The following is a 55,055-nucleotide window of genomic DNA, read 5'->3' as shown; positions in this document are numbered from 1 at the left end:
CAGCTAAACCACAACCTCCTGATTAAATAGGAAAAAGAAAATGCACGTGCAAGAACCACAACTTAATGCCGCTTATTACGAACTCTAAACAGAAACGTAATCTGATAGCACTTCAACGAGGAAAAACAACTACCTGAACTGCCCTACCCACACTCCAACGAAGGCGCCTGCTGTGGTAGGCGTAGCGAGGAGACAAAGACAGGCGCACTATCCTGTCTTTGGCTCCTCGCGAAAGCCATCCACCAGCGCCGAAGTGGGGACAATGAGTTCTCCACTTACATAGGCAGCTAAACCACAACCTCCTGATTAAATAGGAAAAGAAAACGCACGTGCTAGAACCACAATCCAACACTGCTTATTACGCACAATTAACAGAAACGTAATCCAACAGCACTTTCACGATTAAAAATACCTACCCGAACTGCCGTACACCCAATCCAACGAAGGCGCCTGCTGTGGTAGGCGTAGTGAGGAGACAAAGACAGGCGCACTATCCTGTCTATGGCTCCTCGCGAAAGCCATCCACCAGCGCCGAAGTGAGGGCAATGGACTCGCCACTTACATAGAAAGCTAAACCACAAACTACTGATTAAACAGGAAGAGAATAAGCACGTGCAAGAACCACAACTCAGTGCCGCTTATTACGTACTTTAAACAGAAACGTAATCCGACAGCACTTCAACGTGTAAAAATACCTACCCGAACTGCCCTACCCACACTCCAACGAAGGCGCCTGCTGTGGTAGGCATAGCGAGGAGACAAAGACAGGCGAACTTCCTGTCTATGGCTCCTCGCGAAAGCCATCCACCAGCACCGAAGTGGCGACAATGAACTTGCCACTTACATTGCCAGCTAAACCATGAACTCCCCCGCTTACTCACGAAGACAAAATAATAAAACAAACAAAAATCCGTTACAAGAAGTAAACTCCTCATAACGGATCCACACACTATACAGTCAGCTGATTAACCTCTTTCGCAAAAATATTTTGCGCCTTAGAAATATCTACCTCATGACCCATTTCATTCAACGTTTCACCAATCTGCATAACCGCCTTCTCCAACATATCGGCTGTTGTATTCCCCATATGCCCGATACGGAACGCCTTTCCCGCTAAATGAGCGAGCGAGCCGGATAGAACAGTCCCCTTGTCCGCCATAGCCGCACGGAACTTCCCGTCATCAATCCCTTCAGGATACAAAATGCAGCTCAACGTCGGTGCCGCCACTTCTTCTGAAGCAATTGCCTTCATACCATAGACTGCTAAACTCTGACGGACAGCGCGACCGAATGCTTGATGGCGTCGAATACGTGCGTCTAATCCTTCTTCCAATACGATACGTAGCCCTTCTTCTAGCGCATACACTAAGTTTACTGCCGGCGTTGCGAAGTATTTTGAAGGATCATGCATGACCGGAATCCAATTATAAATATCACAATAGTAAGCTTGCACACGTTCCATAGCGGCACGTGCATCCAAAGCTTTCTGATTGAACGCTACAAGCGCAATACCTGGTGGAACACCAATCGCTTTTTGTGAGCCAGTCAAGACGATGTCGACTGTGTTGCCTGCTCCGCCGTATTCTTTACTCATATCCTCATCCATTGCAGTTGTTGCACAAACACCGTCAACGATGACAAGAGCACCGTGCTTCTTAATTACGGGCACAACTGCTTCCAAATCAATTCGTACACCTGTTGAAGTATCTGCATGTGTCACAGTAACTGCTTTATAATTACCTTCAGACAATTTCTCATCAATTTCTTCAGGCGACACTTGCTGCCCCCATTCGGATTGCAATACATCTACTTGAATACCGAATGCTTGTCCTAATTTAATAAAGCGGTCTCCAAAGTAGCCTTGGCTGACGACGAGAAGTTTTTCTCCTTCTGCAATCGTATTGACAATTGCCATTTCCATTCCGATCGTTCCTGAACCAGCAACCACAAATACCTCACCGTCTGTATTAAAGATCTCTCTTGTCTGATCAATAGTATGTTTATAGATTTTCACAAAACGTGGATCCGTATGTGACCATGTCTCACTCGCCATTGCATCATAGATAGAATCCACTACTGGCGTGGGTCCAGGGATTAACAACATTTCTTTATTTCTCATCATTTAAATCCTCCTCATAATGAAGTACATATCTCATATACTATACAAACTATCTAACTATTTCAAATAAAAGAAAAGGAGAGAATTGGATGTATTTATCCAATTCTCTCCATAATTCACTTCATCTAGTTAAAGATGTTGTGACTTCGTTATCATATGAATACCCCTTTTGTTGAAGCGAACGAGACTTTCTCCCAAAAGTCACACTCGGTAATGCAGTGTTGCTATTAGAACTGTGCTGTTTCAGTTGAACCAGACATAGCAGTTGTTGAAGATTGTCCTTCAGAGATAACTTGTGTAACTTCGTCAAAGTAACCTGTTCCAACTTCACGTTGGTGACGAGTAGCAGTATATCCTTTTGATTCATTTTCAAACTCAGCTTGCTGAAGCTCTGAGTAAGCAGCCATTCCGCGAGTTTTGTAACCGTGTGCCAATTCGAACATGCTGTGGTTTAATGAGTGGAAACCAGCAAGTGTTACGAACTGGAACTTGTAGCCCATCTTACCAAGTTCAACCTGGTACTTCGCGATTGTTTCTTGATCAAGATTCGCTTTCCAGTTGAATGATGGTGAACAGTTATATGCAAGCATTTTTTCAGGGAATTTCGCGTGAATTGCATCAGCGAATTCTTGCGCTTCTTCAAGTGATGGGTGAGAAGTTTCACACCATACTAGGTCAGCGTATTCAGCATAAGCAAGTCCGCGTGCGATTGCTTGCTTGATACCTGGAGTAGTTTTGAAGAATCCTTCATTCGTGCGCTCTCCAGTGATGAATGGAGCGTCGATTGGATCGATGTCGCTAGTTACCATGTCAGCAGCGTCAGCGTCCGTACGAGCGATGATTACTGTATCAACACCTAGTACGTCAGCAGCTAGACGTGCAGCTGTCAGGTTACGAACTGCGTTTTGAGTTGGAAGAAGTACTTTACCACCCAAGTGTCCACATTTCTTTTCTGATGCTAATTGGTCTTCCAAGTGAACACCAGCAGCTCCAGCTTCGATCATGCCCTTCATTAGTTCGAACACGTTCAATGGACCACCGAAACCAGCTTCCATGTCAGCAACGATTGGAGCGAACCAGTTAAATCCGTCTTCGCGGCCTTCTGCATGGTCGATCTGGTCAGCACGTTGAAGTGCTTGGTTGATGCGCTTAACAACTGCAGGTACAGAGTTTGCTGGATATAAACTTTGGTCAGGATACATTTGTCCTGCAAGGTTTGCATCAGCAGCAACTTGCCATCCGCTTAGATAGATAGCTTGTAGACCAGCTTTAACTTGTTGAACTGCTTGGTTACCCGTTAGTGCACCTAGTGCATTAATGAAATCTTCTTCATGAAGAGATTCCCAAAGGCGAGCAGCCCCCTTTTCAGCTAGTGTATTTTGAATTAGAAGTGAACCTCTTAGTTTAACTACATCCTCAGCAGAGTAGTTACGTTTGATTCCTTTCCAACGGCTATCCTCGGCCCAGCTTTTCTCTAATTGTGCAATTTGTTCTTGTCTAGTTGACATTATAACTTCACACCTTCCAGGTTTTTCGACTGGTAACTGTTACAGTCTGTTTCATAACAGCTTCCTTCGTTAGTTATTACTATATAACAGTCAATCAGAATTGTCAGTCCATTTCGACAAAAAGGCTTTTTTAGCGGATGAAAGAATGGTAGAATGGATGAAAGGGCATACATTGGAATATAACTATATAAAAAGGGGATTTTATGAAGATTATGGAAAATATCGATATCCCGAAGAAAATTCTGAATCAATACGCTTCTGTATTGGAAGACTGGGTTCCAAAAGACGCTTCTATAGCTATTGCCGTTTCTGATCACTATATTTATTACGTTCCAGGCATGCATGATATTCATTTGCGGGAAGGTCAGCATATCCAGACGGGCAGTATTGCTGAAGTTACGATCAAAGATCAGCGGAAAGTGGAAGTCGTCATGGATAATTCTCTTTATGGTACATCGTACTTCGGTATTGGCTATCCTATTGATGTACAAGGTGAAAATGGTGCGTTAATCATTATCCTTCCCCCTAACTTCCACGTACTCAAGAAAGATCAGTTACAATTTCTAACAGGGAAGAAAGAGGACGAGTGGTTCCCTATTCCATTGGATCAGGTTAGTTATGTAGAAAGTTTACATAAGAAGACGTGGTTTTACACAGCGGGCGATAATTATAATATTAGTTTCACGCTGAAAGATTTACACCTTCGTTTGCCGAGGAATTTCTTACGAATTCATCGTTCGTATATTATTAATATGAATTGTATTGAAAAGATTTCGCGGGATTTCTCTTCGAATCTTGTGATTAAACTGATTGACGGTACGGAGCTACCAGTAAGTCAGACATATTTAAATGAAGTGCGAGCGCTTTTAGGATTTTAATATAAAAAAGACTGAAGACCATTCCTATTTATTTAGGATGGACCTTCAGCCGGGGCATATGATTCATTTCATATGCTTTTTTATTTGTTCTTTTTAATTGCGTCCGTAAATTGTTTTGTCCCTTTCATTGCTTCTTCATATAATGAAGCGGAAAGTTTTTCAGTTTTAGCACACGTCTCTTTCCAATCTACCGCCAGTGAATCAAAGGCTTTAGAGAAGTGGTCGTCTGCTTTATGCATTTCACCGATTGGAATCGCCACTTCTGATAGGTCAGCAAGTTTCATGAAGTCTGTCACTTTGTGATGGTAACAAACAGCTATGACAGGTGTTGCCGTACATGTAGCTAAGATTAACGAGTGTAGTCTTGTGCCGATTACGATATCTTGTTCAGCGGAAATTTGCAGTAAGTCAACGGGTAATAGATTACGATCGATAACCGTAGTCTTTTCCGCTTCCTTCATTAAGGATTGAATATCTTTCGTAACATCGGCGTCTTGAGGGAACTTGGTCGCGAAGAATGTGATTTCAACAGGCTGTTTAGCGGCCAGTTCATCTAAATTTCTCGCCATTCCTTCTATATACTGTTGATAGATATCTTCCTTACTCTCCGGCCAGTACCCCGCATGATAATAAGGTACAGCTGTAATACCGATTTTCAGTGGACGATCAGCTGTCGCTTTGCGCTCACGTTTTAATGAAAACGCTGGATCCCCTATCACTTCTACAGGTTTTTGTACGCCTACTGCCTTCAATAAATCAGCTGATTCAGGATCTCTCACTGAAATACTCTCAGCATGTTTGCCCATGTAACGGATGAACCATTTACCTAGCTCGCTATTAAGAGGACCTGCTCCACAGCCGTAAATGACATACGGAACGCCAGAATTCTTAGCCATCATAGCGTACGATCCATATAATGGTGCTTCGCGTTTATAAAGATCCATTAAAATTCCGCCACCGCCTATAATGAGCAAGTCGAATGTTTTAACGATCTTTTTGTTTTGAAGATACGTGGCACCGAACGTTTTCACCGCGTTACCCTTTTTATAATATAAAGGTGCACTCATCACTTGATAGCGTTTCGCAGTTTGCTTCGGGTTATTGCTGAATACCGTAATGACGTCGCTTGGGACATTGAAGGTCGATGTAACTTGTGAAATGAGACTCAATAAAATGGCTTCATCGCCGTTATTGTCATTTCCATAGTTCCCTACTATTCCTATTTTCAATTTATACCATCCTCTACAGTTCATTTGATATAAGTATAGCAGAGTGACCTTTTATAGTGTATTCAAAAGACAGAGAAGCCTTCCAAACCAAGGACATGCCAAGGAATGGAAGGCTTCTATAATTACTTCGCTATACTTCTATATAGGAATGCACTGAATTGGGCACGATTGACCGGTTTACCTGGCATGAATTCGCCTTTTTCATTCCCAGTAGTAATTCCGTGGTTCGCCAAAATATGAATCTGCTTGTACGCGCCATGTTGCGGTGAGACGTCTATGAATTTCTTCGTAGACTCTCCTTCTAAACTATAGGCTTTGACTAAAATCATCGCCATCTGCGAACGAGTCAATTGTCCTGTTGGATCAAATGTCCCGTCAGAATGGCCGCCGACGATATTAGCATTGGCGATGGCACTGATTTCATTGTAATAGCGATGTGTCTTTGGAACATCACTAAACTCTCTTCTCGCTTCCTCTGCTAGTGGTAAATTGAACGCTCGACTTAAAATTAATGCCGCGTGCTCTCTTGATAACGTATTACCAGGATTGAATGTTCCGTCCGTGTCTCCATTGATGATACCGCGATCCCGTAGGAAATAGATTTCTGTCGCGTAAGCATAAGACATCGGTACATCTTTAAATAATTCATTACTTGGATTATCTATAATAGGTGGCACAGGCTCCACTGGTTTAGGCGGAGCTTCAGTGGACTTCACTTCAACTGGTACAGAGATCACTTTCTTACCTAGAGTCGCCTGCACTTGGCCTTTTCCTGCTTTCGTTGCCGTAAATGTTCCAGAAGAAGTGATGGAACCCAGATCATTGGTAACGCTCCATACTAATTGGTGCGGTTGATAGATGATCGGTTTTCCAGAAGCATCTGCCGGTGTCGCAGTAAATGTGATTTTCTCCCCTGGCTTGACGCTAGTTGCAGTAGATTTCACATCAAGTCTCGCAGGCTGGTCAATGACCGTGACGGGGAAAGATTGTTCAGCCAATCCATAGTTGACGCTGATACGATCTTCTCCTGCCTGAACTGCTTTATATGTCAGACCTGTTCCTTCAACCGTTCCTTTTGCAGATGTCGTCTTCACTTGGGATGCGTTCGGCACAATGGGATTATAATGCGCATCCAATACATGATTGATTTTCAAGTCAGCAGTTGCACCGACTAACATCTCCCCCATTTGTGACCGGGAAGCACTTACGTATGCTGGTTGTCCTGTTGGTGCAGTACTTACTGCTTCAAGAATAGCTGAGATGTTACGTTGTGTAGAATTGGATGTACGATTAGCCAACACGACTTGGTTACTACCGTAGTTACGAATTCCCATCGTAGTGGAACCGCCACCGTCAAAGTTCAACGCGCGGTCATATCCTTGAGATACAAGGTAATCTGCAAATTGAGTCAATGTCATGCCGTTACTATATCCAGCTCTTGAATCAACCGTCACCATCTGCACTTGTTTTTTATCTTTACTAATCGCAATAGCCGTTCTTGCCGTCTTGGCTGTCGCACGCCAGTTATTCGTATCCATAGTGATATGACGTTGTCCGTCTTTAACAAGCATCGGACCACTCGCCATCATGAATTCAGAGTCTTTCCATTTATCATCAATCGATAGATTCAATGCTAGCGGATCTCCAACAGCAACGGACTTAAAGCGATCCAATCCTTTTTTCCCATGAATGGATACGACAAAACCATTTTTCGGTATAGTTACTGCTTTTTTATCTCCATAACCACGTATGTTAACCACTTTACCTTGAAGTTGCTGTCCGTAATGTGTTGATGTGATCGGCGCACTCGTTTCAACAACTAATTCAATACCGTATTCATTGGAACCGGTCGTGTTTTTCACATGTTGCGGGGTAAAGACGATCGTTTCATCTGCCTGACGCTCACGGTTCAGACCCGTCATTTGAAAGGTGTTGCCATTGACTCCAACTTCAATTCCTAGATTAAAATAATCAATTTCTGAAAGACCGTTACTCGTTACACCAAACGCAATCGGATGGCTGACATAATATGAGCTTGCACTCGAGATGACGCCGCCATTCACGATTTCATTGCCTTCGGATAACAGATACATCGGCATACCTGTCTTCATATCGAAGAACGAAGTGTTTACTGCACCTACAACGCGATGGCCTTCTTTAGAATCTCGGTTTGCCAAAGTCAATGTAGGCGCCGTTTTTGATATAGGTGCGGGAAGACCCATTTTCAGTTTCGTGAACGGGTCACTCAGATCAACGCCTATGTGATTGATGTGACTACTTGCTGAATATGTATAGTGAGAATAGGTAACACCTGAAGACACGGGGTAACTAGAAACAACTTTCGTGCTTGCTGCCGCTGAAAATGGCAATGAAATTAGCATAGCTGCTGACATAGCGGTAACGACTACTTTCCGCTTCGTGCGAGACAGCAAAGTATTTTGTACGATAACACAACTCCACCTTTCCTACTCTTATCAATCTATAGTCTATCAAATTAGGCCTATGTTTTCATGTACCGTTTGAACGAAATAAGTAGAAAAAAGAGGGTTTATGGAATTTAAGAGTGATATTGGGTTTTCGTTGAGGTGGCGGATTGGAGTTTTGATGTTTTGGGGTGGGCGGTTGATGGATATGAGCGGGTAGCAAGTGATATTGGGCGGATGGCGGTGGACATTGAGCAAATTCCGAGTAACGTTGAGCGGATAGCAGCCGACATTGAGCGAATCCCATACAGCATAGAGCGGTCCCACAAGAACAATGAGCGAAAAAGCCGTTACTATGATCACCTACATAAAAACGAACAAACCAAATAAAAAAACCTACGAATGGATTAACCATTCGTAGGTTTCGATGTGTCTCGCTGCTTGCTAAACGCAACAAATGCGCCAAGCAAGATAAAGTAGAACAAAGTATACATCTTTAGTTCCCAAATATTATAGTACATTCCGGAAACGCCTGTTGAAAACCATAGCGCAATCATAAACACACCGAAATTCGTGTGTCGTGATTTCCAGAAGTACCACAGCATACTAAGCAAGAAGAGCGCAAAAATCAATACACCGATTACACCGGTTTCTGCAATGACTTGAATATATTGATTATCTGAATAAAAATACTTCCCGCCATAGATATCCGAACTGATGCCATAGTGATCATAAATCGGTGAACCGTACGACAAAGTAGCCGAACCACCGAATGAACCGAATCCGGTACCCGTTATAGGATGATCGCTGAAGATCTCAAACCCTTTACTTATATAGAAGAATCGTCCGCTTTCAGTCATGAGCGCTAAGTTTTTCTCATCAAATGTTTCGCCGAAGCGGCCACCGATACTTCCAGCTCCGTCAGGCTTCTCTTCTATTTCTACACCCAACGTTTGTATATATTGTACAGCTAGGTTAACTGGATAATATATCAGGATAATTGATGCAACACCTGCAATCACCAATCGCTTCAAGAGATACCATTTTCTTGTCATGAGAATGAAGACTATACCGAACACTACTGCGGAAATCCAAGTTCCTCTTGAATAGGTAAGAACTAGAATACCGAAGAACAATACGAGCAAAACACGGAATGTCCATTTGTATTTATTTTGCTGGTAGACATGTTGCAAATAAACGATCCCGATAATCCCGAAAAACAGAGATAATGCCAAAGAGTTAGGATTACCGGTAAGTCCGTAAATACGCACAGCATTTGTTGCAGATAAAACTTTATACTTCCATTCTTCAGGTAGCAGTAACTGTCGCAATGACAGTTTTTCTACTAAGCCATGAAGCGACATCACAATGTTCAACCAAACCGTCGTCCAGGCAAGTTGTTGCAACCATTTGTTCGTCAACGTCATTCTTGAAATGATGTAGTATAGCAAATACATAATCAAAAATGTTCGAACTTGGAAAATGATAGATGTAGGGGTGACGTCGTTTAGGAATCCTACGATTGAGCCAAATAAAATAAAGGCGAAGTAGGACCACTCAAACCATTTGAATGTAAATAAAGAACGGAGATTATGCCGGTAATGGAACAAAGTCCACGCAAATACGACAAATATTATTAAGTCTCCTATCAATTTCAGTCCACTATTCACTTCCAGCAAAAATGGTCGTATGTTGACGTAGATGACCAGAAATAGAATACTTTGCTGTGGTTTAATAATAGAAAATAAGACAAAAAATAAGGCCGTTCCCAGCAATGCTATTTTTGACGGTAACAATAATGCAATGAGCATCACAGCTACTGCAATCAGTATTGTACTTGTGGAGTATTTATCTACTCGCTGTTTCCATATATTCATTAGTCTATAAAACCCTTTCTACGCTTGCTAGTTCCTTGTTGCATTATATCACTATCTAGGACGGAATAGTGAAAGCATTCGTTGCATCTTTTCGAATAATTGTAGATTGTCGTTTATTGCTATATTTGGTATTTCAACGTGAATGAGTAATTTACATAATTAGTATGCACTTTCACCCTATCGATCTATATACACCCCCTACCATATAGGAGTTTATTATAATAATAGTCTATTAATATACCAAAAGGTGCTTACCAATACTAGCCCTTTCTGCTACAATAGTAGGAGATTTATATAGGAGGTTTTGATTTGAAACGTTTGATTACATTACTGACACTTTTACTTTTAGTCGCTTCTCCTATCTTCACACCGGTGGCGAGTGCAAATGATTTCACTGGTCACCAAATGCAGCAAGAGCTGACATTTTGGGTAGATAAAGGAGTAATTCAAAAGGACGCCAAAGGGAATGTCTATCCGAATCGTGCGGTGACACGAGGAGAATTTGCTTCGTATTTGGCACGTTCACTCGAATTACCTGCTTCGACAAGATATACCTTTAAAGATTTAACAGCAAACCATTCCCGCACAATTGAAATTCAAAACGCTGCAGGCGCTGGAATTTTAGCTGGATATCCCGATGGTACATTTAAAGCGAGTCAGCAGATTACCCGACAGCAAATGGCAGGCATGATATTTAAAGCATTCCGCTTCCTCAATATCCCTGTCAATTCAACTACCGTTCAATTTAAAGATAGCAAGAAAATCTCGTCGAATTTCATACCGGCTGTTTCTGCGGCTTCTTCATTGAATATCATACGAGGCGATCAAGGGTATTTCAAACCTACAAGTAACGCAACGATTGCTCATGCTTCTGCATTTTTATTCCGTATGTTCGCAGTAGCTGATGGAAAAGGTAGTACCCGTCCTCCGACGAATGTTGGCGGCACGGAAAATCCTAAAGTGCATAAAGTTAGCTCGATTTCCAACAGTCAGCTGAATGTAACAGATGAATCATACATCACGTTTGAAGACGCATTGGCTGCATATAATGCATCTTCTATCGTTCAGACCATTTCCGTTAATAATAAAATTATCAAAATGAAGTCAGGTCAGGCGTTTGCTTCAGAAAACCCTAAGCAATATACGTCATTATATAGTGATCCTGCATTAAAAAACGAAGTGACATATGTGCAAAAAGGGTATGAACTAGACTATATAGGCAGTAGCCCTGAACGCATTGTCGTAGACGTAGGCGGCTATACCTATTATGCGAAACACGCAGAAATTGATCTAATCCCTTCACTGTTATCAAAAGGTGCAAGCCAATATAAAGTAACAAGTGATGGCTTACTACTTCACCAACCCTATTATCGTACATACGATGCAAAAACGAAACAATATAAAGGTAGTTACGCAGAGTATACAGTAGGCCCTGCTTCTCCTGCAATGAAAAAAGGACAGACCTATACGAGTAACGATGGAGTTCATTTTAAAGAATTAAACGGCGCAGCAACGATTACCTATTATCCGTACTTCCAATTCCAATCGGTGCGCCAGCCTTCCACTTACACAGGACAGGAACTGGATCGTTTTATTTCTAACGCATTACAAGCAAGACAGAAGACAGGTATTGCACGCTATAAAAATGCTACATCCAAGTCGAAATTAATTGGACTGGGTACGTATGTGAAACAAATGGAGAAACAGCATAATGTGAATGCGATGTTCATCTTAGCAACCGCTATACATGAGAGTGATTACGGAATGAGCGGCAATGCTCAGCAGAAAAACAATATTTTCGGCATCCGCGTATTCGACTCTTCTCCGGATAAAGGTGAAGTCTACGGAAACCCTACGAGAAGTGTCGATGCATTCATCACTCGCTACATCAACTTAAACTATGCGAATCCACTTGGCGCTTATGCCAATGGTGCAGCTCCCGGTAATAAAGCAGTTGGTTTCAATATGAAGTATGCATCCGATCCTTTCTGGGGAAGCAAGATTGCCGGCCATATGTGGCGGATCGATCAGTTCCTCGGGAATAAAGATGCAAACCAAGCGCAATTAGCTGTGATTTCATACACCGGCAATACTGCGGTCAATATCCGGACAAGCCCTGAAGCGGTGAATAGAAATAATATTCTATTCTCATACAAGCCTAAGCATCCAGGCAATCTAGCCGCATTCGGTTATCCGTTGATTGTTACAGATCGCACGACAGGCGCGGATGGCTTCGTTTGGTACAAGGTGCGAATGGATAGTAATCCAGGTACGCAACAAATCAACGAACCATACGGCTGGATCCGTTCCGATCTAGTGACGCTCGTTAATTAAATACACACTAGAAACCACCATCTCCGGAAGCTTTGGAGTTGGTGGTTTTTAGTGTGAAGAGTAATCCATGTTGATTGATCCGCAGTCGCTTACTGTCATTTCATTAAGAGGAAACGCTCATAGTTCCACGATATCCGCTCATAAAACTTTCAGAGGTGCTCTATGATCCCTCGAAAGCGCTCTATCTAATTAATACATCGCTCTATGAATATGGGCAAGCGCTCTATGCCTGTTAGTAACCGCTCTATTACTCTTCAGAAGGTTAACCCGAAACGTCAATCAACATTGCCATCCCCCTTAATTCTTCCCCAAAATAACAAAAACACCATCTCCTATTCGAACGGAGATGGTGTCTTCATTATTATAACGCGTCTGTATACTCTTTACCTGCAGGCAATAAGTTAGACATGTTAATACGTTTCAGACCTTCTTTGATCTTGGTCGTATACCCTTTTTTCGTACTGTTTAAATAACCAGCTTTCGACTTAATCATCCGCTCAAATACTTTGGCTTTCGATTGATCGATTTGTGACCATTTCTCATAAGAGTGAATTAAGTCTTCCAATGTCAAATGAACATAGTCTGTTCCTGAAAACTGACCATTTGGAGCACGTTTGTACCAAATGTCCCCATTAGAACGGGTCCAGTTCTTTTCTTCGAAGCGAATCGCTTTTTCGATGGCACTGGCATTTTCCAAATAGACGGGATCATTGAACTCCTGGAACGCAAGCAAGAGAATATTCATGCCACCAAGTAAATGGTTCATTGACGTATGGGTCTTCACCTGTGATTTTGCTGGGAAGTAATCCGGGATATAATAGGCAGTTGGAGACAAGAAATTTACATTCCCTTTCCTATGCTGCTGTACAAGTAGGTTCGCATAGTTTCGCAAACCTTCATTATAATCTGTATGATTGAATGCTTTTCCTCCATTATAAAGGAATAAGGCAATCTGTTCATTGAAGCGCGTATCGACGAAAGGTGCTGTGAAGTTATATAAATTCGTCAAATACGTACTCGTCACTTCAGTTTCCCAATATGGCTTACTTCCTCTGAAGACAGCTAAGTTCGTAAAGGAGTTATGCAAAATATCTTCATAATAGCGTTCTTTCGTTTGATTGTATAACAACATGACACGATCTTCTTTTACTAGAAGTAAATTTCGACCATATCCTCGCCCTGAAGCAGGCATTGGTTCGATAGTTGTTGCCATTTTATTGTATGGACCTTCAGCTGTATACCATTTGTTACGCTTTTTATAGTTGGTAATAGATTCACGAAGCCATGAATCCAATCTTTCCTTCGACGAGAACAACTTTTTATTGGATGAAAGATACCATTGATCCACCACATCGTATCCTCTAGAATTCAATTCATACACTGACACACGATTATTGCCCATTAAAATATTGCTGTAAGATTCTTTCTCGTCCTGAAGTTCACGCGTCCGGCTGACTGCACCATTACGATACTTTAACTCCAGTTCACGTGAACGATATGTTTTGGAAATCATTTGCTGTCCAGTACCTTGTTGTGAAATCGTTTCGAGAACACCAACTGGCGAAGTAGCTATATCGAATCCGAATGTATCATCGACATCTTTTTTCATTGGAAATTTATCAAATCGTTCGATTGTATTCGTTTGTATATCTCCATCGATACGTACCAAATCGACACGGATCGGCAGACGGTCCGGGTTTCTTAACTCAACGAATGTAAAGTAATCACCGTTTGGCAATTCTCGTTTCGTTACAGTGACTCTCGTGCTTTTTCTTTCACTGACACCATAGACATAAATATGATCCGTTGCATGTCCATGTGCTTTTACCCGTTTAGCTGATAAAGACATGTAATGGTTTGAACGCAAGTACGTCTGTCCTTCTTGTGTCAAGGGCACTTCCGTAAGATATTGATTAAAACGAATGGGTTCAAATTTCCCCATAGTTTGTGTTTTATTGAAAACAATCGGTTGCTTTTTTTCGAGCAGTCCTGCTTGAATCATTGCTCTATGTAGGAATACAGCGAATGAACCACGGTTTACGGAAAGTTTCGGCGCAAAAGATCCATCCTCTTTACCTGTTGTAATACCGTGCTGCATCAGTACTTTTACGCCATATCTGTGAGATTCACTAATACTTTTCTCATCCGTAAAGTATACTTTTTCACCTGTGTCTTTTAATTTAAATGCATTAACTAACACACTTGCCATTTGTTCACGTGTTAATTCATCACTAACACCGAAGTTTCCATCGGGCTTCCCTCTAAATATGCCTTCTTGATAAGTAGACATGGCACCGCGTAAGTGGGAGGATTTCGCGCTGACATCCTTGAATATCGGCTGATAGGGAGCTTCAGGCAGTTTCAATGCAGCAGTCAGCAAGTTTGCAGCTTGCCCACGTTTGATGCTAATTCCCGGACGGTATTGTAAATCTTGATACCCGTTAATGATTCCTTCTTCCACGAGTTGTGTTACTTCATCCTTTGCCCAATATTCATTGCTGACATCGGAGAAACGCTGGTTTACCGTTTCTGCTTGCGCATTAATTGGGAGTGCAATGAAGCATACTAACGTCGCGATTAGAAATGAATTTAAAATTGCGAATGTACTTTTCTTTGATGCGCTGGACATCTTTAAAATCAACCCCACTCTCTGATTGTCTTAGTTTTAGTATGTAGTTTCCTTCGACAATTATAGCATATCAAACATTTCATTTGGACTTTCATCGTAAAGGAGGAATATTCCATACCATTTTGCGGTGCTACTTACTAAGGCCTCTTTTCTATTCTGCGCAACCGTACCGTACAGACGCGAAAAGACAGAATTAGTTTCAAAGTTTCACACTTTATTTTTACTTTTCCTCAAGGTACCCGAATACGTAAAAAAACAGTTCACGCTAAGTAAGCGATGAACTGTTTTGAATCATGCATGCTTCTGTTCGTATTCTGTAATCTTGTCTTCATATTGGAATGTTAGCGAAATCTCATCCCAACCATTTAATAACATTTTTTTAGAATATGGATCGATATTGAAGCTATACACCGACCCATCTTCGCCCGCTACAGTCTGGTCTTCAAGACTAACTGTTAATGTATACGGGGCTTCTTTCCCTTTGTGTAAAAATTCATCAATTTCTGCAACAGATAACGTAATCGGTAATATTCCGTTTTTGAAGCAGTTACTGTAGAAGATATCTGCAAAGCTTGGAGCAATGACTACACGGAAGCCGTAATCTAAAATTGCCCAAGGTGCGTGTTCACGGGATGATCCACAGCCGAAGTTCTCATGTGCAACGAGGATAGTTGAACCATCGTATCGAGGATCATTCAACACGAACTCTTCATTTTTTGTGCCATCTGCATGAAAACGCCAGTGATAGAATAAATATTGCCCGAAGCCAGTACGCTCAATACGTTTTAAGAATTCCTTGGAAATGATCTGATCTGTATCAACGTTATTTTTATCTAACGGAGTGAGTACACTCTCTATTTTATTAATTGGTTCCATCTGAATACCCTCCTCAAATTTGCACAGCTGCATCAATTTTACGAACATCTACGAAATGTCCGTGTAGAGCAGCCGCTGCAGCCATGGATGGGCTGACTAGATGTGTGCGTGAGCCTGCACCTTGGCGTCCTTCAAAGTTGCGGTTGGATGTAGAAGCACAGCGCTCGCCGGCTGGTACTACATCATCATTCATAGCTAAACACATACTACATCCTGACTCTCTCCACTCAAAACCTGCATCGGTGAAGATTTTATCGAGACCGATATCTTCCGCCTGCTTTTTCACAGTGCGTGAACCTGGTACGACAATTGCAGTTACAGTCGGATGAACGTGTTTACCTTTTACCACATTCGCCGCTGCTTCTAAATCGCTAAGACGCGCATTTGTACATGAACCAATAAATGCGTGTTGTATTTCAATATCGGTTAACGCCATTCCTTCTTCAAGTCCCATATATTCCATCGCGGAACGAAGTGCGGATTTGTCTGTTTCAGATACATAGTCTGCAGTTGTAGGAATGTTAGCTGAAATTCCAGATCCCATAGATGGGTTCGTTCCCCACGTTACAAATGGCTCGATTTCGTCTGCATGAATTTCAAGAACTTGATCATATACTGCACCTTCGTCCGTATTCAATGCGAGCCAACGCTCTGCTGCCGCTTCAAATTCTTCGCCTTGTGGTGCATACCGGCGACCACGTAGATAATTGATTGTTGTTTCGTCTGGGCCAATTAAACCTGCTTTTGCTCCCGCTTCAATGGACATATTACATATTGTCATACGCTCTTCCATTGTAAGTCCACGAATTGCTTCCCCTGTGTACTCGACGATATGACCAGTACCCACACCAATTCCAAACTTCGAAATAATTGCCAGTATAATATCTTTAGCTGTTACGCCAAAGCCGATTTTACCTGTCACGCGGATCTCCATCGTTTTCGGTTTACCTTGCCATAGTGTTTGTGTAGATAATACATGCTCTACTTCACTTGTCCCGATTCCGAATGCAATCGCTCCGAATGCACCGTGTGTTGAGGTATGGCTGTCACCACAAACAATGGTCTTTCCTGGCTGTGTCAATCCAAGCTCTGGACCAATAATATGTACAATTCCTTGGTCAGGATGTTCCATATCAGCCAATTGAACGCCAAACTCTTCACAGTTTTTTGCAAGTGTTGTAATTTGTTTTTTTGCAATTGGGTCATTGATTACCGGTAAGTTTTTAGTCGGAACGTTGTGATCCATAGTAGCAAAACAAAGATCCGGTCGACGCACTTTGCGGTTTGCTAGACGCAACCCTTCAAATGCCTGTGGTGATGTCACTTCATGAATTAAATGAAGATCAATATATAGTAGATCGGGCTTTCCCTCTTCTTCGTACACAATATGCTCATCCCATATTTTCTCAATAATTGTTTTAGCCATAATTGTTTCCCCTTCCAAGCCATTACCATATGAATGTGTGGCATCAGATTCAACTCGTCAGTCATTTCTCTAGCTACACACAAAGGGCGCACCAGTTTCGGTATGCCCTCATGTGCATGTCGAGACTAAGACAGCGGTATTTTATTAAATATACGAGAACATGATACTATTGGAAACGAACTGAAGATCCAATTCATCTACAATCTTATCTGTCCATTCTTTAGTCGTTAATGAACGTTGATCCTTACCAGCTAAATCTGCTGTGAAGTGACCTTCTTCAAATACTGTATTAACAGCCTTTTCAATAGCAGTTGCTTCCGTTTCCAATCCAAATGAATACTTTAGCATCATAGCAACTGAAAGAATAGTTGCTGCTGGATTTGCAATTCCCTGACCTGCTACATCCGGTGCTGAACCGTGAACTGGTTCATACAAACCTAAACCGTCTGAACGCACACTCGCTGAAGGTAGTAATCCAAGTGACCCTGTAATGACAGACGCTTCATCACTTAAAATATCTCCAAACATATTTTCAGTAACGATTACATCAAAATGTGCTGGGTTCGTTATTAATTTCATTGCTGCAGAATCCACTAACTGATGTTCTACTTCTACATCTGGATACTGTACTTTCTTCTCTTCTACAATCTTTCTCCAAAGCTTACTGGATTCAAGCACATTCGCTTTGTCCACAGAAGTTACTTTGCCTTTACGCAGGCGAGCCAACTCAAAACCTTTGTCGACAATACGTTCGATCTCCTTGCGCGTATATACAAGCGTATCAACAGCTGATTGATCTGTATGCTGGCTCGGTTTACCGAAGTAAAGACCTCCAGTTAATTCCCGAACAATCATCATATCGACCTCTTTGATGATGTCTTCTTTTAAAGGAGAAGCCTGGATCAAAGAAGGTACAGCTGCAACAGGACGAAGGTTTGCAAATAGATCAAAATGTTTACGTATCGCAAGCAACCCTTTTTCCGGTCGTAATTCAGATGGATTCTGATCCCATTTAGGACCACCCACTGCTCCTAGAAGAATGGCGTCGCTTGACTCACATAACTCAATTGTCTCTTTAGGAAGTGGGTTATTCTTTTCATCAATCGCCGCTCCACCGATTAGTCCATATTCTGTATGGAATGTATGGTTAAAACGTCTGCCGATCACTTCCAATACTCTAACTGCCTCTGCTACTACCTCGGGTCCTATGCCGTCTCCGGGTAATACTGCTACTTTCTTTTCCATAGAACTTCTCCTCCTTGATCAATCTCGTATCACTCGATCGAATACTCTATCCCTTTGATATGTTGCTTATTTCATTAACTCTTCTTTCCGCAATTGTTCGCGAACTAGTTGACGATTGATAGCATTCAAATAAGCTTTTGCAGACGCTTCTAGCACGTCTTGCGCTACGTCTCGGCCAGTAAGCTCGAGTCCGTTATGTCTTAAGTTGACTACTGCCTCTCCCAGTGCATCGCGGCCTTTACCGATCGATGTTACACGATAATCGAGAATGAGTACTTCACCTTTAACAGCCAATTCCAGTGCGTTGAAAATTGATTCAACAGAACCTGCGCCAGTCGTTGCCACAGTAACTGTTTCTCCGCTTGGCACTGTCGCTGTCACAGTAGCTGTCGGAATATTATTCGTTCCGTATTGTACTTGAACATTATGCAATTCGTAAATCGGTGTATCCGTATCCGCCAATTGTTGTCCTGTAAATAGAACAAACAAATCGTCTTCTGTAATTTCTTTTTTACGGTCTGCTAATTTTTTGAAGTCATCAAATGCTTCATTTAATTGGTGATCAGTCAATTCAAACCCCATAGTCATTGCCCGATCTTTGAACGCAGCACGTCCGGAGTGTTTACCTAATGCTAACGGTATATCCGTTTCACCAATTAATTCTGGCGTGATAATTTCGTATGTCTCACGGTTTTTCAGCATGCCATCCTGGTGAATTCCAGATTCATGGGCGAATGCGTTCTTTCCGACGACTGCTTTGTTTGGCTGGATAACTACCCCTGTCAACCGGCTAACAAGCTGACTAGCTTTTTTGATCTCTTTTAAGTTGATCCCAGTTTCTATGTTGTAGAAGTCTTTACGGATGTGCATGGCGACAGCAATTTCTTCTAATGCTGCATTGCCAGCGCGCTCTCCAATACCGTTAATCGTACATTCTACTTGGTCCGCACCATTCTCAACTGCCGCAATGGAGTTTGCAACAGCCATCCCAAGGTCATCATGGCAATGAGCTGAAAGTTTCACGTTCTCTATTCCTGTTACATTCTCTTTCAAATACTTGAATAGAGCACCGTATTCTGCAGGTGTTGCATAGCCTACAGTATCCGGAACATTAATAGTCGTAGCTCCTGCCGCAATTACTTGATTAATAATACGTACAAGGTATTCCTTATCAGAACGGAAAGCATCTTCTGCTGACCACTGAACGAGAGGGAAATACTGTTTGGCGTATTTGACTGCATCTACTGCAATATCCACTACTTCGTCCGGAGACTTCTTTAACTTATACTCCATATGAATGGGTGATGTAGCTAAAAACACATGGATATGCGGTTGTTCTCCGCCACGTAACGCTTCCCATGTGACATCAATGTCATTTTTCATTGCTCTAGCAAGACCTGTAACAGTAGAATTTTTCACTGTATTGGCAATGCGTTGAACGGCTTCGAAATCACCTGGAGAAGAAGCAGGAAATCCTGCTTCAATAACTGCTACCCCAAGTTTTTCTAACTGACGAGCGATCTCTAATTTTTCTACCGTATTTAAATTAATTCCTGCAGATTGCTCACCGTCGCGAAGAGTTGTATCGAAAAGATCAATTTTTCTCACTCGCTACCACTTCTTCCTCTTTTGATTTAGCTCCTTCGTTGATGAATGGCATCATAGAACGAAGCTTCTGTCCTACTTCTTCGATTTGGTGCTTAGCTTCTGCTTCTTCGATTGCGTTGAAATTAGGACGTCCGTTTTCATTCTCTTCAATCCATTCTTTTGCGAATTTACCTGATTGGATGTCAGTTAGAATATCTTTCATACGTGCTTTTGTATCTGCATCGATTACGCGTGGTCCAGAAACGAAATCGCCCCACTCAGCAGTGTCAGAGATGGAGTAACGCATTCCAGCCATTCCGCCTTCATACATTAAGTCAACGATTAGTTTTGTTTCATGCAATGTTTCGAAATAAGCTAGTTCAGGCTGGTATCCAGCTTCTACTAGAGTTTCGAATCCAGCTTTAACTAGTGAAGTTAAGCCACCACATAGTACAGCTTGCTCTCCGAATAGATCTGTAACTGTCTCTTCTTCGAATGTTGTTTCCAAAACACCACCACGAGCAGATCCGATACCTTTTGCATATGCAAGAGCAACATCTTTAGCTTGGCCAGATACGTCTTGATACACTGCGAATAGTGCAGGAACTCCGCCGCCAGCTTCGAACGTTCTACGTACAAGATGTCCTGGTCCTTTTGGAGCTACTAGGAATACATCTACGTCAGCAGGTGGTTTGATTTCACCGAAGTGTACGTTGAAACCGTGTGCGAATACTAAAGATTTTCCTTTAGCAAGAGCTGGTTCAATTTCTGCTTCGTATACTGCTTTTTGGTTTTCATCCGGCAGTAAGATCATGATCAAGTCTGCTTTTTCAGAAGCTTCTTTTACTGAAAGTGCTTCAAGGCCGTCCGATTTCGCTTGGTCGAATGATTTTCCAGCACGAATTCCTACTACTACGTTGAATCCTGAATCTTTCAAGTTACGTGCGTGTGCGTGCCCTTGTGAACCGTAGCCAATAATTGCGATAGTTTTTCCTTCTAATAGTCCTTCATTGATATCCTGGTTATAATACATTTTCGTCATTTTAATTTCCCCCTAGTGTGTGTGTGTGTTATTATTTTAAAATTGATAACTGTGGTGCTTGAACCTTTTGCATATCGCGGGCAAAGCCGGTTGCGCCAGTTCGTGTTAATTCTTTGATGCCATATGGTTTCAGCAAATCGATAAACGCTTCGATTTTATCTGGGTCACCCGTTACTTGGTACGTTACTACATTCTTTCCGGAATCGACTATAGTCGGACGGAAAGGTTCCACAATACTATTCATCTCAGAGCGAATCTGTGGTGGTGAGATGACCTTTACTAGCGCTAACTCACGTAACACGATTGCTTTGTCTGTTATATCTTTCACTGTAATAACATCAATCTGCTTTTGCAGCTGTTTTACAAGTTGTTCAATTTTGGTTTCATCTTCTACATGAACTTGAAAGGTCATCTTGGATCTATTTGGCTGTTCCGTAGCACCAACAGTCATACTTTCAATATTGAATTGACGCTTCATTAGCAGTCCCGTTACACGGTTTAACACTCCGCTCTGATTAATTACTGTTACTGTAATAATTCGTTTCACTGAGGACTCACTCCAATCATGTCTTGTAATCCCTTACCTGGAGCAACCATCGGATAGACGTTTTCACGTTGTTTCACTCGGCAATCAATCAAGACCGGCTCGTCAGATAATAGCGCTTCTGTAAATACCTTTTCCGCTTCTTCTAAATTGTGAATGCGATACCCTTTCAGGTCATATGCTTCCGCCAATTTAATGAAGTCTGGTTGTACTGGAACTAGTGACTGTGAGTAACGTTCTTCGTAGAATGTCTCTTGCCACTGACGTACCATACCTAGTGCACCGTTATTTAAAATGATGACTTTCACCGGAATCCGCATTTCCTGAAGAAGTGAAAGCTCTTGTGCTGTCATTTGGAAGCCCGCGTCTCCAACAATAGCAATGACACGCTCTTTCGGTCTTGCAAGTTGTGCACCGATTGCAGCTGGGAAGCCAAAGCCCATTGTTCCTAATCCACCTGAAGTTACCCAGTTATCCGGATTATTGAAACGATAATATTGAGCAGTCCACATTTGGTGCTGTCCAACGTCTGTTGTGACGATCGCATCCCCATTTGTAATCCGATGTATAATCTCAAGTGCTTGCTGCGGTAATAATGCTTCTTCATCCGTTTGATACCAAAGTGGGTATTTATCCGCTAAACCGTTTAAATAGCTTACCCATTCTACTGTGTCCGGTGATTTGAAATCTGCCTTAAGCAATGCGGTTAACGCTTCTTTCGCATCAGCCACAATAGGAATTTCAGTCACAACGTTTTTTCCAATCTCTGCTGGATCGATATCTATGTGAATGACCCGTGCATTCGGCAAGAATGCATCCAAGTTACCTGTTAGACGATCATCAAAACGAGCACCCACATTGAGCAATAAATCGCATTCGCTTAGAGCATAGTTGGCAGTTGCCGTACCGTGCATTCCAGCCATTCCGTAAAACAGTTCATGCTCTCCGTGGATTGTACCCAAGCCAAGTAATGTATTGACTACTGGAATACGATGCGTTTCAATAAGTTCCTTCAGCTCTACCGTTCCGCCTGCATGAAGTACACCTGCACCTGCAAGAATCATGGGCTTTTTTGCATTAGAGATAGCTTTCGAAGCTTTTTGAATTTGCAGATAATTTGGTGTAGTAGTTGGCTGATAACCAGGCAAATTCACTTCTTTATCTTCTTTTTCAACGGGTACAAAGAGATCTGTTGCAACATTTTTCGGTACATCGACTACGACCGGGCCTGGTCTTCCAGTGGAGGCAATGTGGAATGCCTCACGCAAAATACGTGGAATGTCCGCTACACTTTGCACTTGATAGTTATGTTTTGTAATTGGTTGAGTAATTCCAATAATATCCGCTTCTTGGAAAGCGTCCGATCCAATCACTGTAGTTGCTACTTGGCCTGTAATAACTACTAATGGAAGTGAATCCATCATGGCATCTGTAATGCCCGTTACTAAGTTCGTTGCACCTGGACCTGATGTAGCAATGACCACACCTGTTTTTCCAGAGACTCTTGCATATCCTTCTGCCGCGTGAATTGCACCTTGTTCGTGACGTGCTAATACGTGTGGTATCGGATCGTTATATAGCGCATCATAGATGGGGAGAACTGCTCCTCCAGGATATCCAAAGATTATTTCTACGTTCTGTTCTTTAAGAGATTGAATCAAGATGGCAGAACCATCTGCAGGTTTATTTACGGCTTGTTCCTTTGGCATAGTAGATGCAGTCTGTTTTTCTTGTACTTCAGCACTCATACTGAACTCCTCCTTACAATTTTCAACTATATATATTTTAGCCAATGACGTTTTTTCCTAAAAAAAAAACCTTTTCATCCCACGCAAAGAATTCTACTCTCTTTACATAGGGATGAAAAAGCTTTCATGGTACCACCCTAGTTCGTGACGTTAGTCACCTTAAGAAAAAGCAAGCCGAAGCTGTACTTTCTCATTGCTAACGAGCCCGAAAATCGAGCCCGGGACTGCCTAATCGGTATACCTTTTAGCAATCCACTCCGAGGGGATGTCGCAAATAGCTGTATTGCCGGACTTGCAGCACCGCCGGCTCTCTGTGAATACATTTTCTATCTACTTTAACCTCATCAACGTTTTGTATATTAAATTTTCATAACTCCACCAGTGCTTGCTGAAGTAACTAATTGCGAATATCTAGCAAGATATCCTTTTTTAATTTTAGGTTCAAATGGTTTCAATGCGTGGCGTCGTTCTGCAAGAACTTCATCAGATACTACAAGTTCGATCGTACGTTTCGTCAGATCAATTTCGATAATATCTCCGTTCTCTACAAGTGCAATCGGTCCACCGGATGCTGCTTCTGGTGAGATATGTCCAATTGAAATACCTCGCGAAGCTCCAGAGAAACGACCATCTGTAATCAACGCAACTTCCTTACCTAGCCCTTTACCCATAATTGCGGAAGTTGGTGCCAACATTTCTGGCATCCCCGGTCCACCTTTAGGTCCTTCATATCGAATGACGACAACATGGCCTGCTTTGACAGTGTCATTATCAATATTTTCTTGCGCTTCTTCTTGGGATTCAAAGACAATTGCTTCTCCTCTGAACTCCGTGATAGAAGGGTCAACTGCCCCCACTTTAATAACAGAACCTTCAGGAGCAATGTTTCCAAATAGAATGGACAGGCCACCTACTGGACTATATGGATTATCTTTCGTTCGTATGACATCTGTATTCGTAATTTCATGTCCTGCAACATCTTCCGCAATCGTCTTGCCTGTGATTGTAATACGATCTTTGTGTATCGCTCCATCAATTTTACACAATTCATTGATAATTGCGCTGACACCACCGGCTTTTTCAACATCATCCATCGAATAATCTGAAGCTGGCATGATCTTGGATAAGTACGGCACTCGTTTTGCTACCTCGTTAACATCTTCAATATTGTAATCAATTTCTGCTTCGTGAGCGATCGCTAATGTGTGAAGGACTGTATTCGTCGAACCACCCATTGCCATATCAAGTGCGAATGCATCGTCGATTGTTTCTTTCGTGATGATGTCACGTGGTTTAATATCATTTTTAATACAATTCATTAAGTGTTTCGCTGCATCTTTAATTAGTCTATGGCGATCATCAGACGTGGCAAGAATTGTCGCATTTCCTGGAAGAGCCATACCGAGCATTTCCATCAACGAGTTCATGGAGTTCGCTGTGAACATGCCAGAACAAGATCCGCATGAAGGACAAGCATTCTGCTCAATATCAAGCAATGTTTCAGCTGACATCTTACCGCTCTTGTATGCTCCAACACCTTCAAACACAGAAGTTAATGATAGAACATCGCCTGTTGCGGAAACACCAGCTTCCATCGGTCCACCTGAAACGAATACAGAAGGGACGTTTGTTCTAACAGCTGCCATCAGCATACCTGGTGTGATTTTGTCACAGTTAGGTATATAGAAGACTCCATCAAACCAGTGCGCATTAATGACTGTTTCTGCTGAATCTGCAATTAACTCTCGGCTTGGCAATGAATAACGCATACCAATATGCCCCATTGCAATTCCATCATCTACACCGATTGTGTTAAATTCAAACGGCACGCCGCCCGCTTCCCAAATCGCTTCTTTAACTACTTCCGCGAATTTGTTCAAGTGCATATGTCCCGGAATAATATCTATATAGGAGTTACACACTCCGATAAATGGTTTGTTCATGTCTTTCGTTTTAACACCAGCTGCGTATAGTAAGCTACGATGTGGTGCACGATCGATTCCTTTTTTTATCATGTCACTTCTCATTTGCAATCTCTCCTAAACTAATTGAACGAATCAATTGCTAATTATATTAATTTCATTCAGTCGAATATTCTGAACAGCTAGTGAAATGTTCACCGCTATGAACTAGATTGTTGTAATCATATCTTGTATATGAATAAAGGTCAACCGTATTTTTAAAGTTTTTCGTTAATTGTGACTAATTAAAAACATCTGAATACGCTTACACACGCGCCACGGTGCGATATATTGCATATCAAATTTTATTAAAAGTTTTTTGACTTAATCTCGTTTCTTTCATTGAAGAAAAGAAACTTAGGTAATATCGATACTATATAAATAGACGACATGGTTGTACTTTCAATCAATAATCCACCTAGACCCTATTACTTCGTATGGATTGATTAGATTTTTCGTTTTGTTCCTCACTAGTCTTACTTCTATTTATGTATCAATTTACTAGAATCCAACTATTACTCTGCTGGCCCTATTCATGAATTCGTTATTTATTCATTGCAAATGACAAGTTTCGCTCGACAGCATTCGACATTTATATTTTGTTCATAACTCTATACACATTATACACCGCATATCTTGGCAGTTTATGTAAACAGTACACATATTACCCACAGCTTACCCACCGGTACTGTGGACAATTCGAACGCTTGTTCTTTTCAGATTCCTTTGGTAAAGTAAGAGATAACATCTAGAGAGAAGCATGCAGACTGATTTCAATCAATTCATCCTAAAGGAGGCGATTCTACTGTGCTACATTTATCGGATCAAATGTTACTCTATTCCTATCAACAGGCGCAAAAGTATCAACTAAATCTCGAGTTCATCCAAATGTTAGAACACGAGATACGTAAACGTGCCTTGGAATCGATAAAACTCAGTAGCTGATCTTTCGGATTCAATAAAATGGACATGCCTTATTTATATAGGCATGTCCATTTTCCATTCTATTAGTACATCTCCTTCTATATATAGGAGATATGTTTTATGATAATGCTTTGAGTCCAACTACGCCGATGACGATGAGGATAAGACTCACTACTCTACCTGTACTCTTCGATTCACCGAAGAACACCATATTAATGAGTACGGCACCTGCTGTACCTATACCAATCCACACGGCATATGCTGTACTGACTTGCAAAAACTTAAAGGAGTTATATAAAAAGAAGAACGCGATACCGAATCCTCCGTAGTATAATAATCCATTCCCCCATGTTTTCTTTTCACTGAATTTCTTCAGCCCTATCACACCGGCAAACTCACTTAGAGCTGCCAAGAATACTAGAATCCAACCCATCGTCTTTCAATCCCTTCAGCACTTTCTTTTCATCCTGACCATCCGCTATCTTTAATCCTGCAACACCCAGTACTAGAATGAAGATGAAAAAGATCTTCCCTATACTAATATGTTCACCGAAGAACATGACATCCATTAAAGATGTACCGACTGTACCGATTCCAGCGAATACCGCATAGACGGTTCCGGTTGGTAAACCTTCACATGCTTTCGTGAGGAAATGAAAATCCACAAAGATAAAGCCTATAATCACTATCCAATGCCACCAGTGAGTCGCTGTATTAAATCCAAAAATCCACACTAATTCAAAAAAGCTAGTTAATGCGACATATAGCCATGCTTTATTCATACGATCCGCTCCAATTTGTTTTCTCTCTCTATTTGACTGACTGTCATTCATTTTATCACAAAAGCTAACATTTTGCTATGTTAACCTTTCACTGTTTGAAAATGCAGTGCATGAGACATGAAATCAAGGACTTCTTCTTTCTGTCTATCGGCTTCACTTTCATCATGTTGTGCATACAGGAATACTTGCTCGGCTGTCGATTCAATAAGACCGATAATAATCTTTGCTGTCCGGTCAGGTTTGATCGATTGGCGAACTGCACCTGCTATTTTGGCAGCTTCAAGCTTTTCGCTGATCCATTCATAAAATGGTGCGTATACCGATTCCCACTCCCTGATATGTTCTGTTGAAGCAAGCCCCGAATAGATGACGGCCAATATTTCGTAATACTCTTTGTTCACTTCAAATATCGCCTCTACCATTTGTTCAAACTGTTTCGGGTACGTGGCTTCATCATCAACCGTTTGTTTGACTATTTCAATCGTTTTCATAACCATTACTTCCGCAATTGCAGGCATTAGAGATAATTTTGATGGAAAGTATAAATAAAACGTCCCTTGTGCGATTCCTGCACGCTTGACGATATCAGAGATTTTCGTTTTCTCAATTCCCTGTTCTTGAAATACTTCTATAGCTGAATGTATAATCGCTGTCTTTTTCCCCAATGAATTCCCCACTCTCTCTATAGATTCTAATTAGTATATCGCAATGATTCTTTTCTAACAAATTAACCAAATTCATCAATGTAGCAGTCAGTATGCGTACAGCAATATAAAAAGTAATCATCTACATGTTGACGATGATTACTTTTACATTTATTTAATACTCTTCAAATCTACCATCATTTGATGCAAAGTACACATCAAAACTATTATTAGACGTTTCGATAGTGAAAATATACTCTTCATATTCATAGATTTCTTCCGTTACGTAATCACTCGCAGTTTCACTGTTTGAAAACTTGTAAGTGACTCGTGCAGGCTTCTGGCTTGGGTCCGAATAGAAGTAAGTTAGGATCTTCTTCGCTTCATCTATTGTTAGATTAAAATGATCCGCACTGACTAACGTAAACATATAGCTATCGATTTTCCACTTTCCGTTAACTTTTTTAAATATATAGTCCACTTCTCCGCCTGCAGTAGGACCGCCGCCCAATTCAATCGTATGCAACGTCAGTGTATTTCCCGTCTGCTTGAAGTCAAAGCGAGCAACTGGCTCTGCAATAAGCGTTGGGAAAGTCAACACATCACACGCCGTACAAACATGTGGATAGTACTCTCGTAAGTCTGCAATAAATGCATCCGTTGCATATAGCTTTAACTGATTTTGAATTTTGCTAAATGGTTGATTACTTTCTTTTCCTTGCAGTAAAACTGTTTCAAGTGCAAGTGGTAGACGGTTTGCCAAGTCCCACACATCATCTTTTTTCAAGAGATCCGCCTTTTGGATAGACTTCGCCGCGTCAACAGAACGTTGCAAGAATGCTGCATAATGAGCCCGTGTCACAGGTTGATTCGGGAAGAACATTCCATCGCTTCCCCTCGCTACCCCATGGGAGAATAATGCATTTGCATGCGGGTAACCCCAGTGAAACAGCTGTACATCTGCGAAAGCAAAATGCGTCTTCATTTGAAAACCAAATGCCAGGTCCAATACTTTAGCCATCTGAATTCTTGTCATCGGTGCATCGGGATTGAACTTCCCTTCCAGACCGCCACTGAATATCCCGGCTTCGGTCAGCTTCATAATCGGCACAAAGTACGGGTGACTCTTTGGTAGATCTTTGTATACTTGCTTTTCGCTTTGTAGTGCTGGTAACTTTACTACATCATTCAATAACTTTGCTACATGCTTTCGGCTAATTTGTGCCTGAGGTCGGAATGTACCATCAGGATACCCATTAATGAAGCCTTGCTCTTTCATACGCATAATATCTGCATAATTAGGATGACTGGTCTTTACATCAGTAAATGAGCTATCTGCATTTGCTGACAGGCTAAATACATTTAGTAGTAAAATCACACCCCATATACATATCCACCATCTAGTAAATTCTTTGTCCTTACGAGTATCCAATACAACCACTCCCTTTAATCGAGTATACGGAATAGCTGAATAATAATCTATGAGTTTTAACGATAAAAATACCGCCCTTTGGTAGGACGGTATTTTTGCGTTCATTATTTGACTTCTTTTGTTTCTTGTACGAATGTTTCTCCACTTTTGCGTGCTTGGATATCAATGCTGTGATCTGAGTACTCTTTTTCTAGTCTTTCATAATATCTTTTAGTGACGAGTTTCGCTTCTTCCTGTTTCATGTCCTCATCCACCTCAAAATCTAATAATATAAATCCTCCTGCATCTTCTGTAATGACTAAACTAAGTTCAGATACCCCTTCCTCTTTTTCAAATTCCTTTTTTAAATCATTATCAATTATTTTCATATCCGATTTTTCAATATCTTCATTCACAACATTTTGTACAGGTTCGGTTTGTTCTGGTTCTATTTTATCTGAATCCACATTACATGCTCCCAACAACAAAAATGATAGAAAAAGAGGAACATACATTAGTCTTTTATACATGAAAAACCGTCCTTTTCTGTAGTTCTTTATGTTTCACACATTACCATATCGATAAATCAGTGACAAATATTTAGGAGGTAACTGCTCTTTGCAAAATCATTCGATTTATTATTTCAAGTTTAAGATCATAAGCAATCTTTTACCAACTACCTATATGTTTTTGAAGAACGCGAAACGGGTATATTATATAAAGCAACTATAAAAGAAGGAGGCTTTACAATGGATGAACTCATAAGCAAAACATTTATTGGTGTATATTATAACGATGCTGACCTTCTAAGTAAGATAGAGGAATTAAAAGAAACGGGTTATCTTGATGATAATATTTATGTAATCGCTAAAAATGAAACCGATGTATCCATGCTGCGCAGCAGAACAGGCGCGGATGTATACTCCGCATATGATACGTGGACAGATCGCTTTATAGGATTCTTAACTGGAGAAAATCATATTAAACAAATGATGTATGGCATCGGGATGGATACGATTCAAGTAGACCGCTATTATGAAGAAGTTCAACATGGCGGCATGATGTTATATGTAGATGAAGGCTGGGCTTACAGTGTGTATTCGAAAGACGAACATTCCTATACAGACGGATTATCGCCCAGTGCGTCTATCCCTGTCGTTGATCACGAAAGAACAAAAGATCCATTAATTGAGGATACGATGTCTGAACCATCTTATGGTGGATATGAACCTTTGCAAAACTCACCACATCCAGAAGTTCTGGCGGCTACTACTCAAGACGATACAATCCTGACGAATGATCTTACTACTGAAGAAGAGGATGCCGTAATATCTGAACAAATAGAGGATGAAGAACCTTCTGCGTTCCCTAAAAAATAACTCGATTTGTTATGAGCCTTCCTTTACTATAGGAAGGCTCTTCGCTTTGTTACAATTTGTTTACAAAACACGATTCTTGTAATCTCTTCTTAATATGAACGTAATGTTTAACTACTATGCTGTCGTGTAAGATATTATTCACAGCTAGATAATGATATATATTATTTTGGAGGAGAGAAATTCATGAAAAAGTTTTTATGTTCAATTTTGATGGCATCAGCCATGTTCGTCGGATTCTCTGGCGGTACAGCCGATGCGGCAAGTAAAGCTACAGCTAAGAGTGGTACATACATAACAGTACATAATGCAAACGTACGTGCAGATGCTGGAACAAAACATAGAAGAGTCTTCACATTAAAAAAAGGTACACGTGTTCAACTTACACATCAAAAATATGCAGGTAAACAATTGTGGTATAAAGTAAAGATCAACGGTAAAAGAGGATATGTTTCGAGTTCCCTATTAAAGAGATCTACAGGCAAAGCAGTAGCAGCGGCTTCCCATACTAAAGGCGGAGGATCTGGCGTTGTGAAAACAGCAATGAATTTGCGTGGAATCCCATATCGTTTCGGCGGAACTACAACTAGAGGTTTCGATTGCAGTGGATTCATCCAGTATTCATTCAAGAAAAATGGTAAGTCTATTTCACGAACAACAACTGGACAATATAAACAATCATCAAAAATTAAATCACCTAGACCTGGAGATTTAGTATTCTTCCATAACACATACCGTAAAGGAATTTCGCATGTAGGAATCTACGTTGGAAACAATAAATTCGTTCATGCAGGCGGTAAGAAATCCGAAGTGGTGAACTTAAACAATCCATACTGGAAATCTAAATTCAATAGTTTCAGACGAATATAATCAGTAAAACGACCCGATGAACATTCTTCGGGTCGTTTTTTTATTCGATTGAATGGATGTTTCCACGCTCATCTTTATAGATTACATGATGTCGTTCAAACTTGGTGGGAGAATCCAAACCTGCAGCGGCCGCCACACGGAATAATCCTTCTCTCATCGTCAAAATATAGTTGGTCACACGGAATTTCTTCTCTTCTACAACAAGTGCTCGCTGTAAACTCTTGTCCGTCGTTGCCACACCAGCTGGGCATGTATTCGTATGACATCGCTCTGCCATGATGCAACCTACTGAAATCATGAAGCCACGAGCAACTTGTATCAAGTCCGCACCTAAAGCCAAGGCTATCGCAGCCTTATCAGGTGTGATGATTTTCCCTGATGCAATCACTTTTACTCGATCACGCACTTCAAACTTACGTAACGCATCATCTAGCAAAATAAGTGACGAACGAAGTGGTAAACCTACACTATCCGCCAAGTCTTGATAGGTAGCGCCCGATCCACCTTCTGCTCCATCGAGTGAGATAAAATCAGGACCCATACCTGTTTCAGCCATATATGATGCCAATTCTTCAGCATCTTGCTTTCCACCTATAACTATTTTGATGCCCACAGGTTTGCCACCCGCATGACGGATATCTTCAATGAATGAAAACAACGTTGGATAATCATGGAACTGCTTAAAACGATTTGGACTGTTAATAGAAGTATAAGGTTTCACATTTCGAATAGCCGCAATCTCTTCTGTAACCTTCTCTCCTTCTACATGTCCCCCACGCATTTTTGCTCCTTGGGCCAACTTAATTTCAAACGCTTTAATTTGAGGTATTTGTGCTTTCTCTTTTACTTTTTCAATATCGAACTGCCCATCTTCTGTTCGGAATCCGAATAACCCTGACCCAATCTGCGCAATAATATCTGCTCCACCTACCAAGTGATGATCTGATACGCCCCCCTCACCCGTGTTCATCCATGCACCTTTGGCCATACCAATACCTTTGGATAATGCAGTAATCGCATGTTCTCCGAGTGCTCCGTAACTCATACCGGACTGACCTAATAAGCTACGCACGACAAATGGATGCCCACAATTCGGACCTAATACAATCGCATCCTCCTCGGGTAACAGCCAGGGCAATGTGGTCACTTCTTCGCGATGTTCTTTACGCGAGAATAAATTGTCCGTATCCACTTCATAGCGCATCGTACTCAATAGATTATCATTATCCACACGCATTTCTTCATTTTGCTTCGTAAACATAGCATTGCGAATGTAGTAACCAGGCTCTTGAAAGTCTCGTTTAGACCCAAACCCGATGACACTATTTAAATACTTCCCCGGCATCACCATATGTAAATATTCTTCACGGCTGAATGGCTTGCCGCTATTATCATCATTGAATAAATACTGCCTAACTTCCGGACCCGCCTTTTCAAACATATAGCGAACTCTTCCTAATATAGGATAGTTACGTAAAATTGCATGCTGCTTTTGACTTCGATCAAAAAAGTACAGAAAGATTCCTATACTAATTGGGATCGCTAATATGATCAGCACTACTAATGAGGTTGTAAAATTAATTCCTTCTAGCCAATTCATAGCAACATTCCTTTCTGTTTGTCTGTCATTTACCTGTACCCTTGATTGGTAGCTGATTAAACGTAAAAAAGCCCTATTCCTTTAATGTCTTCAAGGAATAGGGCGTGTAAGTAGTTTATCTTCGTGCTAGACTTATTTCAATTTGCTTAGCTACAATTGAAACTTTCATTTTAGTTGCATGCTTATGAAATTTCCTCTACTTTAAATTCGTATGTGAACTTATAAGAAGTGATTGTATCTCGTTGTCCTTCAGTTTCAGCTTTTGTCGTCAAAGTAAGCGTCCACTCATTACCCGACGTGAGTTCGTTTTTTAAATCAAGTACCGCTTTCGTTCCGTCTCCATTTGCTTTAAATGAAGCCAGCTCATTACCCTCAATTGTCAGTTGTTCAGCCTTTAGTACTTGCAAATTCTTTCCTTTTAACTCAATCTGCTTTTCACTAATTGCTTCAACAGAGGTGATTTCAGCTACTTCTGGTGCTTCCGGTGTTTCTCCGTCTGGCATCTTTACTTGTGAAGTTTTATAAAGAAATGAAGCGAATTGTGCACGTGTTGTTGTATCTTTCGGTCTGAAGTTTGGTGCAGCTGGATTCGTAATGTCAAAGAAGTCGAGTACGTCGATTGCAGTACGTGCTTCAGCTTTAGCCTTATTCAAATCTATTACATCTTTAGTAAACTTTTGTTTTTGTACGTATGCTGATAAATCTGTTTTGTTAACTGAATCGTAAGCACGAACCAAAACAATCGCCATGTTTTCACGCGTAATGGATCCCCCCGCATGTAATGACCCATCTTCATAACCTTTGAAAACGTTATTGTCTTTAACAATTGCAGCTGCTTGTAAGAGTTCATCATTCGACTTTGCAGTTAAATCTGTAAAACGTGGCTTTGTCTTATAGTCTGTCGGAACTTTGTAATCCATTGATACTAGCCACTTTCCCATTAACTTCACTACGTCAGAACGAGTTAAGGTTTTATTTGGCTTAAATGAACCGTCCGGATAACCAGAGATAACACCCGCTTTTGATAGTGCTTCTATAGCATCCTTGTGTGAGTTATTTTCTGCCACGTCAGTAAAGTCTGCTGCAGTGACGACTGGAGCCACCACTGATGCTACTAATGCAGCTGACGCTATACCTGTTAGATACTTATTAAATTTCTTTTTCGATTTTGATTTCATGAAAACATTTCCTCCTTTTGTTTACGAGCACGATTACAGGCTGGTTACACAATAGTATAAAATCACCCTGTTTCCATTTCACCAAAATTACTAGTTCAACAGAACAGACATACATCGAGAGATTATTGGCTACTTAAGTTATATAGTAGCATACCCTTACACAGTCGGTAAGAGATATCACAGAATTATTCCCTTGAATTGCAAAACTTCCTTCTAAAACTTAGTGGGCATATCACTCAATTAGCTATGGATATCTACTTGTAACCAAAGTGAAATATATATGGCTTACATGATAAGTTGCTTTTCATGATACAATCCCAATATGAAAAAATTACTAGCGCTTCTTTTATTAATCAGCATTATAGTTGGACTGTCGATCTCATCCAGTCAGACATACGAACAACAATCACTTGTTTCAACATTACAAGAATTGCTACCAAACGAGCCTGGCAAAACTACTTTATCCACATGGGAATTTACTTATTGGAATAGAACCATTTCTATTGAAGAACGTGGATATTATCATTTTGTAGAATTTTTGATCCGAAAAGCTGCACACTTCATCACGTTTGGTTTTTTATCTTTAGTCATTTATTGGCTATTACCTAAGAGTAAGAGCCGCATATTATTGGCTGCTCTATTTACCTTTCTATTAGCATGTGCTGATGAATTGCACCAATACTTTACAGGAGGCCGCACAGCCACGATGCAAGACGTTTATTTAGATACAGCAGGGGCTGTTACATTTCTTTTGCTTCTAGTGTTTATTCGTTTAGCCAATCACTTACGTAAAAAATTAGTTCCATAGTATTAATTAGGTCTATAGTATTCCTAACGTTTTTATGAGCACAGACTCTGTGTTATGATATTGACGAAACAGGAGGTTATCTAATGAATAACTCAGATGATCAGCAAATTCTTTCGCTTAGTTATATTTCCATCCACCGAGTCGTGGACCGTATAGAACAAACGCACCAAAAGTCTTATCACACAATTTGCTTATTCCAAGATCGGATTACGACATCCGAGCGAATTTTCCCTCTAAAGCACGTATTTGATATATCCTATCGCCCTTTCTCCGGTCATACAGGATTATTTTATCTTCATACAAATGAAGGTGTTTTTACATTTGAAATAGAAGAAGAACCAGAACACTTCATTTCTTTATTTAAACAAATTCAATCCAATTAAGAAATATACAGTGTATAATCTAACGTCTTACTTCATATTCTGAGGTAGGACGTTTATACTTTCAAACTACGGGGTAAGTACAACTATTGTCTATACTACTTTTCGTAAATTGTTCTTGAAATAGGTACTTCCTAATATGTTATTTTATTATTCAACTGGTATAATAGCATTACACTTATGGAAATAAAGAACATTATATTGAGACTATATAAAATACTAAAACTTCCTATATCGGAGGAGAACAGCTATGGCAAGGGAAAATGAGATAACGGCTATTTATAGCAAAATTAATGGAGCAAGAAACGAAGGACGCTATGACCTAGTCATTAAACATGCAGAAAATCTATTAAATTCTGGTCTATCATCTTCAAACAATAATGCCGTTTTATCTGCGCATTACATTTGTGCAATCTCTCATTACTACACAGGTGATTTTGAAAAAGTTCTCTTTCATATAGAAGAGCATCATACACAATGTGTTTTGCATGGCAACAGGCCCGATTGTATGCGCTCCTATTATTTGCAATATTTCGTCAGCTCTTTCGCATTGGATTATGACAGAGGACAGAAGTTATTGGAAGACATGCTCTCCATAGCGATCGAGAATGAAGATTATTCTTATGTCAGCATGGCGTACAATAAACTAAGCCTTTTGCACAATAAAACAGAACAATATGATCAAGCTTTGGAATTTGCACAATTAGCGGTTTCATTTGCAGAAATGAAAGGTGTAAATAGGGAAATTTTATTGATTCGTGCGCATTTACACTTGATTGAATCCGCCATTAATCTACAAAATGCTCCTCTTGCTATGACTAGTCTTGATTATTTGCACCAATTACCTACTATGAATCATCACCCACGTGAAATAGCTTTCCTTGAAATCTTAAAAGGTAGATTCTATGATTTGATTGGCGAGCCCGAAAAGGCTTTCCACTTTTATACGATGGCAAAACAACGTGAAGAAAAACTGAAAGATTATTCTTTACTGAAAGATATCCAGCAAAAACGAATTGTGTTGGCAGAAAATCTATGTAGTTTTGATGAATTAGCAATTATTCAGAAGGAGTATATCGATTTATTGCATGAAATTGAAGACAGTCAATTAGTTAAAGCTGCGCTCGAATTGCAAATCCGTCTGCAAGGTTCTTCCAATCAAACCAGTGAAAACAAGGATTACTTAACAGGTATTTATAACCGAAAGTATTTGGAAGAAACAACTAACCTATGGTTGGCGGAAGCCAAAACAACTAATAAATCCGTAGTTTGTATTGTATTCGACATCGATAATTTAAAAACTATCAATGACACATATGGTCATCTAATTGGCGATGAAGCCATTAAATTTGTTGCTCATACTTCTATTAATGAAATACGAAAAGAAGATGTACTAGCTCGTTTCGGTGGCGATGAATTTGTTTTAGTTATGCAAGATATTTCTTTGGCTAATGCAAAAAGAAAAGCTACTTTACTTGCCGGAAAAATTGAATCCTTGTCATCTACTTCAGATGTGATACCCATTCCAATAACAATTAGCATAGGACTCAGTGACAATAAAATGCGCAGTATGAATGCCTTCAATGATCTATTTCACTTAGCGGATCTCGCCCTTTATAAAGCAAAAAAGAATGGTAAGAACCAAGTCGTTTCGTTCATATAATTCAAACATGGATACCAGTATAACGGGATTCATGTTTTTTCTTGTCAAAAACAGAAAAACATTCAACAAAAAAAGCCTACACAGCAAGAATGCTATGTAGGCTTTCAATATATTAATTAAGAACTTTTACTTTTACGTTTTTACGGCCCCATTGGTAGGCAGCTGATTTAGTTGGAATGAATACGTCGATTTTATTACCTTTGATTGCTCCGCCAGTATCTCCAGCGACAGCATATCCGTAACCTTCAACGTGAACTTTTGTTCCTAATTTGATAACACGTGGATCTACTGCAATTACTTTCAAATCTGGATTTTTACGCAGGTTCAAGCCTGTTCTTGTAATACCTGAACAACCATTACAATGTGCTGTATATGCCGTTGCGCTTACCATAAGTTCTTTCGATACACTATCTCCATTTGAACGAGATGGTGCACTTTGTTTCTTCGGTGTGCTTGCCGCCACTTTAGAAGACTTTACTAAACGCAATTTTTGATTTGGATAAATAACTGTTGATTTTAAGTTATTCCATTTCTGAATATTAGAGACAGACACATTGTTTTGTAGAGAGATTTTATATAGTGTGTCACCTTTTTTAACTGTGTGAACTGATGCTGCGGCCGATGTTTCATTCATCCCGCTTGTGAATACTGTGATTAACATGGCTACTGTCATTGCAAATAATAACTTCTTCAATATGCCACCCCTAACGATTTGATAGCCTTATCTTACCAAGTCTATATTACAGTTAGATTACAAACGTGAAACAATGCAATGACAGTGCCTACTATTATATTACAAATAACGTGTTTTCTGTTCGAATTAAATGACAATTAGGGCAGTAAGTCCTGCATTCTATATTACATTTTGATATATCCATACAATTGCAGGTTTTAATTAGATTGTAAAGGGGAGTTTTATAAGTAATGCAAAAAATCTTATCTGCTATTTTGAAATAATCCTTTAACTGATTCAATATTAATTGACAAAAACATACTCAATTCATTCAATAAAGTCTCTTCGGAGGCTTTTTTATTGGCCAAAATAACTTCCTTTGCGTCATGTGGTTTCTTTCCTTCTATAGTAGGGAATGATTGACTATAGTTATTTACAAATAAGCGAGGTGCGTTACATGCCGGTGATTCGGGATCAAGATGATGTTTCACGAGCAATTATACAATTAATCAAAGATGGTAATCTGGAATCCGTGAAAAAAGCAATTAAAGAACTGCAACCTAAAGAAATAGCTGCTCAGTATAAACGATTGCCACGAAAACGACATACTACATTTTTAGAAGTATTGGATAAAGATCAATTGGTTAAGATGCTAGGCTTTCTTTCAAAAAATGAAAAGTTACGCGTACTGGATTTAGTCGGGCCCATTCGTTCTTCAGAACTGCTAGAGGAAATGAAAAGTGAAGACTTGTCCGATCTTTTGTCTGATCTATCAGATAAACAAGCGGATAAACTCATAGCTAAATTGCGCCTAGAGGAAAAGAGAAATATTTTGCAGCGCCGAAAGTATCCAGTTGATTCAGCAGGGCGGATTATGACGACGCGTTATGTATGGGTTCATCAGTCATACACTGTTGAAAAAACGATTGAAAAGCTTAAGCATTATGAATCCTTTGCTCATTACTTAAATTACGTATATATCATTAATGATGAAAAGCAATTAGTAGGTGTGCTTTCCTACCGGGATTTATTGCTTGCTAAGGCAGATTGTATAGTAACAGAAATTATGGAAACCGGTCTTGCAAAGGTATCTGATACGACTGATCAAGGCGAAGTAGCCAAAATGATTGGACGATTTGATTTCGTATCACTACCTGTTGTCAATGAAGAGAATATATTAGTGGGAATCATACGGGCTGATGAAGTACTTGATTTAGTTGTTAGAGAAGCAAACAAAGATATTGAAATGCTTTTTGCTTCCGGTAAGTCTATCGACTTCAACACAAAACCTTTAGTAGCAGCCTATCGTAGACTCCCTTGGCTCATTCTATTATTATTTATCGGACTCGTTTCAGGTAGTATCATTTCTAAATTCGAAGAAACGCTAGAAGCGGTTGTCGCTCTCGCCTTCTTTATGCCGATGATTGCGGGAATGACCGGTAACACAGGAACACAATCATTAGCGGTCGTGGTACGTGGACTAGTATCTGAAGACTTGAATATGAAAAAGTCGCTACACTTAGTCTTTAGAGAATTAATTGTCGGTATTATATTAGGTGTCGTCTGTGGTGCCGTCATCTCCGTGATCGCCTATGTATGGCAAGGTAGTTTTACACTAGGATTAGTAGTCGGTTCCTCTTTAGTTGCCACACTGATTATTGGAACGATTGCAGGAACGGTTATTCCTTTAATCCTCAATAAATTCAAAATAGATCCAGCTGTAGCTTCAGGCCCTTTAATTACGACGATCAATGACATCCTTTCATTACTGATTTATTTTGGAATTGCGACGATGTTTATCTCGAAATTAATGTAAGTGAATATTCTGATTACTCACGTATATAATTAGAACATTCCGCATACAATATGTTAATGAAAGGTTAGTGTAAGGTTCATGTAATTTATCTCAATTTGATGCCAAACACTACAGAAAGATGACATTCTTCACAGTTTGATGATTTGCGTTTATTACGTTTTTGATAGGTTATACTACTAGTAACAGCAATTGCACAAACGGATTTGGGTTGAAGTTTGGTGCAGCTGGGTTTGTGATAGCGAAGAAGTAAAGTCGAATAGTCTGTACCGCTTCGTCGAAGAGCGAGTACATACCAAAAAGCCCCGCGGCCATGGGTTGACCGTGGGGCTTTTTGTTTTATTATGCCTTTAAGAGTAAAGGCGGTTTCCTATTCTTCATAGGATTTGTTTGCTCGATTGCATAACCAACATCAAGCAACAACGCTTCTGAGAAATCTGGTCCAATAATTTGCACTCCGACTGGAAGGTCTCCTTTGAAACCACCTGGTACTGATAATGCAGGAAGACCTGTTAAATTACCTGGTCCAGTAAAGCGTATAATATTGTCAATTAGGTCCACTTGGTTGCCGTTAAGCTCTACAGTATCCTCGCCGATTTTACTAGCTACTACTGGCAATGTCGGCGCTATAAGCACGTCAACTTTTTGGAATACTTCCTCGAATTCCTGCTTAAGTTGACGACGTACTTGCTGTGCTTGAAGATAGTCAACAGCTGATGGTAGTTCACCAAGCTCAAACAACATTCGGATATCATCACCGAAATCCTGTGGCCGCTTCAACATGTCTTCGTGATGAATTGTAGACGCTTCTGAAAGTGACGTGACAAGCTCCGCCCACTCTGCATATTTTAGAGTTGGAATCTTCACTACTTCAACTCTCGCCCCCTGATCAGTTAGTGCTTTAATATTTCCACGCACTACTTGATCCACTTCGTTGTCTACTTCATTGAAGAAATACTCTTCATTTACACCAATGACCAGACCCTTTACGTCGCCCTTAACCTTCTCCAAGTATTGATCGACAGGTGTATTAATAGAGGTTGGATCTTTTTCGTCATACCCTGAAATGATATCCATCATTCCAGCTGCATCTTTGATTGTCTTTGTCATCGGCCCGATATGATCAAGCGACCACGCCAATGGATAACATCCATATTTACTGACACGGCCGTGTGTTGGCTTTAAACCGACAATACCACAGATGGATGATGGGATTCGGATAGATCCCGCTGTATCTGTTCCGAGAGAAGCGACGCTTGAACCAACCGAAACAGCTGCACCTGAGCCGCCACTGGAACCACCTGGAATCATATCTGTGTTCCAAGGATTTCTCACTGCTCCATAGTGAGGATTATTATTTGTAATTCCCCAAGCATATTCATGCATACTCAGTTTACCAGTGAAAATGACTCCTGCATCTCTTAACTTGCTTACTACAGTCGCATCGTCTTCTGGAATGAAATCCTTATGAATTTTAGAAGACATGGTGGTGACTTTACCTTTAAAATATAAATTATCTTTCAAAGCCATCGGAATTCCGTGATACATACCTCGATAATTTCCATTTTTAATTTCTTTCTCTGCTTCACGTGCCGACTGTTCCGCTTCCTCGCGGTAAATTGTCATATAAGCGTTTATTGTATGTTGCGTTTCTTCAGCATGATCTAGCACAGCATTGGTTAACTCAACTGGCGACAATGATCCATCTTTTAAGAGCGGCGCCAATTCTTCCACCGATTTCTGAATCAATTCTTTAGCCAATATGGTCACCTCCGGGGATATTTCGAAGTCCGATATCGGCGTCTTCGATTTTCACACCTTCTAATGTTCCTCTTAACTTTTGCATCCCCTTCCAGCGACTTTCCAAGGTTTCTAGATGCTCGGGCTTGGCCTGAATCCCTTTGTTATCCAATAATTGCTTAACGGACAGAGACAATACCTTCACTCCTCAAGTTAATATTTATCTTTATAGGGTTATCCTATTGAGATCACAAGAATTGGTCGACTATCAAAACAAAGCTAAGTTGCTAAGTACTTAAGAATATATATACTCTACCATTCAATAAACGAATAATCAAACTATTGTAAATTGAGTAATAGTTAATCCTTCTTTAGTATGAATGAGTAAAACAAATCTCTGCCGATAGACACAGGAACAGAAACAGTTAGTAACATTTTGGTCAGCTGTATAAAAGTTTAATTTAGTACTCTCTATTACTTTAGCCAATTATCACATTTCAGACCGTTTGCATTTCTTCTATTTAGTTGTTTATGTTGGATGAAAAGGGGGATTATTGAAACAGGAGGTGATGTCTGATGCCATGGAGCAAACAGGATTACCCTGCTTCATTAAAAAATCTAAATCCCAAAGTACGTAATAAAGCGATTGAAATTGCCAACGCTTTGCTGCGTGAGAATTATGAAGAAGATCGCGCTATATCTATAGCTACTACGAAAGCCCATGAATATGTAGAAGGTAGTAGTGATGGTCGCCTGCATTATGAAGTAAAGCCTCGGGAAGATGAGTGGATTTTCAAAAAGTCCGGTAGCGATCATGTCCTATTTAAAGAAGATACTAAATCAGCTTTACTTGAAAAGGCAAAAAAGTACGTTACAGAACACGAAGGTATATTATCTGTTTATCATGCAGATGGATCGCACGATAAAACATTGTACGAATAACAGGAAAGCCCTTTGTTTCATAGGGCTCTCCTGTTATTTTTCCTTTTCAGGGGGATATGTCACTTCATCATCTTTTGTCACTACAGGTTCCGCACCCCACTTTCCTACAACATGGTTTTCTATCAACGTCTTTTCTTTCGGGCCATCTATAATGTGTTTCACATTCCAACCATGTGTAGCTAGCCAATTACTAATTAACAAGCGATGGCATCTTGCCGGATGTCGTTCGGAACAGCATATGGCAATTCGCTGTTCTTTAGCTTCCTTCATCAAGTTGTCAATTCCTTCTCGAAATTCCTCTGTCAACGTATAATCCGCGTAGTTATGAAACGATTGATTGTTCCAACCATCATTTATTTCATCATCAATTGTTTTGGATTTCCTTCTACGACCACCTAACTTACCACAATGTTCATAGGCGATATGATGTGCAGGTAACCATACTTTCATCCGATCCTCATGGAAATGTGGAAATTTGCGACTACCAGGAAACGCACGGATATCGACTAATTTCTCAATACGTGCATCTTCCAATAACTTCAAAAATTCTTCTTTTGTATGCGTGGAATGACCAACTGTATAGATATCCATATATTCTCACTCCTTTTATAGTTACCATTCCCCGAGATTTTCATAAATAACCATTTGCTTTACTTCATTTCAACGCATGGTTTCTACATCTTGAATTAGGGAATAATAAAGAAAAAAAGGAAGTGACTCTTATGCTTCATTTCAACCGCGCACTCTTTGTTTATAATCAGACAGCTGGAGAAGATGATACACATCTAAAGCTTGAGAAGACACTCCATATTGTTGCACAAGCAGTAGATGAACTCATCGTGTTGAACACTACTTCCGAAGAACAACTCCAACAAGCTTGCGTAAAATATAGCGACCAAGTCGATTTGCTCATCATACTTGGCGGTGACGGCACTGTACACACTTGCTTAAATAGTATCGCACCTCTTGCTACACGTCCTATCATCGCAATATTACCTGGTGGTACATCAAATGATTTCAGCCGTACTTTAGGTATTCCGCAATCTCTTAACGAAGCAGCTACTTCTATACTTAATGGCTCCATTATCGATACCGATATTGGGAAAGTTGGCGAGCACTACTTTATGAATTTTTGGGGCATCGGACTCGTCACCGAAACATCAGAAAACATCAATTCAGATGAAAAAAAACGTCTTGGTTCTATCAGTTATGTGCTCAGTACATTACGTACGTTGAATCGGACAGAACCATTTCATTATAAAATCCAAACTACGGACACAGAGTTAGAAGGTGACGCTATTTTACTATTCGTCCTTAACGGTCGCTATATCGGTACAACTCAACTCCCCATCGCTTCCCTATCTCCTTTTGATGGTAAATTAGACGTTTTAATTGTGCGTGATTCCAACTTAGCTGCTTTCCGCGAATTATTTGCGTTACAAAATCCGACTGTGGAAAATGAGCAATTAAACGAACTCGAATATATTCAAGTCACAGCTCTCGAAATCATGCAACCTATTGGCAATAAGGTCGATATGGACGGAGAAATTTATGAAGAAACTGCACAGCAAATCACCGTGTTACCTGGTCATTTACGAATGATTCATGTAAACGCGCTCTAAGATAATAACTCTTCAATTGACTATATCGCACTCCCATATGTAAATTCCAAATCCTACTGCCAAATCGTACTATCCCACCTGGTAAGTTATTTATTTCCACGCTGAGTTTCCTTCCATACTACTAATCGACGCTACATCCAAGACATTATTTCTGCATCGCTAGTCAGTAAGGAAACTCTTCTTTTCTATGTATAGAACAGTTAACTGTGTATACCTCCAACCTTTATCCCTCCCCTACACTTTTAAATGAACAATACCATTTAATATTTCACATAGCATGGTATTCTATATCTACTAACATGTTTACCGGGGGTTCGACATGATCCGTATCCGTAAAGAAGATTTATCCATTCATCGAACAAAAGACAGACCGTTTGTCAATCTTCATCTAAAAATGATCAGTTTAATAGGTGCGCTCTCTATTACAATCATTCTGCTGATAGGCGGATTCATGAGTTTCTTCGTTACTGATACATTAGAAACTCAAATTGGGGAAAGGGCGCTCAGTGTTGCAAAGAGTGTGGCGGTGATACCCGAGATTTCACAAGCCTTTGAATCGAATAATCCTTCCGCTATCATCCAGCCGATCGTGCAGAAAATTCAAGCCCAAACAGACGCAGAGTTTATCGTTGTTGGTAACCAACAGGAAATCCGTTATGCCCACCCGACTCCCGATCGAATTGGTGATAAAATGATCGGTGAAGATAACGAACGTGCTTTACGATACGGGGAATCCTATACTTCCAAATCAACCGGATCTTTAGGTAACTCACTCCGTGCAAAAGCTCCGGTCTATTTAAACGATGAAATTGTAGGTGTTGTCTCGGTAGGGTTCCTAGTAGATTCCATTGAAACAATCATCTGGGGGTATAGCAAGGAAATATGGCTCGTTCTTCTAGGTGTTTGCACGGCCGCGATCATTGGAGCTGTACTGATTGCGAACTATATAAAGAACTTGTTATTCGGATTGGAGCCTGAAGAGATTTCGCATTTACTCTTTCAAAAAGAAACGATTTTGCATTCCATACATGAAGGCATTATTGCTATTAATAAGGAGGGCCGAATTACGATGGTCAACTCCGCTGCGTTGAAACTTTTGACAGGCGATGAACAGCAAACCGATGACTGGATCGGTAAACCAATACAAGAGAGCTTTCCGAATTCAGATCTACCCTATGTGCTGGAGCATGGTGAATCCGTCTTTGACCAGGAAAGAGTTTTTAGCAACCACATCGTGTATGTAAACAGTGTGCCAATCTTCTACGAACATGAATTGCTCGGTGCAGTCGCCACTTTTAGGAATAAAACCGAGATCGAGAACTTAACGAAAAAACTAACACATATCCAACAATATGCTAATGCCCTGCGTTCACAGACACATGAATTTGCTAATAAATTGTATACGATCATGGGACTGACGCAGCTAAACAAAAAGGATGAAGTACTCGATTTTATCCGACAAGAAACTAGCATTCAACAACACTGGACAAACACACTGCTTGATAATATAAATGATCCATATATTAGCGGACTGCTTGTCGGAAAGCTTAGTCAAGCGAGGGAATTACAAATCAATGTGTCCATCCAACCCGACAGCCAATTACATTCCCAAGTATCCGACGTGAATCGCCAAGCATTGCTAACGGCTATCGGAAATCTACTTGATAACGCATTTGATGCGGTATATGACGAACACGCCATTTCCCGAGAAATATCGATTTCATTTACTGATATCGGACAAGATCTGCTGTTTGAAATTGATGACGCTGGCCCGGGTATGGATGATGCATCTCTTGATAAAGTGGTAACCCGTGGTTTCTCGACAAAAGTTGGTAGCGAAAGAGGTTTCGGTCTAGCTCTTACAAAGAATGCAATTGAAGCAGCGAACGGTCAGCTCTCCATTGAACCGAGTGAACTGGGCGGTACATACTTTGTAATTTCGTTGCCAAAAGATAATTGAAGGAGGGATTCTCCCGGTGATCAGTACTATACGAGTTGTAATTGTAGAAGATGATTTTCGAGTGGCGAAGATTAACCGCCAACTAATTGAACAGATTACTGGCTATGAAGTCGTATCCGAACAAAGATCAGCTTCAGAAACTATTGCCTTTTTGCGGCAGTCAGAAGTGCTACCTGACCTAATTTTATTGGATGTCTACATACCCGACAGCCCGGGACTCGATTTATTTTGGTGTTTGCGGAGGGAATTCCCCACCATTGATATTATGCTGCTAACAGCTGCGAAAGAGACAAATACAGTACAAGAAGCACTCCACGGAGGTGTGTTGGATTATTTAATCAAACCCGTTGAACCTGAGAGGTTTGCAGAATCATTTAGACGGTACCGTTCTAGTAAAGTATTGCTATCATCAAAAAGCGAACTATCGCAAGAAGATCTTGACCGCATATTATTTGGTATCGAGATGCAACAAGCCCCATCCCTTTCAACTGACGGATTGCCAAAAGGTATAGACCGCCTTACACTTGAACGCATTGAAAATGTATTACTACAATGTTCGACTGCAGGAATAACTGCTGCTCATGCTGGCGAAGCAGCTGGCGTCAGTCGGTCTACCGCACGACGATATTTGGAATACCTTGCATTCGTCGAAAAAGCAAAAGCCCAATTGCATTATGGAGATGTCGGTAGACCGGAACGTACGTATATCAAGCTCTAAATGCTTGCTCGTGAACAAAATGAACAAAATGCATAATAAAAACTATATCCGCCTTATGATCACAAGCTTTTTAGCGACTTTTCGACATGGTACATTATGGACAGCTTAAGAGAGTATATTCAGATACTTCTATTTGTATCCGCTTACATCTTTCTTTCATCATTTTATCCATTGGAGGGAAATCGCTATGTTAAGTATTATTGGATTACTGACTATTTTTATTATCGTGGCATTACTGATCAGTGGCCGGATTACCCCTATTGTTGGTCTGGTCATTGTTCCCATCTTCGGCGCATTCTTTGCCGGCTTCAACTTCAAGGAAATTGGGGATTTCTTCAACAGTGGAATTGAATCTGTAATTAGCGTTGTCATTATGTTCATCTTTGCTATTCTGTTCTTCGGTGTTATGCAGGATGCAGGGGTATTCAACCCGCTAATTAATACGATGATTAAAATCTCACGTGGAAATGTAGTGGCAGTTGCCATGGCGACAGTAGTAATCGCGGCTATTGCACAGTTGGATGGCTCAGGTGCCTCCACGTTCTTAATTACAATCCCAGCGCTTTTACCACTCTATAAAAGATTGAAAATGAATCCTTATTTACTACTACTTCTTGTCGGTATCTCAGCAAGTATTGTCAATATGGTTCCGTGGGGTGGCCCCCTTGGACGGGCAGCAGCTGTGCTTGGTGTCGACGTTACAGAATTGTGGCGTCCACTAATCAAAATCCAAATCGTCGGTCTTCTATTATTAATCGCATTTGCTTTCATACTCGGTTTACGCGAAAAGCGAATCATCGCTAAGAAAGCGGCAAGTGGATTTTTTGATGACGACCTGGATGAGATAGAAGAAGATGAGCAAAATGTAGACTCTGAAGGCACTCTGCTTCTTCGTCCAAAAATGCTTTGGATCAACGTGATTATTGCCGTAAGCGTTATCGGATTACTCGTTTGGGGAAAAGTGCCAGCAGGCTTTATCTTCATGATTGGATTCAGTATCGCGCTTCCATTAAACTATCGCTCTGTGAATGAACAAATGGATCGTATTAAGGCGCACGCACCAAATGCTTTACTTATGGCGGCGATCATTCTAGCGGCCGGTTCATTCCTAGGTATTCTTAACGGTGCTAATATGCTAGACTCCATCGCCACAGATTTAGTAAAAGTGCTGCCGGCAATCATTGTGCCATATTTGCATATCATGATCGGTCTCTTCGGCGTTCCGTTTGACCTATTGCTCAGTACGGATGCGTATTACTTCGCATTACTGCCGATTGTAGAACAAGTTGTCTCTAGTTTCGGTGTTCCATCGATTTCCATCGCATATGCACTAATTGTTGGAAACATAATCGGTACATTTGTTAGCCCCTTCTCTCCTGCATTATGGCTTGCATTAGGGCTTGCAGGTTTGGAAATGGGTAAACATATCCGCTACTCATTCCTCATCATGTGGGGCTTCAGTATCGTGTTATTCCTAATTACAATGGCTATGGGTGTTATCACATTCTAAGTTAACTAGTCTGTAAAGATACTATTTCTCATGCAAATACACGTAAAAAGCAACTGGAGAAATTTTCTCCAGTTGCTTTTTTAACGTTCAATCTCCAATATAGGTTCATTAGGATTCGACTTCCCTGCCAATTCATCACGCAATAAATACGCACCTAACATACTGTAGACCGTTCCGTTACCACCTAATCCAATCAGGTAGTATATATTCGGCTCGAATGGATGACGTCCGATGACTGGTAATTCATCTGTTGACTCACCGAATAATGCCGTCCACTCATATTCAAAATCGAGCTCCTGATTAGGAAATAGCTCTTGTAACTCTAGCTTTAATTGAGCGAACTTCTTATCGATTTCTTCTTGTGAGCTCGGTAATGTATCCATATTTTGATCCAAACCACCCGCCACGATACGATTTTCATCCGTTAATCGCATATATAAATAAGGCCGTTTCGTCTCCCAAATCATCATGCGATCATGCCAGAATGACAAATCGTCTATTGGCTGTGTAGCGATTGCATAGGTAACTTTTAAGTCTTTTTGAGGAATCTTCATGTCAGGAGTCGGCGCATAACCAGTAGTGACAACGACCGACTTCGCTTGAAATTCGCCATTCGTCGTTTTTATGAGCACACGTTCTTCTATGTCTTGAATCCCGAGCACTTCCGTATGCTCAAATATATCCATACCCTTTTCATATGCGTAATGAATCGCACCCATACACAAACGCAGTGGATTCACTTCTGCATCCCCTGCTGTTACGATAGCTGCGGGTTGCGAAAACGGGAAGTGCGCTACAATGTCTTCAGGTTCCCAAAACTCTACTGGAAAACTATACTTTTTTAACGCCTCAAATTCTTTACGTAGTCTAGCTACATCTTCCTCTGTGCTAGCATAGTATAAACTTTCGCGTGTATGAAATTGAACATCAAACGGCGCATGTTCCGCGACGTCTTGCAAATTTTCCATTGCTTTTTTACATGCCTGATAAAATTCCACGGCTTTCTCTTCGCCAATTTGCTCCATCAATTCATGCAGCATAATGTCGTTGGAGAACTGTAATAAACCAGTATTGGCAGAAGTACTCCCCCCACCAACTTCCTCTTGTTCAATCAACGCGATCGAATAGCCTTCATTCGCTAGCACGTATGCAGTTAATGCACCCGACATTCCGCCACCTATTATTGCGACATCATACATATCTTGACGATTCACTTTCACAAAATCTTCTTTAGTAAAAGTCGACTCCCAATATAATGATCCTGTATGTAGCTTCATCATGAGCAATCTCCAATCTATTCGTTTTACTTTCTTTACCCTGTAAGACTGGTCCTATAAACATAGACAAAAAAGATGCTCAGTCAGTAGCTGAGCACCTCTTCCTTTATCCTCTAAACGGCCACCAAACACCGCGGCCGAACGAAACCGTAATAGCCGGAATTAACAGTGGTAGAATAATTAAACCATAAAGCAGTAATCCTGAAATAACAATCGTTGCGATTTGCATGAGACTCAAGACACCTGAAGGCATCATTGCACCGAATGTCCCTGCTAAAATCACAGCTGCTGTAATAATTACCGTACCCATCTTCGCCATAGAATACATCAAGGCTTCCCTGACCTTCATACCCCCGATACTTTCTTCGCGGAAACGATCGAGTAAGAAGATCGAGTAATCTACGCCAAGCGCAATCAGCATAATAAATCCGAAGAATGGAACCGCCCAACTGATTCCGTCATAGCCAAGACCATTGACGAAGATCAATTCCGTAATAGATATCGCCGTGTAATATGTTAGCAATAATGAACCAATCATATACAATGGCATGATCGCCGAACGGAATAAGACAAACAGAACGATGAATAACCCTACTAACATAATGGTGACAGTACGCGTAAAGTCAGCGGATGAAATATCACTCAAGTCCGAGTTCATGCTTGAAATACCACTAAAGGCTAGATCTGCATCTTCAAATGGCGTACCGATAACCGAGCGCTTCACCGAATCTTTAATATCATGTACCGTCGAAATCGCTTCACGAGAATACGGGTTTTCCTTCAAGATGACTTCCATCAGGATGCCTTTTTCGTCATCGAATGTATAGCGGTCAATGACGGGTGTAAACTCTTCATTATCGAGCGTCCCTTTTGGAATGAATAAACCCGTGTCGCGCACACTTTTCGTATCCGCCATATCATCGAGCATAACCGCAATTTCTTGAAGACCTGTCGTCACTTCAGCTAAACCATCCTTGGAAGCTTTGACACCACTACCTAGTTGCTTCAAACCACCTTTTAATTGGCCAATTTGCGAACCACTTTGGTTGATTTGTGATCCAGCTCCAGCAATGCCTTTACTGATCTTATCCAATTCATTACCTAAAGCATCCAACCCTCCAGCTGCTTGTGCCGCAGGAAGTCCTTGTTGCAGTCCACCAGAAATCTGCGCTAGCTGACCGTTGATTTGTTCAATACCGTTTGCGGCTTGGATTAGTCCGCCACCGCCACCCGTTCCGCCTGAAGGCAATTGATTAGCTGCGTCGCGTAAATTATACTGCACCGTTGCCAATCCTAAACGAATTTCTTGTATCCCATCATTCGCTTGTTTCAAACCGTCTGCCATCAAACCGATTTGATGATCTACATATAAGTCTTCCAACAATTCACCAGTTGGTCGTGTAACCGTACGAACACTTTTGACTCCTTCTACTTTCTCCAAGTCTCGAGAAATCGCTTCTAAATAGGTAATATCCCCTTCTTTAACAATTGGGGAATCTTTCTTTAACAATACTTGTACGGGTAGTGAATCTCCTTCACCAAAAGCATCTGAAATAAGATTTAATCCCATTACAGACTCTTTACTTCCATCAATTTCATCTACCGTATTGAATGATAAATCATTGTCGTACGTCAATAATAGTGGGATTGTGATGATCGCTACGATTAACATGGAAAGTAGTGGACGCATAACGGATAATTTACTGAATGCAATCCACAATTTACTATCTTTATGTGTAGCTGCACCTTTTGCAGGCCAGAATAATTTGTCTTTTAAAATAGACATTAACAGTGGTACGACAGTAAATAGAACGAGCATCAACACCGCGATCCCAACTGCTACTGCGACTGCCGATTTAAATATCGGGAAGTCCGCAAATCCGATTGCCGCGAAACCGATAAATACCGCCAGTGCACTGATGAACAGTGTGCGTCCTGCCGTTTTATACGTATTGATAATGGCTTCTTCCACTTCATGACCAGCTAATAACTCTTCTTTATAACGACTTAATAACAGAATACAATAATCCGTTCCAAGTCCAAATAAAATCGCCACTAAGAATATCTGGGTATAGTTCGAAACCGGAAACCCAAACCAGTCAATGAAGAACGCCACGAATGACTGACTTAACAAATAGGTGATCCCTACCGCCACTAATGGAACAAATGGTGTCACAATCGAACGGAAAACTATGAGCAATAAAGCGAAAATCAATACAACCGTAATAATTTCAGTCTTTTTCAGCCCTTCTTGCGCACTTTCATTGACGTCATTATTAATGATTGCTTCGCCCGTCATATACACTTTATCTTCTGTAGAGACGATATCTTTTTTTATTTTTTCAGCCAACTGAATGATTTCATCATCTGTTCCGTCTACCGTGATCGGAAGCAATACAATTTTCCGATCTTCTGAAACGAGCTGGGCTTCCATTTCTTCACTTTCAAACGGATCTAGAACATCCGTCACAATCTTGCTAGCACCCGTAATCTCTTTGGCAGTCGCAGAGATTTCTTGTTTCTTTACTTTATCTGCCGGTTGATTGAGATCATAAACTAGCGAGATGGTTTCATCTGCTTCACCCGCATCTTCTAGCATTTGTGCAGCCTTTTGGGAATCTGCTGAGTCGAGCAACTGGAAGGATCCTGCTTTTTCCGCCTGCTTTGCCAAGTCAGGTGCTAGTATAAATAAAACTGCAGTCAGTATTACGATACCGACCGCAATAGGCCATTTGAATTTTAATATCGTTTTCACGCGTTATCTCTCCTTCGTCACTAAAATTGATTTAAGTTTACGAAATGTCTTGATGAATTGTTCCAACTCCTGCTCATCAATTTGATCTGTAAACAGGTTTTCAATGCTTTCATTTATTGCCGCATTGGAAACAGATAGTACTTCGTGGCCTTTTGCGGTCAATGAAATTCGATTGATCCGCTGATCGTTCAAGTCTTTTTCAGACTGTACTAGATCTTTTTCGACTAGTTTCTTGAGACGTGTGGAAATGGCACTTTTATGTACGCCTTGAATCTCTGCTAGTTGCCCGCTTGAAAGGTGGCCATAGGCAGAAAGTATTTTCAGAACTTGGATTTGTTCTGGTGAGTAGTCTTTCCAGATTGGAACATCCAAGTTTTTCACGACGTGTTCCGTGCCGTAGATCATGACTTCTTCAAATAGTTCTACCGCTTCTTGAAGTTGATCTTTCAAAGTAGTCCACCCCCTAAACCAATAATTAATAGTTTAGGGGGTGGACTAAATAAAGTCAAACAAAAAAGCTAGCTTTGGAGAATTTCTCTGAAGCTAGCTTTTTATAGCTACACCGAATCAAATAATAAAGTACGCGATGACCGATAGTAGTATGGATGTTACTGTCATCGCAGCCAGTGGTCGCATAGCGCGATCTTTTAAATCTCGTAGGCTAACATTGAGACCAAGTCCTACCATAGCCGCTGTTAGTAACCATGTGGTCAATGTGAAGACGCCTTCCATTACGTTGTCTGAGACAGGAATGGAGTGACCGAACACATAGCTTCCTAGAATACTTAGAATGATAAAGCCTACAAGGAACCATGGAAATTCAATTTTATTGCCCGTTTCGTCAGTGTCTTTATGTTTACGTTTCATGATAAATATTAAAATGAAGCAGAGCGGTACTAATAGAAATACACGACCAAGTTTGGCCAGTAAAGCAATGGCTAAGCCGTCTTCTCCTGCCGGTGCTCCAGCCAAAGCTACATGCGCAACTTCATGTAGACTGATTCCAGCCCACATTCCGTACTCGATTGAATCAAGCGGAAGAATGGGACGCAGAATCGTGTAGCCAATCGCAAACACCGTACCCATCAATGCGATGATCCCTACGCCTATTGCTGTGTCTTCATCTTTTGCCTTAATAATCGGCGCCACTGCTGCAATGGCAGCTGCACCGCAAACTCCTGTCCCGACACCTAAAAGCAAGGAGATGTTTTTATCTGCTTTGAATACTTTAGCGAGCCAAATTGTCATGAAAATGGCGAAAATGATGACACCTACATCTCGAGCAAGTAAGCCGAGCCCGTCGCTTAAAACCGTATCTATATTTAATTTCAAACCGTATAAAATGATAGCTGCGCGAAGCAAGCGTTTCGATGTGAAAGCAATCCCGCTTCGGATTATTTCAGGATAGCCGAAAAATTGTCGGTATGCCACCGCGATAATAATGGCGCATGCCAATTGTCCGATATGATCGAAACCTGGTACTTTTGCTAATAAATAACCTAAAAATGCAATAAAGAATGTAAATGCTACTCCACCTATCCACGCTCTCCATTTGGATGGACGTTGTGGTGTATGCTGTTCTGAAGTCATATCTGAAGAAACCACGATGACAACACCTCCTACTAGTAGTATATAAAATGGCTAGCTATAAGAGAAATAACTATTTATAATAGGTATGATAAGTAATTCTATATACATGAAAGGAGTCGTTCCCTATCGATCAGCAACTGCAAGTATTCATCGAGGTAGCCGAGCAAAAGAACTTCTCTAGAGCAGCGGAAGAACTACATATGACTCAACCCGCTGTCAGTCAATACATTCGTTCATTCGAAGAAACCATTGGGGTGCGATTGCTTGAGCGGACTAATAAATACGTACGTCTGAACCAAGCGGGAGAAATTGTCTATCATCACGCAAAAGAAATTGCGGGACTGTATACAAAAATGCAAAACTTAGTCGATGACTTGGCCAATAAAGCTAGCGGCCCTCTTACGATTGGGGCAAGCTACACATTCGGTGAGTATGTCCTCCCCCATATTCTGTCTAAACTAGTCGCAGACTATCCATCGATTGAACCACAAGTCACCATTGGCAATACAGCAGACATCGCGGAGTTAGTCATCACGCACCAGCTCGACGTCGGATTAATCGAAGGACATTTCAAAGAAGCTGCACCACTTCAAAATGAAGACTTTGCAGAAGACGAAATGTACATCGTGACTTCTATCGATCATCCGCTTTCACAGAAAACAGGGCGTCAATCCATTACTGAATTAGAAGATGATATTTGGCTTTTACGCGAAGAAGGCTCAGGTACACGCGAAGCGGCAGAGTTATTCTTCTCCCAGTCTGGATTCTATCCAAAGCGTATTATGCAGTTCAGCAGCACACAGCCGATTAAAGAATCTGTCGAAGCAGGACTCGGCGTCAGTTTATTGTCACAGTGGGCGATTCAAAAGGAATTGCGCTATGGTGATTTGACGACGCTATCGGTGAAAGGAACCCCATTCAAGCGTCATTTCTCTATTGTGACGAATTCGCCGTTTCAAACGAAGGCGTTGCAGGTGTTTATTGAGTTGTTGAAGAACAGCGAGGATTTGACGGTTTTGAATGTTGAACCGACATCGTGATGTTCTTTTCTGGCTGCTTGGCTGGCGAAGTGCTGTCGGATTATGTTTCTGTTAATTGTGCGTAATAAGCGGCGTTGGGTTGTGGTTCTAGCACGTTCACTTTCTTTTCCTGGTTAATCAGGAGGTTGTGGTTTAGCTGTCTATGTAAGTGGCAAGTCCATTGTCCGCACTTCGGCGCTGGTGGATGGCTTTCGCGATGAGCCAGAGACAGGGCCTGTCTTTGTCTCTTCGCTACGCCTACCACAGCAGTCGCCTTCGTTGGATTGGGTGTGGGGCAGTTCGGGTAGTTGTTTTTAGTCGTTGAAGTGCTGGCTTATTACGTTTCTTTCAGGCGTACGTAATAAGCGGCACTG

The 55,055-nt window shown here is 40.8% G+C and carries 44 protein-coding genes; 15 read left to right on the top strand and 29 right to left on the bottom strand.

Features of this window, described 5'->3' with window-relative positions; translation table 11 throughout:
- Window positions 1-949 precede the first annotated feature (949 nt).
- Window positions 950-2,119 carry a pyridoxal-phosphate-dependent aminotransferase family protein gene (locus CSV64_RS13275; protein WP_099635066.1) on the bottom strand — a complete coding sequence of 390 codons (1,170 nt, stop codon included), beginning with the start codon at window positions 2,117-2,119 and terminating at the stop codon, window positions 950-952.
- Between the two features lie 227 nt (window positions 2,120-2,346).
- On the bottom strand, window positions 2,347-3,627 hold the full coding sequence (aceA, locus tag CSV64_RS13270) for an isocitrate lyase (RefSeq protein WP_099635062.1): 1,281 nt from the start codon (window positions 3,625-3,627) through the stop codon (window positions 2,347-2,349).
- A 203-nt stretch (window positions 3,628-3,830) separates the two neighbouring features.
- Here aceA and CSV64_RS13265 point away from each other — a divergent pair, with 203 nt between their 5' ends.
- Complete coding sequence (locus CSV64_RS13265; RefSeq protein WP_233190479.1) at window positions 3,831-4,505, top strand: LytTR family DNA-binding domain-containing protein; 675 nt, start codon at window positions 3,831-3,833, stop codon at window positions 4,503-4,505.
- 80 nt (window positions 4,506-4,585) lie between these two features.
- Here the strand turns inward: CSV64_RS13265 and CSV64_RS13260 are convergent, their stop codons facing one another.
- The 3 genes from CSV64_RS13260 to CSV64_RS13245 all read right to left on the bottom strand — a co-directional run bounded on the left by CSV64_RS13260 (window position 4,586) and on the right by CSV64_RS13245 (window position 10,034).
- Window positions 4,586-5,734, bottom strand: a complete 1,149-nt coding sequence (locus tag CSV64_RS13260) for a polysaccharide pyruvyl transferase family protein (protein WP_099635061.1) — start codon at window positions 5,732-5,734, stop codon at window positions 4,586-4,588.
- A 122-nt stretch (window positions 5,735-5,856) separates the two neighbouring features.
- Window positions 5,857-8,127: an S-layer homology domain-containing protein gene (locus CSV64_RS13255; protein ID WP_143565207.1), complete on the bottom strand. Its 2,271-nt coding sequence runs from the start codon at window positions 8,125-8,127 to the stop codon at window positions 5,857-5,859.
- Window positions 8,128-8,564: 437 nt separating this feature from the next.
- Complete coding sequence (locus tag CSV64_RS13245) at window positions 8,565-10,034, bottom strand: O-antigen ligase family protein (protein ID WP_099635058.1); 1,470 nt, start codon at window positions 10,032-10,034, stop codon at window positions 8,565-8,567.
- 309 nt (window positions 10,035-10,343) lie between these two features.
- On the opposite strand from CSV64_RS13245, the gene CSV64_RS13240 reads away from it, so the two are divergent.
- The gene (locus CSV64_RS13240; RefSeq protein ID WP_099635057.1) at window positions 10,344-12,368 is read left to right on the top strand and encodes an S-layer homology domain-containing protein; all 2,025 of its coding nucleotides are present in this window, start codon (window positions 10,344-10,346) and stop codon (window positions 12,366-12,368) included.
- 361 nt (window positions 12,369-12,729) lie between these two features.
- Here CSV64_RS13240 and CSV64_RS13235 read toward each other — a convergent pair whose 3' ends face one another.
- From CSV64_RS13235 to ilvD, 9 genes are all read right to left on the bottom strand, one after another.
- On the bottom strand, window positions 12,730-14,997 hold the full coding sequence (locus CSV64_RS13235) for an S-layer homology domain-containing protein (protein ID WP_099635056.1): 2,268 nt from the start codon (window positions 14,995-14,997) through the stop codon (window positions 12,730-12,732).
- A 291-nt stretch (window positions 14,998-15,288) separates the two neighbouring features.
- The gene (leuD, locus tag CSV64_RS13230; protein WP_099635055.1) at window positions 15,289-15,873 is read right to left on the bottom strand and encodes a 3-isopropylmalate dehydratase small subunit; all 585 of its coding nucleotides are present in this window, start codon (window positions 15,871-15,873) and stop codon (window positions 15,289-15,291) included.
- 13 nt (window positions 15,874-15,886) lie between these two features.
- Window positions 15,887-17,299 carry a 3-isopropylmalate dehydratase large subunit gene (gene leuC / locus CSV64_RS13225; RefSeq protein WP_099635054.1) on the bottom strand — a complete coding sequence of 471 codons (1,413 nt, stop codon included), beginning with the start codon at window positions 17,297-17,299 and terminating at the stop codon, window positions 15,887-15,889.
- Window positions 17,300-17,443: 144 nt separating this feature from the next.
- Window positions 17,444-18,544 (bottom strand): 3-isopropylmalate dehydrogenase, encoded by a 1,101-nt coding sequence (leuB, locus tag CSV64_RS13220; RefSeq protein ID WP_099635053.1) that lies wholly within the window; start codon window positions 18,542-18,544, stop codon window positions 17,444-17,446.
- A 66-nt stretch (window positions 18,545-18,610) separates the two neighbouring features.
- The gene (locus CSV64_RS13215; RefSeq protein ID WP_099635052.1) at window positions 18,611-20,152 is read right to left on the bottom strand and encodes a 2-isopropylmalate synthase; all 1,542 of its coding nucleotides are present in this window, start codon (window positions 20,150-20,152) and stop codon (window positions 18,611-18,613) included.
- Window positions 20,139-21,173, bottom strand: coding sequence for a ketol-acid reductoisomerase (gene ilvC / locus CSV64_RS13210; protein ID WP_099635051.1), 1,035 nt, complete (start codon window positions 21,171-21,173; stop codon window positions 20,139-20,141). Before ilvC ends, CSV64_RS13215 begins: the two co-directional genes overlap by 14 nt.
- Before the next feature lie 31 nt (window positions 21,174-21,204).
- Window positions 21,205-21,720: an acetolactate synthase small subunit gene (gene ilvN / locus CSV64_RS13205; protein ID WP_099635050.1), complete on the bottom strand. Its 516-nt coding sequence runs from the start codon at window positions 21,718-21,720 to the stop codon at window positions 21,205-21,207.
- Window positions 21,717-23,465, bottom strand: a complete 1,749-nt coding sequence (gene ilvB, locus CSV64_RS13200) for a biosynthetic-type acetolactate synthase large subunit (protein WP_099635049.1) — start codon at window positions 23,463-23,465, stop codon at window positions 21,717-21,719. Before ilvB ends, ilvN begins: the two co-directional genes overlap by 4 nt.
- A gap of 359 nt (window positions 23,466-23,824) precedes the next feature.
- Entirely contained in the window at window positions 23,825-25,492 is a 1,668-nt protein-coding gene (gene ilvD, locus CSV64_RS13195) for a dihydroxy-acid dehydratase (RefSeq protein ID WP_099635048.1), read from the bottom strand.
- A 762-nt stretch (window positions 25,493-26,254) separates the two neighbouring features.
- Here ilvD and sda point away from each other — a divergent pair.
- A complete protein-coding gene (sda, locus tag CSV64_RS16990) occupies window positions 26,255-26,371 on the top strand; it encodes a sporulation histidine kinase inhibitor Sda (protein WP_233190482.1) in 117 nt (38 codons plus the stop codon).
- A gap of 97 nt (window positions 26,372-26,468) precedes the next feature.
- On the opposite strand, the gene CSV64_RS13185 is transcribed toward sda, so the two are convergent.
- The 5 genes from CSV64_RS13185 to CSV64_RS13165 form a co-directional block, all read right to left on the bottom strand.
- Entirely contained in the window at window positions 26,469-26,783 is a 315-nt protein-coding gene (locus tag CSV64_RS13185) for a DMT family transporter (RefSeq protein ID WP_099635046.1), read from the bottom strand.
- A complete protein-coding gene (locus CSV64_RS13180; RefSeq protein WP_099635045.1) occupies window positions 26,746-27,132 on the bottom strand; it encodes a DMT family transporter in 387 nt (128 codons plus the stop codon). Before CSV64_RS13180 ends, CSV64_RS13185 begins: the two co-directional genes overlap by 38 nt.
- 80 nt (window positions 27,133-27,212) lie before the next feature.
- The gene (locus tag CSV64_RS13175; RefSeq protein ID WP_099635044.1) at window positions 27,213-27,797 is read right to left on the bottom strand and encodes a TetR/AcrR family transcriptional regulator; all 585 of its coding nucleotides are present in this window, start codon (window positions 27,795-27,797) and stop codon (window positions 27,213-27,215) included.
- Between the two features lie 154 nt (window positions 27,798-27,951).
- Window positions 27,952-29,208, bottom strand: coding sequence for an S-layer homology domain-containing protein (locus tag CSV64_RS13170; RefSeq protein ID WP_158233046.1), 1,257 nt, complete (start codon window positions 29,206-29,208; stop codon window positions 27,952-27,954).
- A 104-nt stretch (window positions 29,209-29,312) separates the two neighbouring features.
- Window positions 29,313-29,654 carry a hypothetical protein gene (locus CSV64_RS13165; RefSeq protein ID WP_099635042.1) on the bottom strand — a complete coding sequence of 114 codons (342 nt, stop codon included), beginning with the start codon at window positions 29,652-29,654 and terminating at the stop codon, window positions 29,313-29,315.
- A gap of 282 nt (window positions 29,655-29,936) precedes the next feature.
- On the opposite strand from CSV64_RS13165, the gene CSV64_RS13160 reads away from it, so the two are divergent.
- Both CSV64_RS13160 and CSV64_RS13155 read left to right on the top strand, forming a co-directional pair.
- Window positions 29,937-30,566, top strand: a complete 630-nt coding sequence (locus CSV64_RS13160; protein WP_099635041.1) for a YflT domain-containing protein — start codon at window positions 29,937-29,939, stop codon at window positions 30,564-30,566.
- 183 nt (window positions 30,567-30,749) lie between these two features.
- Complete coding sequence (locus CSV64_RS13155) at window positions 30,750-31,433, top strand: C40 family peptidase (protein WP_099635040.1); 684 nt, start codon at window positions 30,750-30,752, stop codon at window positions 31,431-31,433.
- 40 nt (window positions 31,434-31,473) lie between these two features.
- Here CSV64_RS13155 and CSV64_RS13150 read toward each other — a convergent pair whose 3' ends face one another.
- The gene (locus CSV64_RS13150; RefSeq protein WP_099635039.1) at window positions 31,474-33,033 is read right to left on the bottom strand and encodes an FMN-binding glutamate synthase family protein; all 1,560 of its coding nucleotides are present in this window, start codon (window positions 33,031-33,033) and stop codon (window positions 31,474-31,476) included.
- A gap of 182 nt (window positions 33,034-33,215) precedes the next feature.
- On the bottom strand, window positions 33,216-34,211 hold the full coding sequence (locus CSV64_RS13145; protein ID WP_099635038.1) for an S-layer homology domain-containing protein: 996 nt from the start codon (window positions 34,209-34,211) through the stop codon (window positions 33,216-33,218).
- 322 nt (window positions 34,212-34,533) lie between these two features.
- Here CSV64_RS13145 and CSV64_RS13140 point away from each other — a divergent pair, with 322 nt between their 5' ends.
- From CSV64_RS13140 to CSV64_RS13130, 3 genes are all read left to right on the top strand, one after another.
- The gene (locus tag CSV64_RS13140) at window positions 34,534-35,019 is read left to right on the top strand and encodes a VanZ family protein (protein ID WP_099635037.1); all 486 of its coding nucleotides are present in this window, start codon (window positions 34,534-34,536) and stop codon (window positions 35,017-35,019) included.
- Window positions 35,020-35,102: 83 nt separating this feature from the next.
- A complete protein-coding gene (locus CSV64_RS13135) occupies window positions 35,103-35,402 on the top strand; it encodes a hypothetical protein (RefSeq protein ID WP_099635036.1) in 300 nt (99 codons plus the stop codon).
- 247 nt (window positions 35,403-35,649) lie between these two features.
- Window positions 35,650-37,062 (top strand): GGDEF domain-containing protein, encoded by a 1,413-nt coding sequence (locus CSV64_RS13130; protein ID WP_099635035.1) that lies wholly within the window; start codon window positions 35,650-35,652, stop codon window positions 37,060-37,062.
- Window positions 37,063-37,174: 112 nt separating this feature from the next.
- On the opposite strand, the gene CSV64_RS13125 is transcribed toward CSV64_RS13130, so the two are convergent.
- Window positions 37,175-37,756, bottom strand: a complete 582-nt coding sequence (locus tag CSV64_RS13125; RefSeq protein ID WP_099635034.1) for a 3D domain-containing protein — start codon at window positions 37,754-37,756, stop codon at window positions 37,175-37,177.
- 436 nt (window positions 37,757-38,192) lie between these two features.
- Between CSV64_RS13125 and mgtE the strand changes: the two genes are divergently transcribed.
- Window positions 38,193-39,551: a magnesium transporter gene (gene mgtE / locus CSV64_RS13120; RefSeq protein ID WP_099635033.1), complete on the top strand. Its 1,359-nt coding sequence runs from the start codon at window positions 38,193-38,195 to the stop codon at window positions 39,549-39,551.
- Window positions 39,552-39,890: 339 nt separating this feature from the next.
- On the opposite strand, the gene CSV64_RS13115 is transcribed toward mgtE, so the two are convergent.
- Together CSV64_RS13115 and CSV64_RS13110 are read right to left on the bottom strand one after the other, a co-directional pair.
- A complete protein-coding gene (locus tag CSV64_RS13115) occupies window positions 39,891-41,309 on the bottom strand; it encodes an amidase (protein WP_099635032.1) in 1,419 nt (472 codons plus the stop codon).
- Window positions 41,302-41,493 carry a hypothetical protein gene (locus CSV64_RS13110; RefSeq protein WP_233190480.1) on the bottom strand — a complete coding sequence of 64 codons (192 nt, stop codon included), beginning with the start codon at window positions 41,491-41,493 and terminating at the stop codon, window positions 41,302-41,304. Before CSV64_RS13110 ends, CSV64_RS13115 begins: the two co-directional genes overlap by 8 nt.
- Before the next feature lie 371 nt (window positions 41,494-41,864).
- Between CSV64_RS13110 and CSV64_RS13105 the strand changes: the two genes are divergently transcribed.
- Window positions 41,865-42,230 carry a DUF2188 domain-containing protein gene (locus CSV64_RS13105; protein ID WP_099635030.1) on the top strand — a complete coding sequence of 122 codons (366 nt, stop codon included), beginning with the start codon at window positions 41,865-41,867 and terminating at the stop codon, window positions 42,228-42,230.
- A 33-nt stretch (window positions 42,231-42,263) separates the two neighbouring features.
- Here CSV64_RS13105 and CSV64_RS13100 read toward each other — a convergent pair whose 3' ends face one another.
- Window positions 42,264-42,821 carry a DUF488 domain-containing protein gene (locus tag CSV64_RS13100; RefSeq protein ID WP_099635029.1) on the bottom strand — a complete coding sequence of 186 codons (558 nt, stop codon included), beginning with the start codon at window positions 42,819-42,821 and terminating at the stop codon, window positions 42,264-42,266.
- A 131-nt stretch (window positions 42,822-42,952) separates the two neighbouring features.
- Between CSV64_RS13100 and CSV64_RS13095 the strand changes: the two genes are divergently transcribed.
- The 4 genes from CSV64_RS13095 to CSV64_RS13080 all read left to right on the top strand — a co-directional run bounded on the left by CSV64_RS13095 (window position 42,953) and on the right by CSV64_RS13080 (window position 48,040).
- Window positions 42,953-43,852 (top strand): diacylglycerol/lipid kinase family protein, encoded by a 900-nt coding sequence (locus tag CSV64_RS13095; RefSeq protein WP_099635028.1) that lies wholly within the window; start codon window positions 42,953-42,955, stop codon window positions 43,850-43,852.
- Window positions 43,853-44,171: 319 nt separating this feature from the next.
- Entirely contained in the window at window positions 44,172-45,812 is a 1,641-nt protein-coding gene (locus CSV64_RS13090) for an ATP-binding protein (protein ID WP_099635027.1), read from the top strand.
- 16 nt (window positions 45,813-45,828) lie between these two features.
- Window positions 45,829-46,530, top strand: a complete 702-nt coding sequence (locus tag CSV64_RS13085; RefSeq protein WP_099635026.1) for a response regulator — start codon at window positions 45,829-45,831, stop codon at window positions 46,528-46,530.
- Window positions 46,531-46,717: 187 nt separating this feature from the next.
- Window positions 46,718-48,040 carry a CitMHS family transporter gene (locus CSV64_RS13080; protein WP_099635025.1) on the top strand — a complete coding sequence of 441 codons (1,323 nt, stop codon included), beginning with the start codon at window positions 46,718-46,720 and terminating at the stop codon, window positions 48,038-48,040.
- Between the two features lie 80 nt (window positions 48,041-48,120).
- Here CSV64_RS13080 and CSV64_RS13075 read toward each other — a convergent pair whose 3' ends face one another.
- The 4 genes from CSV64_RS13075 to CSV64_RS13060 all read right to left on the bottom strand — a co-directional run bounded on the left by CSV64_RS13075 (window position 48,121) and on the right by CSV64_RS13060 (window position 53,662).
- Window positions 48,121-49,320, bottom strand: coding sequence for an NAD(P)/FAD-dependent oxidoreductase (locus tag CSV64_RS13075; protein WP_233190481.1), 1,200 nt, complete (start codon window positions 49,318-49,320; stop codon window positions 48,121-48,123).
- 103 nt (window positions 49,321-49,423) lie between these two features.
- Window positions 49,424-52,072: an MMPL family transporter gene (locus CSV64_RS13070; protein WP_099635024.1), complete on the bottom strand. Its 2,649-nt coding sequence runs from the start codon at window positions 52,070-52,072 to the stop codon at window positions 49,424-49,426.
- A gap of 3 nt (window positions 52,073-52,075) precedes the next feature.
- A complete protein-coding gene (locus CSV64_RS13065; protein WP_099635023.1) occupies window positions 52,076-52,522 on the bottom strand; it encodes a MarR family winged helix-turn-helix transcriptional regulator in 447 nt (148 codons plus the stop codon).
- Window positions 52,523-52,639: 117 nt separating this feature from the next.
- Window positions 52,640-53,662, bottom strand: a complete 1,023-nt coding sequence (locus tag CSV64_RS13060; protein WP_099635063.1) for a YeiH family protein — start codon at window positions 53,660-53,662, stop codon at window positions 52,640-52,642.
- 125 nt (window positions 53,663-53,787) lie between these two features.
- Here CSV64_RS13060 and CSV64_RS13055 point away from each other — a divergent pair, with 125 nt between their 5' ends.
- Window positions 53,788-54,702 carry a LysR family transcriptional regulator gene (locus CSV64_RS13055; protein ID WP_099635022.1) on the top strand — a complete coding sequence of 305 codons (915 nt, stop codon included), beginning with the start codon at window positions 53,788-53,790 and terminating at the stop codon, window positions 54,700-54,702.
- Window positions 54,703-55,055 lie beyond the last annotated feature (353 nt).

It is taken from the genome of Sporosarcina sp. P32b (assembly GCF_002743335.1).
In the GTDB taxonomy this organism is placed as follows: domain Bacteria; phylum Bacillota; class Bacilli; order Bacillales_A; family Planococcaceae; genus Sporosarcina.
This window is presented reverse-complemented; position numbering and strand designations above follow the sequence as displayed.

Bases quoted from the DNA above. Each gene is read 5' to 3' on its own strand.
- CSV64_RS13245 (WP_099635058.1), bottom strand. From the start codon at position 10,034: ATGAATATATGGAAACAGCGAGTAGATAAATACTCCACAAGTACAATA.
- CSV64_RS13150 (WP_099635039.1), bottom strand. From the start codon at position 33,033: ATGAATTGGCTAGAAGGAATTAATTTTACAACCTCATTAGTAGTGCTG.
- CSV64_RS13140 (WP_099635037.1), top strand. From the start codon at position 34,534: ATGAAAAAATTACTAGCGCTTCTTTTATTAATCAGCATTATAGTTGGA.
- ilvD (WP_099635048.1), bottom strand. From the start codon at position 25,492: ATGAGAAGTGACATGATAAAAAAAGGAATCGATCGTGCACCACATCGT.
- ilvB (WP_099635049.1), bottom strand. From the start codon at position 23,465: ATGAGTGCTGAAGTACAAGAAAAACAGACTGCATCTACTATGCCAAAG.
- CSV64_RS13100 (WP_099635029.1), bottom strand. From the start codon at position 42,821: ATGGATATCTATACAGTTGGTCATTCCACGCATACAAAAGAAGAATTT.
- CSV64_RS13080 (WP_099635025.1), top strand. From the start codon at position 46,718: ATGTTAAGTATTATTGGATTACTGACTATTTTTATTATCGTGGCATTA.
- CSV64_RS13265 (WP_233190479.1), top strand. From the start codon at position 3,831: ATGAAGATTATGGAAAATATCGATATCCCGAAGAAAATTCTGAATCAA.
- CSV64_RS13060 (WP_099635063.1), bottom strand. From the start codon at position 53,662: ATGACTTCAGAACAGCATACACCACAACGTCCATCCAAATGGAGAGCG.
- CSV64_RS13235 (WP_099635056.1), bottom strand. From the start codon at position 14,997: ATGTCCAGCGCATCAAAGAAAAGTACATTCGCAATTTTAAATTCATTT.
- CSV64_RS13275 (WP_099635066.1), bottom strand. From the start codon at position 2,119: ATGAGAAATAAAGAAATGTTGTTAATCCCTGGACCCACGCCAGTAGTG.
- CSV64_RS13160 (WP_099635041.1), top strand. From the start codon at position 29,937: ATGGATGAACTCATAAGCAAAACATTTATTGGTGTATATTATAACGAT.
- CSV64_RS13075 (WP_233190481.1), bottom strand. From the start codon at position 49,320: ATGATGAAGCTACATACAGGATCATTATATTGGGAGTCGACTTTTACT.
- mgtE (WP_099635033.1), top strand. From the start codon at position 38,193: ATGCCGGTGATTCGGGATCAAGATGATGTTTCACGAGCAATTATACAA.
- CSV64_RS13185 (WP_099635046.1), bottom strand. From the start codon at position 26,783: ATGGGTTGGATTCTAGTATTCTTGGCAGCTCTAAGTGAGTTTGCCGGT.
- CSV64_RS13255 (WP_143565207.1), bottom strand. From the start codon at position 8,127: ATGTCAGCAGCTATGCTAATTTCATTGCCATTTTCAGCGGCAGCAAGC.
- CSV64_RS13155 (WP_099635040.1), top strand. From the start codon at position 30,750: ATGAAAAAGTTTTTATGTTCAATTTTGATGGCATCAGCCATGTTCGTC.
- aceA (WP_099635062.1), bottom strand. From the start codon at position 3,627: ATGTCAACTAGACAAGAACAAATTGCACAATTAGAGAAAAGCTGGGCC.
- sda (WP_233190482.1), top strand. From the start codon at position 26,255: ATGTTACTCTATTCCTATCAACAGGCGCAAAAGTATCAACTAAATCTC.
- CSV64_RS13135 (WP_099635036.1), top strand. From the start codon at position 35,103: ATGAATAACTCAGATGATCAGCAAATTCTTTCGCTTAGTTATATTTCC.
- CSV64_RS13180 (WP_099635045.1), bottom strand. From the start codon at position 27,132: ATGAATAAAGCATGGCTATATGTCGCATTAACTAGCTTTTTTGAATTA.
- CSV64_RS13090 (WP_099635027.1), top strand. From the start codon at position 44,172: ATGATCCGTATCCGTAAAGAAGATTTATCCATTCATCGAACAAAAGAC.
- CSV64_RS13145 (WP_099635038.1), bottom strand. From the start codon at position 34,211: ATGAAATCAAAATCGAAAAAGAAATTTAATAAGTATCTAACAGGTATA.
- CSV64_RS13095 (WP_099635028.1), top strand. From the start codon at position 42,953: ATGCTTCATTTCAACCGCGCACTCTTTGTTTATAATCAGACAGCTGGA.
- CSV64_RS13105 (WP_099635030.1), top strand. From the start codon at position 41,865: ATGCCATGGAGCAAACAGGATTACCCTGCTTCATTAAAAAATCTAAAT.
- leuB (WP_099635053.1), bottom strand. From the start codon at position 18,544: ATGGAAAAGAAAGTAGCAGTATTACCCGGAGACGGCATAGGACCCGAG.
- leuD (WP_099635055.1), bottom strand. From the start codon at position 15,873: ATGGAACCAATTAATAAAATAGAGAGTGTACTCACTCCGTTAGATAAA.
- leuC (WP_099635054.1), bottom strand. From the start codon at position 17,299: ATGGCTAAAACAATTATTGAGAAAATATGGGATGAGCATATTGTGTAC.
- ilvC (WP_099635051.1), bottom strand. From the start codon at position 21,173: ATGACGAAAATGTATTATAACCAGGATATCAATGAAGGACTATTAGAA.
- CSV64_RS13130 (WP_099635035.1), top strand. From the start codon at position 35,650: ATGGCAAGGGAAAATGAGATAACGGCTATTTATAGCAAAATTAATGGA.